This is a genomic window from Salinibacter altiplanensis, from assembly GCF_002894645.1.
In the GTDB taxonomy this organism is placed as follows: Bacteria; Bacteroidota; Rhodothermia; order Rhodothermales; family Salinibacteraceae; genus Salinibacter; species Salinibacter altiplanensis.
In genome coordinates, this window is sequence record NZ_NCQY01000009.1 from 242,383 (window position 1) to 300,053 (window position 57,671).

A 57,671-nucleotide genomic window follows, 5' to 3' on the forward strand; every position below is an offset into this window, starting at 1 on the left:
GTAATGGGTGTAGCAGACGGCGTCGATGCGACCGATGTCCTCGCGCAGCGCCTGCGTTCGGAAGTCCGGCCCCGTGTCGATCAGAAGGCCCATGTCGCCCACCTCAATGTAGCAGGCACACCGGGTGCGCGTGTCGCGCGGATCGGGAGAGGTGCACACCTCACAGTCGCACCCGAGGACGGGCACGCCGGTGGAGGTGCCCGTCCCCAGCAAGGTGACGGTGACAGGGGGCGTACGGGCGTGACGGTCGGCCGGCGGAACGTCTGTGGACACGCTGGGGCTAGTTGCCATGAGAGGCTCGGGCCGCCGACGCGTCTTCGGGCCAGGCTTCTTCGAGGGCCCGGCGCACCGCCGGCTTTAAATAGATGGTATCGAGTGGGGCGTCCCGCAGGGCCTCGGCCAACACCACCAGCTGCGTCTCCGGAAGGTCGTTCGTGTTGATCATGATCACCTCCTTCCCCTCCACGACACAGCGCCCCCCGCGGAAGTTGCCAGGCTCGGCCCGCACCTCAATCCCCAGCCGACCCGCAACGCCTTCCAGCTCGTCAATAATCGCAGTGGTATCCATGCTGCACTGTCACACCCCAGTCGAGAAATACGTCTCCATTTCATCTCGGGCGATCCCCCAGTTGTTTCCCTCGCGCCCGTTCCTGACTACGGCGACTCCGAGAGGGGCTCGCCGGACGCATCCATCATCCGGAAGCTGTGCGGCGGCACCGCTGCGTCTTCCTCCACGTGCACACGCACGAGGTGCTCCATAAACCAGCGAGTGGCGTGCGTGGGCACAGGCCGTCGCAGAAACGCCGCCACGAAGGGATGCACCCGGAGCGTGACGGCACGGTGGGTGTCGCTGTGCGCCACGAGCCACTGCTCGATGTCCTCGACGAGTTCGTCGGGGACGGCGTCGGTCTCTGTAGGCTCGTCCGACGAGGCCGAGCGGGGCTCCGTGTCCCCCGTCGCCTGCTGGGCCCGTGCCGCCTCTAGCTTGTCTTCGAGCGTCTGGATTTTTTGCCGCAGGGCCCTCATTTCCTCATCCGGGGTGTCCTCTTCGTCCCGCAGGCGCTCGACCTCCTGTTCCCGCTTCTCCACTTCCTTCTCCAAGCTCTGAATTTTGCGCTCGGCCTGGCGCAGCTCTTTGGGGTCGGCCCCATTGTCGCCGTCGTCGGACGGCGTCCCGTTGGCCGACGCGAAGGTCGTCGTGATGCTGGGCCGGAGCCGCTGGCGGGTGATCTCGACCAGTCCAAAGTCGCTCATCGGCAGCACCTTCGTCACCGCCCGGTCCTCTTCGAAGCCCTTTTTGATCTCATTGTAGACCTTCTTCTTGTCACCCTCGTCCCGCAGGTCGATGAAGTCGACGACGATAATGCCACCCAGGTCACGGAGCCGAATCTGTCGGGCAATCACGCGGGCGGCCTCCAGGTTGACGTTGAGCGAGTTTTCCGCCTGCGACTTGCCCTTTCCGGAACGACCCGAGTTTACATCGACCACATGCATCGCCTCGGTCTTTTCGATGAAGAGGTAGCCGCCGGATGGCAGCTCCACACGGTCCTTGAACGCACGGTCGGCCCCGTGCCGGATGCCCACCGACTCGAAGACCGGCTGGGTGCCTTCGTGCAGCTCTACCCGGTCTACCAGCTGCGGCCCCACGGCCCGCACATAACTCTGGATGCTGTTGTGTAGCCTCTCATGATCGACCAAAATCCGGTCGTACTCCTCCGAAAACTCATCGCGCACGATGGAAGAGGCCATGTCTACATCTTTGTGCACGAGCTCCGGGGGGCTCGGCTTGTCCTTCAGGCGCGTCTCCACACGACGCCACCGTTCCATCAACAGCTTCATGTCCTTGTCCAGTGACTTGGCGTCTCGATCCTGGGCCACGGTGCGGACGATGACCCCCACGCCGTCGGGAACGAGGCTGCTGGCCAGGGACTCAAGACGGCGGCGCTCTTCGTCGCTGGTAATCTTGCGGGAGACGGCCACGTAGTTTTGGAGGGGCACCAGCACGAGGAAGCGCCCTGCGAGCGAGATGTCCGTGGAGATGCGGCTGCCCTTGTTCGAGATGGGCTCTTTGGTAACCTGGACGAGGATCGTCTGCCCGCGGTTAAGGATGTCGGACGGGCGCTTGTCCCAGTCCTTCTTGCCCCTGGGCACATCGATCGCCTCTGCCTTTGGCGTCTCAAGCCCGAGGAAGTCGAGCAGGTACGGCAGGTTGTCGGACAGGTCCGAGAAGTGGAGGAAGGCATCCTGCTCCTGGCCAATGTCCACGAAGGCGGCCTGGATGCTGGGCATTACCTTTCGGATCTGCCCGAGATACAAGTTGCCGATCGTGCGTTTGTGCTCGGCATTTTCAATGTAGAGCTCCGCGAGCTTGCCATCTTCGACGATGGCGATGCGCGTCTGCTCTTTGCCGACGTTGAAAACAATTTCTTTGGACATATGTGGGGTCGGGGTGTGCCTGCCCCTGTGCCGGCTGGCGGGTGTGGGTCCAACGGAATCTTCGCGACATCAGTACAAGCGAAACAACGGCGAAGGAACCGAACGGAACTGCCATCAGGGTGGGCCGGGGATACACGACCGGCTGCGGGGCGCCGCTGTGCGACACGCCCGCAGGCCCTGAACCGGCACCGAGTGCTCGGGCACGGATTGGTGACTCGTGAGCAATGGGTTCGAACGGGGGCTGTCTCTCTGCGCCAGGACACAGCCGCATAGAATGGGATGCTGGTCAGCGGACGGAGCCCGAACGGGGACCGCGACGGGGCACAGACCGCGCATCTGCTGTGCAGAGCGATCGGCCTACGCGTCTTCGTCCCCGGGCTCGACCCGTGAGCCGCACTTCTACGTCCGGCCGCCCACGGGCACGCTTGCATCCTTGGCACTCACAGAGGTGTTTTCCGCGAATGCTGAATATCACTAAGGGATATTGTCTTTCCGTCCCGAATGATCCCAAAGGGGAGCCAAGTCCCTCATATGAGGCCTAATCACCCCCTTAAATCAAAATTCGTGGGGTCCTCGCGCCGTCATTTGTATAATGACTTTTCCCATATGTAACCCTTCGGCGTCACGTACAACCCCATGATGGAGAGTTCTCCGTACTGGGGGGGCTCCCTTTGGGCCTTTTGCAAATGCGTTCCCGAGAGGACGTTCGTTTCCCGGGCGCGGCTCTCCTGCGTCATTCTCTTGAGCGCTCCTCGCCGCCACCGGTGCCATTGTGACCACGACGGTCACGCTTTCCCACTTCACTTCGGCTTTCACATACACGTTCTTCGACATGGCTGATCAAGAATCTGTAACGGAGCTGACACCCGACAAGGCCCCCATCAAGGCTCGGGGGCTTGAAGGGGTCATTGCTCTTGAATCGGAGCTGTCCTCGATTGATGGAGATGAAGGCCAGCTCATCTACCGCGGCTACGACATCCACGACCTCGCCGACCACGCCTCGTTTGAGGAGGTCGTGTACCTCCTCCGCCACGGCGAGCTCCCGACCCAGGCCGAGCTCGACGACTTTTCCGAGCACCTGCGCAGCGAGCGGGCGCTCCCAGCCCCCATCCTGGACCTCCTGCGGGACACGCCCACGAGCGCCCATCCCATGGCGGTTCTCCGCACGGCGGTGTCCGCCCTCGCCCTCTACGACGAGGAGGAGGACGCGGGGAACGAGGCCGCCAACCACCGCACGGCCGACCGCATTCTTGCCCAAATCCCGACCATCATCGCGGCGTTTGACCGCCTGCGGAAGGGCGAGGAGCCCGTCGCCCCACTCGACCACGGGTCGATGGCCCACAACTTCCTCTACATGCTGAACGGAGAGGAGCCCGGCACGGCCGCCGAGGAGACCTTCGACGTGTGCCTCGTGCTACACGCCGACCACGGCCTGAACGCCTCCACGTTCACCAGCCGCGTCATCGGGTCTACCCTTTCGGACATGTATTCGGCGGTCGCCGGATCGATCGGCGCCCTCAAGGGCCCGCTGCACGGCGGGGCCAACCAGGAGGTCATGCGCATGCTGATCGACATTGACGAGAAGGGGGCAGACCCGGGCCCGTACGTGCAGGATCGCCTCGACGCCAACGAGCGCGTGATGGGCTTCGGCCACCGCGTCTACAACACCATGGACCCCCGCGCCGCCATCCTCCGCACCATGGTGAAGGAGCTCAGTGAGGAGGCCGGCGACATGAAGTGGTACGAGTACACCACGAAAATCCACGAGACGATGAAGGAGGAAACGGGCATCGATCCGAATGTGGACTTCTTCAGCGGCCCGACCTACTACCAGCTTGGGCTCGCCCCCGACCTCTTCACGACCATCTTTTCGCTGAGCCGCACGGCGGGCTGGACGGCCCACCTTCTGGAGCAGTGGGCCGACAACCGCCTCATCCGGCCGCGTGCCCAGTACGTGGGGGCGCACGACCGAACCGTGACCCCCATCGAGGAACGGTAGGGACTGCTCGGGGGCCGAAGTGAATCGTCGGTCCCCGAAACCTCTGCCTCTTTCCCCCCATTTTGATTCTTGACACGGGTGCCTCCGTGCGGAACGGAGCGCAACGCGGCACGTGTGCTCTTGGTCTCCCGACTGTTTTGCCACGTCACAATCCCTTCCAGGCCCATGGCCGTTGACACCAAGGAACGCCCTTCGGCGCCCCAACAGACGGATGCCTCCGCCGAACAGGAGGGGCGATTTCAGTCCTACCGCATCCGGACCGGCATGTTTGCGTGGATGATGCACCGCCTCACCGGCGTGGGGCTGGTCGTGTACCTCATTGTCCACATCTGGGGCCTCACCGCACTGACGGACCCGGAGACCTTCAACGCACTCATTGCGAAGTACCACAGTCCCATCTTCAAGGTCGGCGAGTTTGCCCTCCTGGTGGCCGTGGCCTACCACGCAATGAATGGCCTTCGACTCGTCCTCATCGACTTCCTGGGGTGGAGCCCGAAGCAGAAGAAGCTGTTCTGGACACTGGGAGGCGTTACGGCCGTGATCATCGCGGTGGGCGGTTGGCCCTCCATCTACGCCCTCGGCGAGTGGCTTCTCGGGCCCGGCTCAATGCCGACCCTCTTCCTCTAGCGTCTCCCGGCGTGCCTCTTCCCCCACCGGCTCACCCCTAGGCTCCTTCCTGCCATGGCTCAGACCAACGCGCTGAACTGGTTTCTGCATCGCATCACCGGCACGTTTCTCATCTTTATGCTGATCACCCACTTCTGGGTGCAGCACTACGACCACCAGGCTGCCTCGGTCACCCACGAGGTCGTCACGGAGAAAAATGAGATGCCGGACTACCCCGACGAAGCGAAGGAGGGCGTGCGGGCCCGCTTGGGACCGGACGCTGCGGCCACCCCGTACCAAGTGGTGATGCAGCGCCTGGCCGATCCGGTCTACGCGGTACTGTGGAAGGGATTCAACATTCTGTTCCTCGTGGTGGCGCTCCATCACGGCTTCTACGGCCTGAACAACGTGATGACGGACTACATCCGTGCCCCCATGGGGCGCCTTATTGCCCGTACGCTGTCTTGGACCGTGGCCCTCGGCCTGCTCATCATCGGGATGTACTCGGTGATCACGGCCGGGTGGTAAAGGACGTGCGTATTTCGTATTGCGTCTTTGGGGAGGTAGCTCTCCTCGCACGCAGTACGCTTACGCATCTACGCAATACGCAGCACGCAATACGCATCTACGCACCATGACTTTTGAGCACGATGTTGTCGTTGTTGGAGCGGGCGGATCTGGCCTGATGGCCGCCCTCTATGCCCGCGAGGGCGGGGCCGACGTGGGAGTGGTCTCGAAGCTGCATCCCCTCCGATCCCACACGGGGGCGGCCCAGGGCGGCATCGCCGCGTCCCTCGGCAACGAGGAGGAGGACCACTGGCTCTGGCACGCCTTCGACACGGTCAAGGGCAGCGATTACGTCGGCGACCAGGACGCGATCGAGGCGCTCTGCAAGGACGCCCCCCGCACGATCGTGGAGCTCGAGCACTACGGGGTGCCCTTCAGCCGCAACGAGGAAGGCACGATCTCGCAGCGGCGGTTCGGGGGGCACACGCGCAACTTCGGGGAGGCACCGGTCAAGCGCTCCTGCCACGCCGCCGACCGCACCGGCCACACAATCCTGCACACCCTCTATGACCAGTGCACGAAGCAGGGGGTCCGGTTCTACGATGAGTTTCAGGTGCTGGACCTCATCATGACGGAGGACGGAGAGTGTGCCGGCGTGGTGGCCTACGAGATCCTCACCGGCGAAATCCACACCTTCCACGCCAAGCAGGTGTGCTTCGCGACCGGCGGCTACGGCCGCGCCTTCGAGACCACCTCCAACGCCCACGCCGGCACGGGCGACGGCATGGGCATCATGCTGCGCAACGGCATCCCCCTGGAGGACATGGAGTTCGTGCAGTTCCACCCGACCGGCCTCTATCGCCTCGGGATTCTCATCACGGAGGGCGCACGCGGGGAGGGCGGCATCCTGCGCAACAGCGACGGAGAGCGCTTCATGGAGCGCTACGCGCCGACGGTGAAGGACCTCGCCCCGCGCGATCTCGTGAGTCAGTGCATCTACCAGGAGATCCGTGAGGGACGGGGCGTGCAGGGCGAAAACTACGTGCACCTTGACCTCACTCACCTCGACAACGCAATCCTCGATAAAAAACTGCCAGAGGTCACCGAGTTCTCGCGGACCTACATGGGCGTGGACCCGAAGGAGGAGCCCATTCCGGTCGTGCCCACCTGTCACTACGCGATGGGCGGAATCCCGGCCAACGAGGACGGCCACGTGGAGATGGGGGAACGGGGCGAGTATGTGCCAGGGCTTTATGCCGTGGGCGAGTGTGCCTGCGTGAGCATCCACGGCGCCAACCGCCTCGGCACCAACGCCCTGCTGGAGCTCGTGGTAATGGGCCGCCGCACCGGCATTGAAATGGCCAAGCAGGTGCGCCAGGGCAAGGACTACGCCCCGCTGCCCGAGACGCCTGAAGACGACACGCGCACCATGCTCGACGACTTGCTCTCCAACACCCGCGACGAGGGCGAACCCATCGTGAACGTGCGGAGCGAACTGCAAGAGACCATGATGGAGAACGTCTCGGTCTTCCGCAATGACGACACGCTCTCCACGGCCCTCAACGACCTCCAGGGCCTTCGGAAGCGCGCGAAAAACGTGGTCGTGGACGACAAGAGCAAGCGGTTCAACACGGACCTGATGGACGCGGTGGAAGTGGGCTTCATGGTCGACTACGCCGAGGCCATCGCCGGCGGTGCCCGCAACCGGACAGAGAGCCGGGGGGCCCACTCCCGCGAAGACTACGAGGAGCGCAACGATGAGGACTGGCTCAAACACACCCTCTTTCACAGCGACGGCAACGGCAACTACGAGTTTGACGACAAGGAGGTCGTCATCACCCGGTTCGAGCCGAAGGAGCGAAGCTACTAGGGGACCCGCCCCCATACGGGCCCTGGAGATCCAGGGCCACGCTCCGTTTTCACAGCTGTCTCCACACGCACAGCGCTTCTGGACTTATGGCTGAGATGCAGCTCAACATTGAAATCAAACGCTACAATCCCGAAGACGACGACGGGCCGCACTGGGAGTCGTATGAGGTGCCGGCCGACCCGCTCGACAGCGCCCTGTCACTTCTGCTCCACGTGAAGTGGCACATCGACGGCACCCTCTCGCTGCGCAAGAGCTGCGCGCACGGCATCTGCGGGTCCGACGCCATGCAGATCAACGGCGAGAACAAGCTCGCCTGCTCGGTACTGGTACAAGACCTGGTAGACGGAGACGGCGACACGATCACGTACGCCCCACTCCCCTCTGCCCCGGTGGTCAAGGACCTCATCATCGACCAGAGCCGCTTCTTCGAAAAGTACCGGGAGGTGAAGCCCTGGCTCATCACCGACGGACCGGCCCCGGAGCGGGAGCGGGAGCAGAGCCCCGAGGAGCACGCCATGATTGAGGACGCCACGAAGTGCATCATGTGCGGGGCCTGCACCCACGCCTGTCCCTCCACGTGGGCCGATCCGGACTACCTCGGCCCCGCGGCCATGCTGAAGGCATACCGCTACACCTTCGACAGTCGCGACGACGGCGCGGAGGAGCGCCTCGATGTGGTCGACTCGCCCGACGGCCTCTGGAAGTGCTACACCATCTTCAACTGCAACGAGGCCTGCCCGAAGGACATCGACATCACGCGTTGGCTCTCGGCCCTGAAGCGCCGCGCCGCGACGTCCCAGGCGTCTACCAAAGCGTAGTCGACCGGCTCCCCCTCTTTCCCCATTCCTGTCGGGTATCGCCCCCATCGAAGCCCCCTGTTCGTTCTTGGAGCAGGGGGATGTCTTTGTGCCTGTGCTTCCTCGTACCGTTTGGTGTCCCCTGGAGCCCCCCACATCTTGGGCACCGGATGTACGTCGGGAACCGATTCGTCCAGGGCATCCTTTCTCCAAGCAACAGGGCATGCACATCGGCACCAGTCGTCCGAAAAGCCCGCACGGAAAAGAATCTCATGTGGAAAATCTCCACGTGGAGGGTACGATTGTGCATCACGTCGTAGAGCACCGTCCGCTCAGTGAAGGCTGCGGAGCAGTTCACAGCGAAACGCATGCCCTCCACAGCTAAGAAAGGACCGACGGAGGTGCTATCGATCTCCATTTTCTTCTTGGATATCGTTCTTTTACAAATATTGATCAATATTTTTGTCCCAAATACAGATCTGGTTTTATGTTTGTGTGGTGATGTACATTGGAATCAAAGTACACCTTCGGGAGGACTTCTTTGTACTCAAGGGTCTTGTACAGGCCCTCCTTCACCGTACACCGAGGCAATCACTTCCTACGGATGCAACATATTGCCTTGAGAAGCCTCCGAGCTCTCCTAGCATGTGCGGCCGTCGGGGGCGCTCTTTTCATGGCCGGTCCTGTGATGGCCCAGGACCAGCGCGTTACTACGTACGACACAGAAGACGGCCTGCCGGAGATGCAGGTGTTTGATGGACTACAGGGACCGAGAGGGTACCTGTGGTTGGGCCTGTACAGTGGAGGAGTCGCCCGATTTGACGGTCAGGAGTTCAAGCAACTCACGATTGAGGACGGGCTTCCCGACAACCTGACGACGACGCTCCACGCCGACTCCGCCGGAAGGATCTGGATCGGGACACTCAATGGCCTGGCGCGCTACGACGGGCAAAGGATAGAAACGTTTACGACCGAGAACAGCCCACTCGCCCAGAACGACATCCAGTCGATCGTCGGCGGAAAGAATGGGAGACCGGTCTGGGTCGGAACGTCCGATGACGTGTACGCCCACGACGGGGAGGCCTTACGTGCCGTGGCCCCGGATCGCCTTCAAAGCCTTCACCCCGGCAGCCTCGCCAGCCGAGGCGACACGCTCTGGGTGGGGACGAGCGACGGCCTGTACCGGTACACCGACTCCACGCTCACCGCCCTGTCCGTGGCAGACCTCGACACCGCAGCGGTGACGACCCTCGCCACCTCCCCAAGCGGCCGCCTCTGGGTTGAGACGGAGCAGGGGCTGTTTCGGCGCGATGGGTCCCGCTTCGAGCAGCTCCCCGGGACGTCCGACCGGGACGTGCTGTCGATCCTGGACTCGGCGGGCCGGTCTCTCTGGCTTGGAACCCGAACCGGCCTCTACCGCTGGCAGAGCGGCCGGCTCCGGCCCACCGCCGTCGAGGGCGTCTCCGTTCAGGGCCTCTTTGAGGACCGGGAGCAGAATGTCTGGGTCACAACCGATTCGGACGGCCTCTACAAGTACCCCCACACGCCCTTCGACCACTTCTCCACCGCCGAGGGTCTGCCAGAAGGAGTTTCCTGGGAGATCGACGAGGGGCCAAACGGGAACCTGTGGGTTGCGACCCACGACGGGCTGAGCCGCTACGACGGCACCACGTTTACCGACGTCCCGGGCCCCAACGACCAGCTGCAACAGGAGCTGATCTCGGTCCACTGGACACAGGACGACGTTCTGTGGGTGGCAGCCCGGTCGACGCTCTTTCGGTACGACGGAGAGACCTACACCTCGTACGACCGGGTCGAGGGCGATCCCGTCGGCACAGTGACCGGCATCGCGGAGGCCCCTGACGGCACCCTCTGGTTCACGACCACCGAGCGTGGACTCCTCCGCCACGACGGCTCCGGCTTTACGCGCTTCACGACCGCCGATGGGCTGACGAGCAATCAGGCCCGGAGCATGGCGATCGATAGCACGGGCCAGGTGTGGGCCGGCAAGGGCGCAGCCCGCTTCGATGGCGAGTCGTTCCACCCCACCCCAGCGGTGGAGGACGCGGACCTCGGGGGGGTGTTGAGCCTGGAGGTTGACAGGAAGGGATACCTCTGGATCGGCACGCAGCGAGGCGTTTTCGTCCATCCCCCTCCGCAGCAGGGACGGGCGGACTCGCTCCACCACATCACCGACGACGACGGACTCAACGGCACGACCTCGGTCAATCTCCATCTTGACCGACGAGACAACCTCTGGGTCGGAAATGGGGGCGGATTCAATCGGATCGATGTACGCACGTACCACCAGACCGGAGAGGTGTCGGTTCGATCGTACGACAAAGACATCCACCTTCGGGGCGGGGTGGCGGCCGAGCACGCAACCTACGAGGACGACAACGGCAGGCTCTGGTTCGGGACGAGCGACGGCCTCGTGCGCTACAATCCCAGCGAGGATTTGGGGCAGCCTGCGCCGCCCAAGGCACACCTGACCAATGTCCAGCTGTACCCTGAGGATCTGGACTGGGGCCAGTACGCCGACGGCACCACCCCCTGGGAACAGCTTCCAACGAACCTGTCGCTTCCGTACGACAAGGATCATCTCATTTTTCGCTTCGTCGGCATCAATCACACCGTTCCTGATCAGGTCACGTACAAGTACCGCCTGGAAGGACTCGACGAGAGATGGTCGCGGCCCACGGAGCGACGGCGGGCCACCTACTCCAACCTACCGCCCGGCTCGTATACCTTTCAGGTCAAGGCAGCCAACAGCAACAACGTGTGGGGGCCTGTGGAGGCCTACTCTTTTGCCATCACGCCTCCCTTCTGGCGAACCACATGGTTTTACCTCCTGTCGGCCCTCGGCTTTATCGGGCTCGTCGCAGGAGCCATTCGCTGGCGCACCCGGATCTTGGAGAAGCGAAAGCGCCGACTGGAGCGAAAGGTCGCACAGCGCACCCGTCAGCTCAAGGACGCTCAGGAAGAGGCGCTTGCGGCCTCGAAGGCCAAAAGCAAGTTTCTGGCGAACATGAGCCACGAGATCCGCACACCGATGAACGGCGTCATCGGCTTTGCCGATCTCCTTTCCGACACCGAACTGACGACCGAGCAGCAGCAGTTCGTCGACGCGATCCAGGGCAGCGGCACTACACTCCTGTCGATTATTGACGACATCCTCAATTTTTCGAAGCTGGAGGCGGGCGAGACGGAGCTAGAGGAGACGCCCGTTCGCCTACAGACCTGCGTGGAGGACGCTCTGGATCCGCTTGCCGCAAGGGTCGCCGAGAAGGGACTCGAGCTGACCTACCTGATTGACTCGGCGGTCCCTTCGGTCATCCACAGCGACCGAACCCGGCTCCACCAAATTCTTCTCAACCTGCTGTCCAACGCGGCCAAGTTCACCGAGGACGGGGAAATCACACTTCGGGTACAGGTAGCGTCCTCCCCCTCTGCGCCGGACGGAAAATATGAGATTCACTTTTGTGTGCAGGACACCGGCATTGGCATCCCGGAGGAGGAGTGCGACCGGCTCTTCGAGTCGTTCAGCCAGGCCGACGCGTCGAAGAGCCGAGAGCACGGAGGCACTGGGCTCGGCCTCTCCATTTCCCAGCGGTTGGCAGAGGCGATGGGGGGAGAAATGTGGGTCGAGAGTGAGGTTGGCGAAGGGTCCACGTTCCACTTTACGATTGAGGCAGAAAAGGGCACGCAGACCGACGAAGATGGGGCCCCCACTGGCCCTTCCCCAGCCGTGGAGGGCGTGCCGGTCCTCATTGTCGCCCCCAACGAGACCGATCGTGCACTTCTCCAGCAGCAGACGGAGAGGTGGGGAATGAACGCCACCGTCTTCGCGTCGGGGACTGAGGCGCTCCAGGAGTTGGACGCAGAGGCCCCCTACGAGGTGGCCCTGGTGGACGAGCAACTGCCGACGACGAGCGGATCTGCCCTGGCGGCCCAGATTCGAGAGCAATCGGCCGATACGTCTCTTCCGGTCGTCCTCCTCAGCCCTGCACAGGCCGCGTCGTCCGGCCTCGCAGAGCCCACCTCTCGGCTCCACAAACCCATCAAGCAGTCGAGCCTCTACGACACGCTGACTGGGCTGCTGTCCGTCCACGAGGACACCGCCCCGAGCACCGAGGACACTCCATCCTCCCCCACCGCCTCGTCCCACCGTGTGCTCCTTGCGGAAGACAATGCCGTAAACCGGGAAATGACGACACAGCTATTGACGAAAATGGGCCATGAGATTCACACCGCCCCCGACGGAATGGAGGCCCTGGAGGCCGTCCGCGAACAGACCTACGACGTCATTTTGATGGACGTGCAGATGCCGGAGATGGACGGGCTAGAAGTGACGCGGCGCCTGCGGAACGAAGACCTACCGGGGAAGCAGCCGTACGTCGTGGCCCTCACGGCCTCTGCCACGAAGGAGGACCGCAGGCGCTGCCTGGACGCAGGGATGGACGCCTTTCTCAGCAAACCAATCCGGAGAGACGACTTGGCCGGAGTCCTCCCCCCTGACGAGCCGCCGAGGACGACGCCCCGGGTCGAGGACCAGGCCACGCCCGACGCGTAGGCACTAGCGCTGGGGGGCCGGGCCGGTGTCAAATGGCACAAACACCCCTCGATGCCCCGCGGCATCCAGAATGGCTGCACCACTGAAGCACGGAAGGGAACGGGAGACAAAGAGCAGCCGGAGGCGGCGCAGGCCCCTCCACACTCGGGTTGGCTTCGTCGCTCCTTCCCCACGCGGGGCACCCTCTAGGCCGGGAGCGATGATGGGCACGCTCCCCGAGCTATCTTGAGCACGTCGGCAAGCACACCCGCCGCCGTCACGGACGGGCCCGCCCCCGGCCCGCGCACGACGAGGGGCACGTCGGCGTACCGATCTGTCGTAATCTCGAACAGATTTTCCTGCGCCCCCAACTGTCCAACGGCCGTGCTGTCCGGCACGAGTTCGAGCCCCCCCTCAATGCCCTCCGACGAAAAGTGGCCCACGTACTGAAGCACCGCGTCCTCGGCCGCCGCGGTCGCCTGCCGCTCCTGCCAGCGCGCATCGACCCCGGAAAGGCGGCGAAGGAAGTCATCGCGGGGGGACTCAGCGAGTGCATCCGGCACCAGCGATTCGACCTGCACGTCCGAGGGCTCGATGGCGTAGCCGGCGGTACGCGCGAGGATCAGGAACTTGCGCGCCACATCGTTCCCCGAGAGGTCGTCGCGTACATCGGGTTCGGCGTAGCCGCGATCAACGGCCGCCTGCACTGCTTCACTGAAGGAACATCCGTCTCGCAGTGTACTGAACAGGAAGGTCAACGTGCCAGACACGACCCCACGGATTGAGCGCACACGGTCCCCGGTGGCAACGAGGGTCCGGACGGTCTGCACCACGGGCAGGCCCGCCCCAACGGTCGTCTCGTAGCGATACTGCACGCCCGCGTCCGCCGCGACGGCCCGCAACCGATCGAAGGCGGCCTGCGATCTCGTGTTGGCGAGCTTGCTCGGCGTGACGACGTGAATCCCTGCCTGGAGGAGCGTCTCGTAGCGGGCCGCCACGTCGGGCGCACCAGTGGCGTCGACGAAGACAAGGGGGCGTGGCGCCTCCTGTGTGAGACGATCTATGATGGCGGACCAGTCGGGCGGTGCGGCCTCTTCCATCTCGCCGAGCAGGGCCTCCGGGCCGCAATCGGGGGCGACCCAGGCGGCGCGGCGCGTCGTACAGGCGCCAATGAGACAAAGGGCGTGCCCGTCTTCCCCTCGGGCATGGATCTGTTGCACCAACGCGGTCCCAATGTCCCCCATGCCCGCCACGTACACGTGGGTCGGAGAAGGAGATGAGGACTTTGATTCAGCGACTGGAGAAGCGAGTGAAGACGAATGAGGGGTCATCGGTTGGGCGTGTACATGAAGAGGCATCTCTAAGCGAGCATCGGGGCAGGCACGATCCGGGTTCCGGGGACCTCGGGACGGTGCGTGCATCGGACACGGAGTGGAATTCCAGCGTCGATCAGCGGGTCGAGTGTGCACGGGTGCATCCCGAGCCGTCCGGTTTTCGTCCAGGTGCGGGCCTGATCGAAGTCGATGCGTTCGAGGGGTCGCGCGTCGTCGTGCTCGTCTGGGTCGCGGGTATACAGGCCGTCCACGTCGGTCCAGCGCTCCATCCGTTCCGCGCCCAGCGCCCGGGCAAGAACGGCCGCCGACAGGTCGCTCCCCCCTCGCCCGAGCGTCGTGGTCACGCCGTCGGCCGTCCCCCCGACGAAGCCCGGAACGATCGGGACACCGTCGGCCCGGGACCGATGCCAGTCGCGCACCCGTCGACGGGTGGGGGCCCACTGCACCGTCGCGTCGCCGTGCGCGGCGTCGGTGCAGAGGAGAGCCGTTGCATCGACACTCTGAGAGACCTGTCCGTGGGCGTCGAGCGCAGCGGCCAGCAGCGGCACCATCAGCCGTTCGCCGGCGGCCAGCACGGCGTCACGAGCCGCGGCGGCATTCGGCCCCGCCCTCTCTCGGAGTGCGCGGTGCAGCTCCGAAAGTTCTGCCTGCAGGGCGGTGGCGTAGCGGGCCCGCAGTTCCTCGTCGGTGAGGGTGTTGGCGGCAAGGGTGTGGTAACACTGCCCCACGCGCCGTGTCCAGGCCTCAGCGGTCGCAGGGTCGGCCTGGGCTTCCTCAGCGGCCCGTACAAGGTCGTTTGTAACACCGGCCGCGGCGGACACCACCACGACCGGCCGACACGCCTCGGTGGCGGCGCAAACAATGCGGACCGCGTTGCGCACACCCTCGGCGGTGCCGACCGACGTGCCACCGAACTTGAGGACGCGGACGGGGCGAGCTGTGTGTTCGGACGTGGGCGCGGAGGGATCAGGCATGCGAGTTTGTTTCTCTCAGGATGAATGGTGCGTAGATGCACAGCGCGTGATACGCCGCAGCGGACGCTGCCGCACGGTCGGTGGCCCTGCCGGAGAAGGGACGCTCCCCACCCGTCGTCCACGTCCGGGCCTCGCCTCAGGCCGCGACGGACGGGCGGACGGTTGCCCGCCACGCCGAGACGAGGTCGTTGAGGGCATCAAGTTCGATGAGAAACGTGTCGTGTCCGTGCGGCGCCGACAGCACCTCCAAGGTGGCCTCGGGCAGGTGCTCCGCAAGTTCCTCCTGCTCGGACAGCGGGTACAGGACGTCCGAGTCGATGCCCACGATCAGGCTCGGCTGTTCGATGCCCCGAAGCACCGCTTCGTAGTCGCCGCGGCCACGGGCCACGTCGTGGGTGTCCATCTGCCGGGTGAGGGCCACGTAGCAGTGTGCGTCGAAGCGGTCGACGAGCGTGTCGCCGTGATGGTGGAGGTAGCTCTCCACGGCGTAGGGCGTGCCGTCCTTCTCCGGCATCGCGTCGCGGCCGAAGCGCCCCTCAAAGGACGAATGGGAGCGATACGACACCATCGCCATCATGCGGGCCGTGGCGAGGCCCTTCTTCGGGGGATCGTCCGGCGGGTAGCGGCCGCCCCGCCACTTCGAATCGGCAAAGATGGCCTGCCGCTGCGCCTCGCCCCACCCAATCTGCCAGGCCGTGTGGCGCCCGCCCACGGCGACCGGCACGACCGACCGCACGAACGGGGCCCCACTGTCGGTGGTCTCGAAGGCCCACTCCAGCACGTGCATGCCCCCCATCGATCCGCCCACGGCACACGCCACCCGCTGCACGCCGAGGGCCTCCAGCGCGCGCCGATGGAGGCGGACCGTGTCACGGGTCGTAAATGCCGGGAAGCCGGCCCCGTAGCGCTCGCCGGTGTCCGGGTTCGTCGTCACCGGCGACACCGAGCCGTAGGGGGAGCCCGGCACGTTCAGGCACACCACGAAGTCGTCCGTAGGGTCGAGGGCACGGCCGGGCCCCAGGAGCCCGCCCCACCAGTCAGCCACGTCCGTGTCGCCGGTCAGGGCATGACACACCAGGACGGCGTTGGTGCCCGCCGCGTTGAGCGTTCCCCACGTCTGGTACGCCACAGGCACGTCTCGCAGCACTGTGCCGTCTTCGAGGGGGAATGTTGAAATGGTCAGCGTCTGCGACATCGGAGGGGATTGGAGATGGCGGCACGAGCAGAAGGAGGGGCGCGGGCCGCGTGAAGAGTGATGGGGGATGCGTGCAGAACTGCCCCTCACACGTCACGCCTCACGGATCACGCCTCGCGTTTCACGTAGCAGTCGGCGTCGGAAGTGCCGTGAATGCTTGATCGAAATCCGCCTTGATGTCGTCGATGTGCTCGATGCCGACGGAGACCCGCACCATGTCGGGCTCGACGCCGGAGGCCTTCTGCTCCTCCTCGGTCAGCTGCTGATGGGTGGTAGACGCGGGGTGGATGACGAGCGTCTTCGCGTCCCCCACGTTGGCGAGGTGACTGGCCAGCTCCACGTTTTCAACGAAGCGCTTGCCGCCTGCGACGCCGCCCTCCACCCCAAACGTGAGCACCGCGCCGTACCCGTTCTCCAGATACCGATTGGCACGCTCGTGGTAGGGATGATCCTCCAATCCCGGGTAGCTGACCCACGACACCGCGTCCTGCTCCCGGAGCCACGTCGCCAGCTCGAGTGCATTGTCGCAGCTCCGCTGCACGCGCAGGGAGAGCGTTTCGAGGCCCTGCAGCAGGAGGAACGAGCCGAACGGGTTCTGGGCCGGGCCGAAGTCGCGCAGCCCTTCCACACGAGCCCGCATCGCGAAGGCGACGTTCGTGTCGAGCACGCCGTCCGGGCCGAACGTTTCCCAGAACTGGAGGCCGTGGTAGTTGGGGTTCGGCTCGGTGAACTCAGGGAAGCGGCCGTTGTCCCAGGGAAACGTCCCCGCGTCCACAATGACGCCGCCGATGGTGGTGCCGTGGCCGCCGATCCACTTCGTGGCGCTGGCGGTCACGATGTCGGCGCCGTGCTCGATGGGGGCGCACAGGAAGCCTGCCGCGCCGAACGTGTTGTCCACCACCAGGGGCACGCCGTGGTCGTGCGCGATGTCGGCGATCCGCTCGAAGTCCGGAATGTTGAAGCGCGGATTGCCGATCGTCTCCAGGTAGACCGCCTTGGTGTTCTCGTCGATCAGGCGTTCGATCGAGTCCGGGTCGTCGCCGTCGGCGATGTGGACGTCGAGGCCGCGGCGGGGGAAGGAGTTCTTAAATTGATTGTAGGTCCCGCCGTAGAGGTAGCTCGTGGAGACGATGTTGTCGCCGTGCTCGCAGAGCGTGTTGAGGGCCAGGAACTGGGCGGACTGCCCGCTGGCGGTGGCCACGGCCGCGACGCCGCCTTCGAGCGCGGCCACCCGCTTCTCGAAGACATCGTTCGTCGGGTTCATGATGCGGGAGTAGATGTTGCCGAACTCTTCGAGGGCAAAGAGGTCGGCCCCGTGCTCCGCATCGTCGAAGGTGTAAGAGGTGGTGGCGTAGATGGGCACGGCCCGGGCGTTGGTGGCCGGGTCCGGCTCCTGTCCCGCGTGGAGTTGGCGGGTTTCGTAGCGGGGCACCTCGGGGGCGTCGGGCTGCCCGGATTCCTGGGGGTCGTGCTGTCCGTTCTCGGTACTCATAAAAATATCGGCTCTCTGGATGAAGAGGACTGAAGCACTCATCCAGAAGAGCCGAAGGAGTCCGGAGGACACTCCGTTCTACGCCTTCGTGCACCGGCACGGCCGGGGACAAAAGAAAAATCCCCAGCCGCCAGGAAAGCAGATGGGGATCAACAACCAAACGGTCGTGGGTCCCACTCATCTTTCCTCGACAGCGGTCGAGGCAGGATGGGGCACCTTTCCGTCGGGGGTGCCGACGGCGGTTGCCAGGGCTTCATCGGGCCTGCTCCCTTCACCCTTCTGGATGAATGTGGTGCTACTAGTGTGTTGCAGTAGCAGCGTATATCTTGAACGCTGCCCTCAGCAATGTCAATGGTCAGTTATGAAGAAAGAACCAATAGGCCGACTCGACCCATCGGCCAACTACTGCTTCTCGACGGTGACGCTCCGTAGCGTGTCGTTCTCCTCGATCGCATCAACCACGTCTTGTCCCTCAATCACATCGCCAAACACGGTGTGCTTGCCGTCGAGGTGCGACTGCGGCGCCCGCGTGATGAAGAACTGGCTGCCGTTCGTGTTGGGGCCTGCGTTGGCCATCGAGAGAACGCCCGTCTCGTGCGTGAGCGGGTTCTCCTCAATCTCGTCGTCAAACTCGTAGCCCGGCCCTCCACGGCCCGTACCGGTGGGATCCCCGCCCTGTACCATGAAGCCCTCGATGACGCGGTGAAACGGAATGCCGTCGTAGAACTCCTCCTGGGCCAGGAAGGCGAAGTTGTTGACCGTGTGGGGGGCGTGCTCTGGATAGAGCTCAGCGCTGATCGTCCCCTTACTGGTCTCAAAAGTTGCTTCGTAAACGGCGTCCGTGTCAATTTGAAGGTTGGGAGGACTGTCCCACTGCGGATGGTCGGCCATGGAGGAAGGAGAACGTCAGCAAAAAGACGAACAGGATTGCTTCTGTCCGACGGCGGGCATGAGGTGGTGTTTCGGGGCCGCCGTCGTCTTTCCGGAAAGCCCATTGCCGCCCCTGAAGCGGGCCCGAAGCACAGCGTAGACCGTTTCCGCACACGCCCCTTGCACACGTCCTCACACCGCTCAGGGATGCTGTGTTGCTGAATATCAAGTTCTCGGACGACACGACGCACCGAACGGAGTTTCATTTTCAACACGCCGTAGCGAACGTCAAGTGGTCTCCGGATGGCAGCCCCCATGATGACCGTCTTTGCCTTCCCTGCTCAGCAAGGCACTGGCCGAAGGCTTCGGGGGCGGCGTTGCATCGAAGGGCAGCGATCGATGGAAGGCAAAGTGCCTTTCAGAGCCGAGAGCTCCCACTTTCGGAAGACGAGGCGTCCGATAAACCGAACTGCCCGACTCGTGGGGATGCGGAGTTGGGCCCACGCACGCGACGGCCTGGCGGGCATTCTCGAAGCGCCCGGACTTTTCAAGCAGGGCGCGGAGGGGCTGCCCCCAGGGGCCGAGGGATAAATTAGGCGGGACAAATAGGGACAGACTCTCCGTCCATGTCATCGGCCCTCGGCCGTTGGGGCTCTTTACATGACGGTTAACCATTTGGTTGAACCAGGCGGTTGACCTCCAGTTGCACCGGATGTTCCTGTCCGACACACCTTGTTCATGACCAGCTCCCCCACCCCTCTTTCCGAATACTCCGAGACGGAGCAGCAGATTTTCGACGCGGCGCTCCATGTGTTTGCCCGCGAAGGCCGACATGGAGCCCGGATGCAGGCCATCGCCGACGCCGCCGACATCAACAAGGCGATGCTGCACTACTACTTTGAGGACAAAGAGACGTTGTACGAAGAGGTGTTTACCTATACGGTAGAGCGATTCATGGCGTCGTTCGGCGCCTCGTTGCGTGAAGCCTCGACCTTCGAGAACACCCTGCGCGCATTTATCGACGGGTACATCGAGTTCGTGCGCTCCGACGAGGCGGCCATGCGCCTGATGATTCAGGAAAACCTCGCCGGGGGAGACCTGCTCGGTGCGCACCTGCGCGAGGCAACCAACGCCGGTGACGCACCGCCTCAGATCCTGGTAGAAACCATTGCATCGGCGGTGGACGCCGGAGAGATCCGGGCGGTGGACCCGCAGCACACGGTGCTCTCCGTGGTCTCGACCTGCCTCTTCTTCTTCGTGGCACGGCCGACTGTACAGATCATGCACCCCGCCGCGGAGGACGACTGGGGCGCCTTCGTGGAGGCTCGAAAGGATCACCTGTTCGACCTGATTTACCACGGCCTGGCGCCCTGACCGGGAGGAGGCCGGGGGTCTTAGAGTCTGTTTTGATTTTGGGTCGGATCGCGAGAGCGAGAATTGGCGGAGCGAAAATCGCCCCTGAACAAGGCCTGTGGTGGTGCGCCCTGAGCGCCAGCGAAGCGACGCGAAGCTGGTGCTGCCGTGCAGTGAAGTGCTTTCAGAGTGCTACCGGCCGAATAAAGGGGCGATTTGCAGCCCGTCAAGGCCGCTCGGAGCGCCCCGAGCAGGGCGAGGAAGTACTCCCCGGGGGGCCCGAGAGATAAATTGAAACAGACGCTTAGCCCCCCAACTGGAATGAGACATGGGACTCGGGCTGCACCCCGAGAATGACCGTTCGATGTTGCAATGTTCACGTCACTCGTTTTCAGATGAAGACTGATCGCCTTGCCGTGCTCGCGTTTCTGGCGGTCGTGCTCGCCGTCACGGGATGTTCACTGACCCCGGAGATGTCGACCCCGAAGGCGGAAGAAGAGCTTCCCGATCGGTTTGAGGCGGCCCCCGGTGACACGACGCTGCCTGCCGCGGCGGCCGACACGGCTGCTTACAACGCGACGCGGTGGTGGACCGGATACGACGACCCGGCCTTGACCGCCCTCGTGGACACGGCCCTGATCGCCAACCTCGAGTTGGAGTCCGCGCGGGCTCGGGTGGAGGAGCTGGCGGCGCAGTTCCGGATCGCGCGGGCGCCACTCTTTCCGAGCGTCGATGCCAACGGACAGATCAGCTACCAGAACCAGCCAGCGAACACCGGCATCGGCGGGGCCATCGGAGGGGACGGCGGAAGCGGAGAGGCCGAACGTGGGGACGGCCCGCCGCCGGGCGACGAGCAATCCCAGCAGTTTTCCGACCGCTTCGAGTTTACCGACTACCAGGCCACGCTCGGGCTCTCCTACGAGCTCGACTTCTGGGGCCGCGTGCGGAGCCAGCGCGAGGCAGCCCTCAGCCAGTACTTTGCCACGGCCGCGGACCTGCAGACCGCCCGCCTCTCGGTCATCAGCCAGGCGATCTCAACGTATGCCCAGATCGCGTCCCTTCGGCGTCGGGTCCGCCTCGGAGAGCGGGCCGTTGGTCTCCTGGAGGAGCGGGTGGCGGTGACCGAAGACCGGTACGCCCGCGGCCTGGTGCCGTCGTTTCAGCTGTACACGGTCCGCCAGAACCTACAGGCCGCGCAGGCCGACCAGCCGGACCTGGAGCGCCGATTGTACGAGGCCCAGAGCCGCCTCGCGACGCTCCTTGGGCGGTTTGCGGGGGAGCAGCGCACAGTCCTTCCCGACTCGATGGCCGTCCCCATCAACCCGGAGCCGATTCCGGCCGGTCTCCCGTCGGACCTGCTCATGCAGCGGCCCGACGTGCGTGGGGCCGCTCTTCGGCTGGAGGCGGCCCGCCAGGAGATCGGGGGGGCCCGGGCCGAGATGCTGCCGCGCCTGTCCCTCACGGGACAGAGTGGCACGCAGAGCAGCGAGCTGGCCGACCTGGTCGATCCCGGCCAAGTGTTCGCCAGCTTCGCCGGCCAGCTGACGGCTCCCCTGTTCCAGGGCGGCCGGCTCCGCGCCAACCTCAGCGCCGCGGAGGCGCGCTACCGCCAGCAGGCCGCAACCTACGAGCAGACCGTGCTCACCGCCTTCCAGGAGGTAAAGGCATCCCTGGTCGCCTACGAGAAGCAGCGGCAGCGACACCGTAAGGTGCAGCGGCAGGTCGAGACGGCCCGGGACGCCTTCGAGACCCAGCGTGACCGCTACGAACGCGGTGTGGGGGATGTCCTCTCTTTGATCGACGCCGAGCGGACCCTGGTGCAGGCCCGGACGCGGTTGGCCAGTGTCCAGCTGGCCATCGTCAACGCCCGACTCACCCTCCACCGGGCGCTCGGCGGGCCCTGGACGAAAGCAGAATCCGTCGACGATCCACGTCTCTTCCGGTAGCGCAGTTCTCGCATGCCTTCCGTCCCCAGCCTCCTTTTTCGACCGACCCTTTTGATCCATGGACGTTAGCAGTCTCAAGTGGCCTCTCATCGGGGGCGGTCTCCTCCTCGGAACCGCTGCCGTCGTGGCCCTGCTTGTCGTGTTCGCCCCGGAGCCAGAGACGAGCGAGCCGCCACCCCAATCGCCCCTCGTCTCGACGACGCCCGTAGACGTGCGTGCCGGCAGCCTCCTCGTGCGGGGGACCGGCACCGTACGGCCCGTCCGGGAGATTGACCTTACGGCCGAGGTGGGCGGGCGCATCGTGGAGGTGTCCGACGCCCTCGTGAGCGGCGGCCGGTTCGGAGCCGGGGCCTCCCTCGCCCGCATCGACCCGTCGGACTACCGGAGCGCTGTCGAGCAGGCCGAGGCCCAGGTCACCCAGGCGAAGGTGCAGCTTCTGCAGGCCCAGGAGGAGGCGGGCGCCGCCCGTGAGGACTACGAGCGCCTCCAAGGCCGGACGGGCGAGGCACCCGACCCCGACAGCACGGAGCTCGGGCGGCTCGTCTTCAACGAGCCGCAAGTGGCGCAGGCCCAGTCGGAGCTCGAACGCGCCCAGGCCGTCCTCAGCGACGCGCGAACGAATCTTGAGCGGACCCGTCTCCAGGTGCCCTTCGCCGGCCGGGTGCGCCAGAAGCAGGCCGATCTGGGCGCGTATGTGGCGCCCGGCACGCCCATCGCCACGGTATACGGCACGCAGGAAGCGGAGATCGTCGTGTCGCTCCCGTCCCGCAAGGCCGCCCTGATCAAGAACCTATGGTCGACGGGCGAGCAGGCGGCGGGCGCCAGGCCTCCGGCCACCGTGACGCACTCGTACGGCGACCAAACATTCGCGTGGACGGGCCGCGTGCATCGGGTCGAGGGCGCGATTGACGAACAGACCCGCACGGTCGACGTGGTGGTGCGCATATCGGACCCGTACGGTCAGGCCCCGACCGTGCAGTCTCGGCGGCCCGAGCGGCCACGGGAGACGACGCGCCCTCCCTTGGCCGTGGGCACCTATGCGACCGTCGACATTGAGGGCCGCCGGGACGGCACCTACCACGTGGTGCCCCGCCGGGCCGTCCACACCCGAGCGCCCGACCAGCCGCCAGTCGTCTGGACAGTGGCCGGCGACTCGATGCTGGTCGAGCGCACCGTCGAGCCGATCCAGACAGTGGAGGAGCAGACCTACCTCGCCCCGACACTCGGCGCCGGCACTCGGGTCATCACGACGGACCTGCGGGTTCACACGGACAGCATGAGGATTCGCGTGAGCCAATAAAACATTTGCAGATTGAAAATTGGCGTCTCCTTTCCTCAATCTGCCCACCTGTAATTTTCCAATCTTCGATCGATGAACAGAGCAATCGACTGGTTCGCCCGGAACGGCGTGGCGGCCAACTTGCTGATGCTTCTGCTGCTCCTGGGCGGCGGCGCGGCGGCCGTTACGACCGTCCAGGAGGTCTTCCCCGAGTTTAGTCTCGACCAGGTCCAAATCCAGGTCACCTATCCCGGCGGCTCGCCCGAAGAGGTGGAGCAGTCCATCGTGCGCCGCATTGAGGACCGGATCGAGGGCGTGGAGGGCATCGACCGCATCCTGGGCACGGCCACGGAGAACGCGGGGGTCGTGACGGCGGAGTTGAAGCGGGGCACCGACCTGGGCCGGGCCCGCACCGACATCAAGTCCGAGGTCGACCGCATCACCGCGTTTCCCGAAGAGGCCGAGCAGCCGATCGTCACGGAGGTCACCAACCGCCAGCAGGCGCTCCAGGTCGCCCTTTATGGCGATGCGGGCGAGCGCACGATGAAGGAGCTTGCCCAGCGCGTGAAGGACGACCTCACCCGCGACCCGCAGATCTCGTTTGTGCGCATCGGGGGGGTGCGAGACTATGAGGTCTCCGTGGAGGTCTCCCGGGAGGCGCTCCGCAGGCACGGCATGAGCCTCGCCGAGGTGTCGCGGATCGTGCGGACGGGGAGCCTCGACCTACCGGGCGGAAGCGTGGAGACGGACGCGGAAGAGATCGTTATTCGGACGGAGGGACAGAACTACACGAGACAGGACTTTGCAGACATCGTGGCCCTGACCCGCGACGACGGAACGAAGGTGCGCCTCGGGGACATGGCCGAGATTCAGGACGGGTTCGCCGAAAATTCCGACCTCATCACGCGCTTCAACGGCAAGCCGGCCGCCATCCTCAACGTCTTCCGCACGGGGCAGGAGCAGGTGCTCAACATCGAGGAAACGGTCAAGGCCTACCTCGACGAGGACCTCCGGCCCTCTCTCCCGGCGGGCCTGCAGGCCGCCGTCTGGCAAAACCAGGCGGAGAGTCTCCGCAGCCGGCTCAACCTGTTGATTGAGAATGGCATTCTGGGGCTGTTCCTCGTCGTCCTCACGCTCACGCTCTTCCTGGCCCCTCGGTTGGCGTTCTGGACCTCAGTCGGCATCTTCCTGTCGTTTAGCGGCACGTTCATCCTCATGCAGTACCTGGACGTGTCGATCAATCTGCTGTCCCTTTTCGGCTTCATCCTCTCCATCGGCATTGTGGTGGACGACGCCATCGTGGTGGGCGAGAACGTATACGCCGAACAGGAAAACAAGGGCCAGCCCCTAGAGGCCTCGATCCGCGGGACGCAGCGCGTCGGCATCCCAGTGATCTTCGCCGTCCTGACGACGGTTGCGGCCTTCTCGCCCCTGCTCTTCATCGGTGGGACAATCGGCAAATTTCTGGGCGACATCCCGACGATCGTCATCATCGTCCTGCTGCTTTCGCTCGTGGAGGTGCTCCTGATCCTCCCCTACCACCTGTCCGAGCGCCCCGCCCGAGAGAAGGCCGAGGGAGGACGTACTCCTGGGGTGCACCCGGACCAGGAGTCCGGCACGCCCGGCCTCGCGATTCGCACGCTCAATCGGGTGCGGCGGTGGGTGGCCGCCCAGCTCTGGACCTTCGTGCGCGGCCCGCTCACGGCGGCCCTCCGGTTCGCCACCCGTCGCTACGGGATCACCATTGTGGGCGGTCTGTCGCTGCTGGTCATCGCCTTCAGCTTCGCCGGCAACGGGTACATTGGGTTCTCCTTCTTTCCCAGCGTGCAGGGCAAGCTGGTGACGGCCCAGCTGGAGATGCCGGTGGGCACCACGCCGGAGGCCACGGAGCGCGTGACGGCCCGGCTGCAGGAAACCGGATACGAGGCCATCGAGGCCCTCGAAGAAGAAGCCGGGCAGACGCTCGTCGAAAACGTATACGTGGCCGTGGGCCGACAGCCGCAGGCCAACAGTGACCCCGGCGCGGGCGGCTTCAACGCCACGCAGGCCAATGTGGCCGAGGTGAGCTTCGAAATGATCGACCCCGAGGAGCGCAACATCACGTCCGCACAGTTTGAGGAGCGGTGGCGGGAAAAAACCGGACGTGTGCCCAACGCACGCTCGCTGTCGTTCACCGCGAACGTTGTGTCGGTGGGCAAGCCCGTCTCGGTGGAGGTGTCGGCCCCGACCCCCGAGAAACTCGACCGGACGGTGGCCTCAGTGCAAGATTCCCTGCGCCGCTTCGGGGGCGTGTTCGACATCAAATCAGACCAGGAGCAGGGCAAGCGGGAACTGGAACTGAAACTGAAGCCCGGCGCCCGCACGCTCGGCCTCTCGCTCAACGACCTCGCCGGCCAGGTTCGCGCCGCCTTCTTCGGGCTCGAAGCCTACCGCCTGCAGCGGGGCCAAAACGAGGTGCGCGTCTACGCCCGCCTGCCCGACGACCAGCGCAACTCCATCGAGGACCTGAACGACTACCGCATCCGGACGGCCGCTGGGGCGCAGGTGCCCCTGGAGGAGGCCGCGGAGGTTTCGTTTGGATACAGCCCGTCACAGATCAACCGACAGGACGGCCGCCGGGTTGTCACCGTGACGGCGGATGTGGACCCGAGCGTGACGACCGGCAACGCGGTAAAGTCGAGCCTGGAAGCCCGCGTGCTCCCCAATATTCAACGCGCAATTCCGGGGGCGACCTTTACCTTCGGGGGGCAACAGCGGCAGCAGCGAAAGGCGCAAAGCGCTCTGGTGATCGGCTTCCTGCTCGCGCTGTTTGCCATCTACGCCCTGCTGGCAATCCCCTTCCGGTCCTACCTCCAGCCCCTGGTCATCATGAGTACCATTCCGTTTGGCTGGATCGGCGCCCTGCTGGGCCACCTGATGCTCGACATCCAGCTCGGCCTGCTCAGCATCTACGGCATCGTCGGGCTCAGCGGCGTCATCGTGAACGACGCGCTCGTGATGCTCGACTTTGCCAACGAGGAGCGGGCCAAGGGCCGCGACTGGCCCGACGCGCTGGTGCGGGCCGGACAGATGCGCTTCCGTCCCATCCTTCTAACGTCCCTCACGACGTTTCTGGGGCTCTTCCCCATCATCATCGAGCAGAGCGTGCAGGCCCAGTTCCTGATTCCCATGGCCGTGAGCCTGGGGGTTGGCATCGTCTTCGGCACCGCCGTGCTCATGATGATCGTTCCCTCCATCGCCATGGTGCAGGACCGTGCCGTCGGGTGGGTGCAGACCGCCCTGCTCGGATACGACGCACCCGCAAAGCACTTTGGCCCGTACGAGGAGCAGTCCCCCGGCCAGTAGTGTCCCGTCACACGCGGCAAATGCTTCCGCGCCAGGGCATCAGGCAGGGTCCCCGCCCTGGTCAGGCCGTCCCCCGGGATGACCGTCCGGTCCGGTCGTCTACAAGCGTCCAGCCGACATTTGGTGGGGCGTTCGGGGGGGCAGTTGAAGGGCCGTTTTAGGAATGGTATGATCATTGTGGAGTCTGCGAGTGGACGTTGAGCACGCTTTCCCCACCCATCCCGTCCCTCCGACACCAATGATTTCCTCCACCGTACAAGACCTCGGCGACGACGAGGCACTGCGACGAAGCACCGTCCTTGAACGCGTGAGCGAAGGGGTCGTGGCCCTCGACAGAGATCTCCGATACACATATCTCAACGAGCAGGCCGAGCAGATCCTGGACGCCTCCCCGAGCCAGCTCATGGGGCAACACATATGGGACGCGTTTCCGGAGTCGAAAGGAACGGTCGCGCAGAACACGATCGAGAGGGCCCTGGCGACCCAGGAGCAGCAGTCCTTCGAGCAATACGATTCCTCTCTGGATCGGTGGTTTGAGGTTCGCGTGTACCCCGATGAGAGCGGACTCTCGCTTTACTTCGCCGACATCACAGACCGGAAGCACTCGGAGCGAGAGCTGACCCAAAAAAACCGCCAGCTCAGTGCGCTGATCGAGAACACCGCGCAGGCCGTGTATCTCAAGGATCGCGCGGGGCGCTATCAGTTCGTGAACGAGGCCGCCGCCAATCTTTTCGGGCTCACCCCCAAAGAGGCCACCGGAAAGCGGGCCGCAGATTTCTTCGATTCGGAGAGCGTAGCCCAGATCCGCCGGATTGACGAGCAGATCCTCACGGACGAAACCGCGGACTCCTACGAGGCCACCCGGCTGATCGACGGTGAAGAACGCGTGTTCCTCGAAAACCGGTACCCGTACCGCGACGAAGACGGCACGGTCGTGGGCATCATGGGCATCAGCCGCGAGATTACCGAACGGAAGCGACGCGAGAAAACCCTCGAGGGAAGTCGCCAGCGCCTGAAGTCGCTGTTCGAGGACCTTCCCGACTCGGTCGTGATCCACGACGCGGAGGGGAACATCCTGGACGTGAACGACCAGACCGTCGACGAACTCGGCTACACGCGCCGAAAGCTTCTCTCCATGAACGTGGCGGATTTTGAGGTCGGCCTGTCCTCGGAGGAGCTGCGGGCGATCTGGAGGACGATGGAGGTGGGCGACCGGGCCAAGAAAAGTGGCCGTCACCGCCACAGGGATGGCTCGACCTTTCCGATTGAGGTGTGGGTCGACAAGACCGAGATTGGAGGGGAAGAGCGCTTCATCGCCCTCAGCCGGGACGTGACGGAGCAGCTTCGGAAGGAGCGGAAGCTTGAGACCCTCACCGAGGAGTACCACGCGCTCCTGGAAAACGCGGACGACGCCATCTTCTTCGTGGACGTGGAGCAGAGCGACTCCGGGCCTGAGTTTCGCTTCGAACGACTCAATCCGTACCACGAGGCCGCCACGGGGCTCGACTCGGAGTCCGTTCAGGGCAAGACCCCCCGTGAGGTTCTCGGCCCGGACCTCGGCGCCGAGCTCGAGGCAAACTATTGCCGCTGCGTGGAGGCCGGGGAGCCCATCTCCTACCAGGAGGAGCTTGAGATGCCCGCGGGGGCGCGCATCTGGCAGACAAACCTCGCCCCTGTCACCGTTGACGGCACGGTGAGCCGCATCGTTGGGATTGCCCGTGACGTAACCGCTCAGGTGCACCGCGAGGAGGACCTCCGCCGCAAAAACGAGCGCCTCGACGAGTTTGCGGGCATCGTGGCCCATGATCTCCGCAACCCGCTCAACGTCGCGCAGATGCGCACAACGCTTACGGTCGAAGATCCCTCCTACGAGGAGCTCCACCGCAAGAAAGTACATGAGGCCCTCGACCGCATGGAGGACATCATCTCCGATACGCTGATCCTTGCCCGGCGCGGCAACGAGGCCGAGTCCCTCGAGCCCGTTTCGGTGACGGACATCGCGGAGCAATGCTGGGACATGGTCGAGACGGACAGGGCCTCCCTGGTCATCGACGATGAGTGTACGATCGAGTCCGATCCGGACCGCCTCCGGCACGTCTTCGAGAACCTCTTCCGAAACGCCGTCGAACACAGCGAGGGCGACGTCACGGTCCGGGTCGGGTGTACCGGCGACGCCGTCCTCTACGTGGAGGACGACGGGCCTGGGGTTCCCCCCGAACACCGCGAGACGGCCTTCAAGCCCGGACAGACGTCGCGGGAGCAGGGCACTGGGTTCGGGCTGTCGATCGTGAAGCGCATCGCCGAGGCGCACGGATGGACCGTCCACCTCACAGCGTCTTCCGACGGGGGGGCTCGGTTCGAGTTTTCCGAGATCACCCTTCTCTCGTGACCCCGACATGCAGGGTCGGTGTGGGGCGGGAGTCAGGCAGAGAACTCTCCAAGCAGCTCTGGGCAGGGGGACTGTGTCCGGTCGCCGGCCGCCGCCCTACGACGTGTGCCGCCGCTGTCGCCGCCACGGGCTGAGGCCTTCGCGTCCGTCCGCCGCGATGGAGGGGGCGTCTTCGTCCTGCGTCCGGGCATGGTAGAGCGTCGCCGCCAGGGCCGCGAGCTCGTCGCGGTCGGGATCGGCGAGTCGCAACACCGACGGGTCAAACTCGTCGTCGACGAAGTGCGTCGTGAAGTCGCCGGCACGGAAGCCGTCGTGCTGCATCGCGAAGCGGCAGAACGGGATCGTCGTGGCCATGCCCCCCACCTCGTACTCGTCGAGCGCCCGGATCATGCGGTCGATGGCCGCGGTCCGGTTGCGGCCCCACGTGGTGACCTTCGAGATCATCGGGTCGTAGTGGATGAGCACCTCGCCCCCCTCCTCGACACCGGCATCCACCCGCACGCCAAGGCCCGACGGCGCCGCGTGCCGCTTCAGCGGGCCGGGATCGGGCAGAAAATTCGAGGCCGGGTCTTCCGCGTAGACCCGGCTCTCCACGGCGTGCCCGCGGATCGACAGGTCGTCGGTGGTGTAGCCCAGTTCCTCCCCCTGGGCCACCCGCAACTGCTCGGCCACGAGGTCGACGCCCGTCACCCATTCCGTCACCGGGTGCTCCACCTGCAGGCGCGTGTTCATCTCCATGAAGTAGTAGTTCAGGTCCCGATCCACCAGGAACTCCACCGTGCCGGCGTTCCGGTAGCCACACGATTCGGCCGCGGCGATTGCTGCCGCGCCCATCTCGCGCCGCACCTCGGGCGTAAGAATGGACGACGGCGCCTCTTCAATCACCTTCTGGTGGCGGCGCTGGATGGAGCATTCGCGCTCGAAGAGGTGGATCGTGTGGCCGTGGTGGTCGGCCAGGATCTGAAACTCGACGTGGCGCGGCTCCTGAATGTACTTCTCGATAAAGACGCGCCCGTCCCCGAACGACGACTCGGCCTCGCCCTGGGCCCGATCCATCGCCCCCGCGAAGTTGTCGGGCTCGTGGACGATCCGCATGCCCTTTCCGCCGCCGCCCGCCGCGGCCTTGATGAGCACCGGATAGCCAATCTCCGCGGCAATCTCTTCGCCCTCCTCAGTGCTTGCCACGGCGTCGGTCGTGCCCGGCGCCATGGGGACGCCGGCGTCCTTCATGAGCTGACGGGCAGCGGTCTTGTCGCCCATCGCCCGGATGGCTTCCGGCGGCGGCCCCACAAAGTGAACGTCGGCATCGGCACAGGCCTCGGCGAAGTCTGCATTTTCGGAGAGGAAGCCGTAGCCGGGATGAATGGCGTCGGCCCCGCTGCGACGCGCGGCTGTCAGGATCGCTTCCGAATCGAGGTACGACCGGGCGGCCTCTGCCGGGCCGATGTGATGCGCCTCGTCCGCCCGCCGCACGTGGGACGCGGAGCGGTCGGGGGTGCTGTAGACGGCAACCGTATCGAGGCCCTGCTCGTGACATGTGCGCAGGACCCGAACGGCAATCTCCCCGCGGTTGGCGACGAGGATCTTATTGAGGGGACGAGCTGTCACGGCCGAATCCGTCATTTCGTCTTGCTGAACGTGATGGCATGAATTCTGTTATGAGGGATCCGCCCACGGGGTCCTCGTCAATCAATGATTGGGCGCGGGGCCCGGCTCGCCGACTGGTTCAACAGTGCCCCAACCGCCGCTATGCCGCAGACCGAAGATCTCTACGACGTGCTCGGCGTCGACGAAGACGCAAGCCAGGAGGAGATTAAGAAAACGTACCGCACACTCGCGCGCAAGCATCACCCGGACCGCAACCCGGACGACCCCAATGCCGAGGAGAAATTCAAGGAAATCCAGAAGGCGTACTCCGTCCTTTCGGACGAGGAGAAGCGCGAGCAGTACGATGCCCAGCGTCGATTTGGGGGTGGGGGCGGCCTCGGCGGGAGTGGCCGCGGGGCGTGGGGCCGTTCGGCCGGCGGTGGCCCGGAGGTTCGATTCGAACAGGGCGGCTTCGACGACGCCTTCGGCGGTCGTGGCGGCGGCCTCGGCGACATCTTCGAAAACTTCTTCGGCGGGGAGGCCCGAACCCAGCGGCAGTCTCCCTTCGAGGGCGGCCGGCAGCAGCAACAGGCCCACAAGGGAGGCCAGGACCTTGAGACGACCCTCCGACTGTCGTTCCAGGAGGCCCTCGAGGGCGGCCGCAAGCGTGTGGAGCTTCCCTCTGGCGAGTCGATCCGCCTCAAAATTCCGAAGGGCGTGCGGGACGGCTTCAAGATTCGCCTGCGGGGCCGCGGACAGCGGTCTCGACGGCCCTCGGGCTCACGCGGGGATCTGTACGTGACATTTGAGGTGAGTGACCATCCTCACTTCGACCGCACGGGCGACGACATTCATCGGACCGAGACCATCGACATGTTCGAGGCGGTCTTCGGTACAGAGATTCGCGTGCCAACCCCCTACGGACAAAACCTCAAGCTCTCCGTGCCCGCCGGCACACAGCCGGGCGAGAAGCTGCGCCTGAAGGGCCAGGGGGTAAGGACCAACGACGGGAGCGGCGATCTGTACGTCGAGGTCGATGTGCGCATTCCCGAAAATCTTTCCCCGAAGCAGCGCGCCGTGCTCCGTGAGGCCGCCCAGGACGCACATCTGTCGTAGTCCCTTGGTCGTTTTCTTCTGTCTCCCTCTCTGAGTCTCTCTGAGGCAGTCCAGGCTCTCCCACATCGGCCGGTGCGACGGCGCCGGTTGCACTTCTCCGGTGCTGTTTTGCATATTTGAGCGTCGCATCATTTTGGACGGAACTGCCCTCGACGCCCCCCGGCTCACTACTTCCGGGCGGGCCCCCCACGAACGAACCTCCGCGCCCCCTCCACTCGGGCGTTGAGCCTCCACCTCGGTCTGGCGAATTCGCACTTCCATGGCCCCTTGCTGTCTGGACGCCCGTCGGCCCTGCTTCTGGATTCTCCCCCGACGGGACAATTTTTCTCTGCCCGACAGCCCTCGCACGTCGACGGTCGCGTCTTCGTCCGCACTGCGGCAATTTCGGGCCCGGTCTAGGCCCATCCCACCACCATACGATGACCGCCCTGATTTCCATCTCCCATGACCGATAAGCCGAAGAACGTTTTTCGCATCGACATCGAGCCCACCGACGACAACCCCGACCGCCACCCCACCCACGGCTGGCAGGTGCGCATCAAGCGCCAGAAGGAGCAATACACAAAATACTTCTCCGACAAGCGACACGGCGGCCGGGAGAAGGCCCTCGAGAAGGCCGTTGAGTACCGGGACGAGTTGCTCGGCGAGCTGCCCGAGCCGATGGATCCGGTCCGTCGCTCAGCGGAGGCCCGCTCCACGACCGGGGTGATTGGCCTCAACTTCTGCTGGAAAGACGACGGGAGCGGCACGCCCAAGCCGTACGTGCAGCTCAGCTGGCTCGAAGACGACGACACACGCCGCAGTGCGGCCTTTTCCGTTCGCAAGTGGAACCTGCGCCGTGCCGTGTGGAAGGCCTGTGCCCGCCTGCACGAGGCCCGTGCGGAGCACGACGGGGAGGCCGAAGAGGTGAACGACATGTTCCAGACCGCCTTTCCCAACATCCGGGAGCAGTACGAGGACGGCCCGGACGGAGAGGGGCTCCCGGAAGAGGACGAGAACGTGATGGAGGCCACCGCCTAGCGTGACGCGTCGGGCGGGGAGCCCGCCGCTGTCTCCACGGGCCCGTTTCGCGGCCTACCCCGCAGCGCGCTCTTCCTGCGCACGGCGGCGGGCCTTCGGCTTGCGGTGACGCTTGCGCAGCCGGTAGGCCTCGGGCGTGACCTCCACAAGCTCGTCCTCGCGGATAAACTCAATCGCGTCCTCCAGCGACATCTCGCGGGGGGGCGGGACGTGCTCCAGCTCATTTCCGGCCGCGGCACGCATGTTGGTGAGCTGCTTCTCCTTCGTCACGTTGAGGTCGAGGTCCCGGGGCTTGTTGTTCTCGCCCACGATCATGCCTTTGTAGACGGCGTCGCCGGGCGCTACGAAGAAGTCGCCCCGGTCTTGAAGCTCCATGAGGGCGTAGGGCGTGGTTTCGCCCTCCCGGTCGGCCACGAGGGCGCCGGAGGTGCGGTGCGGAATGTCGCCCGCCCACGCCCCGAACTCTTCGAAGCGGTGCGTGAGGAGTCCCGTCCCCTTCGTGTCCGTGAGAAACTTGGACCGGTAGCCGATGAGGCCCCGGCTCGGCACCCGAAACGTGAGCCGCACGCGTCCGCTGTCCTGGTGCACCATGTGCTCCATCTGCCCCTTTCGCTCCCCGAGGCGCTCCATCACGACGCCCATGTGCTCCTCCGGGATGTCGATCTCGGCAGTCTCGTAGGGCTCGCAGGTCTCGCCGTCGATCTCCTTCGTAATCACCTGCGGCATCCCCACGCAGAACTCGTAGCCCTCGCGTCGCATCTGTTCGATGAGAATAGCCATCTGCAGCTCGCCGCGCCCATAGACGCGCATGACGTTGGCCGAATCGGTCTCTTCCACCCGGATCGCCAGGTTGTTGCGGGCCTCGTCGAAGAGGCGGTCGCGGAGCTGACGCGAGGTCACGAACTCCCCCTCTTGCCCACTGAAGGGGCCGTCGTTGATTCGAAACTCCATCGACATGGTCGGCGGGTCCACGTCGAGGGGCGTCAGGGGCTCGGGGTGCTCCGGGTGTGAAATGCTTTCGCCCAGCCCAATGCCCTGAATGCCGGCGATCGCCACGATCTCGCCGGGCCCGGCCACGTCGGCCTCTTCGCGTTGGAGCCCCTCGTACGTGAAGAGGGCCGTCACCTCTGCCTGCTCCGTACTGCCGTCGCGGTGGCAGAGGGTTACCTTCTGCCGGTCGTGCAGGGTGCCCTGCTCCACGCGCCCAATGGCCACCGGGCCCAGGTAGTCGTCGCGCTGCACACTGGTGATCAGCCCCTGCAGGGTCCCGTCGGGGTTGCCCGTGGGCGGCGGAATCTCGTCGATCATGGTCTCGAAGAGCGGGCGGAGCGTCGTCCACTCCTCGTCGTCGAGGTCCGTCGTGCAGCGGCCCTCCGTGGCCACGGTGTAGAGCACCGGAAACTCCAGCTGCTCCATGTCCGCCCCGAGGTCAATGAAGAGGTCATAGATCTCATCGAGCGACTCCTCGGGCCGCGCGTCCTTGCGGTCGATCTTGTTGAGGACGACGATGGGCGGAAGGTCGAGCTCCAGCGCCTTCTGCACCACGAAGCGGGTCTGCGGAAGCGGCCCCTCCGCCGCGTCGACCAGGAGCATGATGCCGTCGACCATGCGGAGCGTGCGCTCCACCTCCCCCCCAAAGTCGGCGTGGCCCGGCGTGTCGACGATGTTGATCTTTGTGCCCTCGTAGCGGACGGCCGTGTTGTTGGCCATGATGGTGATGCCCTTTTCCCGCTCCAGGTCCATCGTGTCCATCACGCGCTCCTGCACCTCCTCGTTGTCGCGGAAGATGCCGCTCTGCCACAGCATCGAATCCACGAGCGTGGTTTTGCCGTGGTCGACATGGGCAACGATGGCGATGTCACGAAGGTCGGTCTGCTTCATAGCGGGGCAACGGTTGGAATGGACCTGCGGGGCACTGCACCGACTCGTAGGGGCATTCCCGCGCAAATTGGTGTTAGATAGATGAGTAGTACCCACACACTGGGCAGACGTTCATTGCACAGGGGCCCCAGCGGGGCTGCAGGGCCGAATTGGAGTGGACTTCGTGGGAAACGGGCCCGAGCCCAAAGGTCAGCGCGCTCGTGGAGGCGGGCCTCATCGAGGCGACGAGCACGCCCCAGCTCCCGATGTTCGAGAGCTGGGGCAAGTTCGTGGGGTGCGACGGCATTCTGCCTGCGCCCGAGGCCGGACACGCTGTGTGGGGCACCCGCTAGGAGACCCTGGAGGCGAAAGAGGCGGGCGAGGAAGAGACGTTTGTCTTCAATCTCTGTGGTCACGGCCATTTCGACTCCCGCGCGCACGGGGACTTCCGCAACGGCGAGCTGGCCGACACTGAGTTGCCGGGCAAGAAAATTGACGAGAGCCTCGCGGCGGTGCCGAGCGTGGGGGAGCGTATCGGCGTGTGAGCGTGTTGGCGTATGGGAGTGTCGGGGTAAGACGGTGTGGACTCAGGAGTGGGGCACTCCTTCCTGACCGACCTTCTGGACCCGACACAGCGCATGAAGACGGGAGACGGTGCGGTCGAACTTTTCGGCCACGGCCTGGGCGAGACCGGCGTGCTGATCGGGCGCAAACCAGTCATCCGGCGGCTGCTCGGCAGTGAAGTAGAGCGTGGGCGCGTCGGCGTGGAGGTACAGCGCGTCGACGATGCGAAGGAGCCGAAACGCATCATCGGTATCGGCGATGGTGACGCCTTCAATAAAGAGGTGATCGAGTGCCGTCAGGTCGTCGACGAGGTTGGAATGCGCCGTCTCCGTGGTGGCCCGGCGCAGGTCGGCGAACGACCACCACCGCGAGGGGCCCGACGCGTCCGCCTCCGCCTGCCGCATCGCCCGCCGCGCCCCCTCGGGTGGCCCGATCCACCCCTGGCCCGACTGCTGGACCTCCCGGGTGCGCCGGTAGTCCTCCCCCCGCACCGGGACGACCCGGTAGGCTTCTCGTACCTCCGTCCGCAGGAACCGCTGGATGCGGCCGTCGCCGAGCTGGGTCGCCAGGTACTCCTCCGGCGCCACGTTGCTCGTCGCCAGGAGCGGGACCCCTCGGGCCGCCAGCGTCTTCATGACCCCTGCAAGGCGCATCTCGTTGGCCGGGTCGTCAATCTCCACCTCGTCGAGGCAGCAGACGGCGTACTGATCCGCCAACCGGTGGGCAAAGGCGTCCGGCGGTTCGGTTTGGCGAAACAGCGTGCTGGAGTGCAGGAAGGCGCAGTCCTCCGGGGGCCCCAGGGCGTTGTACACCGCGGCCAACAGGTGCGTCTTCCCCGTGCCCGCCGGCCCCACGAAATACAGTCCCTGCGGCAGCCGGTCGTCCATCGCGCCCAGGAATTTGCGGATCCGCTCGGTCCACGATGGGGTCCGGCGGACCCCCGCCACGAACTCACGCGCAATGCGGAGGGCCTCGGCCTGGCTCGGTGTCTGCGGCTCGTAGTTCTCAAACGTGGCGTCGCGGAAGCGGTCGGGAAGCGTCATGCGAAGGGCGCTGAATGCAGTGACGATGCCTCGCTTCCACACGCACGAGACGAATCTGTGTTGGACGACGAGGGGGGGACAAGAAAGCGAGGGACCCTCTTCATTTCGACTTGTTCCTCCACGGGGCAGTCCGCTCGTCGCCCCAGACTGGCGATGTGAACGGTGGGGCTGAAGGGTGCCCTCTGGTCCTGGAAAGAAGAATGACCGGGATCGGTTCTGATTCACGCCGGGGGCGCGTCGCCCTCCAGTGCATCTCGGTCCCACTCCGCAAGATCAGCGGCGGCCTCGTAGGTGCTCTGCAGGAACATCAGAAGCAGAGCGTCCGAGTCATCTGCGGTCCGAACGGCCTCGTGCGGCAGGACGAATTCGCCCATGTCATCCAGGTAGTAGGCCGCTTCCGGCTGGATGTTGCGATCCGTGTAGCCGTGCGGGTCCTCGAACGGAAGCGTCCGCTCGCCGAACCACAGTTCCTCGTCCTGAATCGTCACGCCGTTTTCCTGGAGGCACTTCTGCCAGTGGGCGAGACTGCCCGGAGGATCGAGTCGCCTTACACTTTTCTCCGGGCTGAGGTCGGCCACGAATGCACCAATCAGAGGAATCACATCGACGTGGACAGCCTATTTTCCAGCCGCTGCGCGTCGTGGGGGGCGTGGCCCTCGCCCGCCGTATTGTTGAAGTAGACGTACACGTCGCGGTCGTCGGCGCGCCAGTCGGCGATCTGCGCGGCCCAGTCGTCGAGCGCAGTATCGGAGTAGCGGCCGTGGTACGCCTCGCTGGTTCCATGGAGGCGCACATACACGAGGTCGGCCGTCACGGTGCGGTGCGTCGACCGGCCGCCGAAGTCGTAGATGCAGAACGTGGCGTCATGCGCCGATAACGCTTCGTACGTCTCGTCGGTAAGCCACGTGGGGTCCCGAAACTCAAACACGTGGCGGTGATCCTCGCCGAGCACCTCCAGAAAGGCATGCAAGCGCTCCAGGTTCTGGTGCCAGTTGGGCGGGCACTGGAAGAGAATCGGGCCGAGGGCGTCGCCCAGTGGCTCTACATTCCGGTAGAGGTTGTGAACGGGCTCTTCCGGATCCGTCAGCTTTTTGAAGTGGGTGATGTACTGGTTGGCCTTCACCGTGAACGTGAAGTCGTCCGGCGTTTGTCGCCGCCAGGCCCGAAGCGTGTCTGCCTCGGGGCGCTGGTAGAAGGTGTTGTTGACCTCGACGGTGTCGAACGTCTCGGCGTAAAACGACAACTGACTGCCCGGAGACAGGTCGTCGGGGTAAAAGCGACCGGTGAACGTGTCGTGCTGCCAGCCAGACGTTCCGATGTGGAGATCAGACATGGACGCGCAGACGTGTGGATGCGCGAAGGAAAACGAGGGGCCTCGCTTACTCCGGCGGGGGCTGACGCGCGGGGGAGTAGTACGCGGTGCGGCCGGAAACGGTCTCGGTTTCGAGGGGCGCACCGGTCTTCGGGCAGCGCTCGTCCCCGTACCGGTGGGGCAGCATGAAGCGATCCGGGTCCAGGGCCTCGGGGTCCGCGTCAACCGCAACGGCGGCGTCGAGCACCGTCTGGATCGCCTCATAGAGGCCCCACAGGTCGGCCTCGGACAGTGCCGACACTGTTGTGCGCGGATGGATCCCCTCCTGGTAGAGCGCCTCGTCGGCGTAGATGTTGCCGAGGCCCGCGACGACGCTCTGGTCCAGCAGCCGGCCTTTGATGGTGCCGCGCCGATTCTCAAAGGGGGCGAGGAACGTTTCGACATCGGCGCGGCAGGCGTCGGGCCCAAGGTCCTTCGCCTCGACAAACGACTCCGGCGTGTCGATGAGGCGCACGCGGGCAAACTTGCGGGGGCACTCGAACGCCAGCGCCCCGCCCTCCTCGAAGTGGATCTGGACGTACGCGTACTCGGGCATCGTGCCGTCCTCCACAATCTCCACACGGCCCGTCATGCCGAAGTGGAGCGCGAGCCAACCGGTCTCCTCGCCGTACCGGGCGAAGACGTGCTTGCCGTGGCGGTGCGTGTCCGTCAGGGTACGGTCCCGGAGCACCTTGTCGAACCGGTGCGGCTCCAATCCATCGCCGAGAATGAGCGGGTCGACGACCGTGGTATCGGCAATCGGGCGGCTGAGGGCGGCGTCGGCGAGACGCCGCCGGTAGACGACGGCGTCGGGTAGCTCGGGCATTCGTACCGGGGGGGACTTGCGAAAAATCAGAAAACGGGTGGGGGCAGTGGCCCCTGATCTTCCGACGCGGTCACTCACGGATCGTAAGACGGGAGACCCGGCAATTTTCCTTGAGGCGGCAGCCCATCCGGCTCACGACGAGAAGCGTCCTGATCGGATCTCGGGCCTCCTCCAGCACAAACGCGCCATGGTGGGCCCCTGCCCGCAGCGTACGCTCCAGCGGCCTCACGACCGCCCGCTGCCCGTCGTTTAGGCGCAGGGATTCGTTGTAGTGAATGACGTACGCGCCCAGTTCCAACGCCCACCACCCGTAGTCGTCGCCCGGATCGTCGAGCATGGGCTCAATCCGCTCGCGAGGCGCGGCCTGAAACTCTCCGCCCCCAAAGTCGAGCTGGCCGTGCCCAGTGGTCCGGAAGACCGCGTCGACCGTCAAGTCAAGACCGGTGGCGGCCCGCTGGGTGTCGAGGTGCACGAGCCCATCAATCTGAGACGCGGTTGCATTTGCAGTGCGCATGGGAGAACGATGCTGGTAGAGAGGAACGAAACGGGCGGACCGACCCGGGCAGACGTAAAACTGGCCTCTGTATCTTCAGGTTCAGCCGTTCGGTCCCGCCTAACCTCCGCAGACTCAAAGCAGCTCATCCGTCTCTTTCACACAATGCGCTCTTTTTATTTTCCAATGAGGGGTTGATGAGCTTAGGTCGGTTCATTATATTATAACATCCGAAGACAGAGGATTTTTTCTTGTCGAAGCGATCCCGTGTACCGCCGGTCGCTCCATCGCGGGAGGGGCGCCTCTCCCCTCCCTCGGTCTTTGTCGGACCGCCGTTGTACTGCGCCATTGCATTGTGGGGTGGAGCGCCGGCGTCACACGTGCGCTCGCCTCTTCCTTCACCGCCGCCAACGCTTCCGAGGCCTGCCATGCCTTCTCCGCCTGCTTCTCCCGTAGCTCGCCCTAAACATGGAAGCGCTTCCGAAAAAGAGCAAAGGCCGTACGCACCAATGCTCTACCTGGACCGTGGGGGAACCATCCAGCACGCAAACGAGCCGGCCCGGCGCGCCCTCGAATACGGGATCAACGACACGCTCGAACCCTGCTTCTTTTCTCACGTCCACGGCCGGAATCTACACCGCGTCATGCGGGACCTGGCGCACATGGTGAGCCACCGAACCCAGCGGGCCCGATGGCTCTTGCGTCTCCGCACGGGAAACGGGCGCTGGCGCTGGTACCGTGCAATTGCGCAGAACCAGCTTGACCGCGTGGAGGCCCGAGTTCGGGTGCAGCTCCGCCCCCTGTAGGCACCGTCTCCTCCGTCCCCCACTGCAAGTGACCCGGATCATTCAGGGCACAGCCCAGCGACTACTTCCTCACTCGCTACACTTCGTTCAGGGCGCACTCCACAAGCACTTCTTCATTCGGTTACACCTCATTCAGGGCACTCACGGAGGTTTCCGTGTGAATTGCCTGGACGGCGGCGGCAAACCGAGGAGCAGCGTTGCAGGTTTGCAGGCAATCGGCCGCTGCGCCCGTGAGCCGAGGGGCAACCGTGTTCGTCACGAAAAGGGCGTCGACAGGGGCCGACGCCAGTCGCTCGTTCGCCTCGCCAACGAAGAGGCCGTGAGTCGCCACGGCGTAGACGGACTCCGCTCCCTCCTCCGCGCACGACTGGAGGGCCTGGGTCATCGTCCCCGCCGTACTGACCATGTCGTCCACGACAATGGCGGTGCGGCCCTGCACCGACCCGACCAGCGTTCCCCCCGTCACCCCTTCGTCTCTCCGCATCTTCTCCACGAACGCCGTCGGCACCTCGCGGTTGAGCACGGCCCCCAGCCCCTCGGCAAATTTTCCGGCCCGCTTCACGCCTCCCTCGTCCGGCGACACCACGACCACCTCTTGTCCGCCGACCACGTCGGTCAGCCGGTGCACGAACAGCGGATGCCCCAGCAAGTGCTCGGTGCGCGCCCGAAAGGCATTCTGCAGAACTGCAAGGTTGTGCACGTCCATCGTGAGGATACGGTCAACCCCCACGGCATCGAACAAGCCCGCCACGTACCGGGTGGTCACCGGCCCGCGGGGGCGGGTCTTGCGGTCCTTGCGCTGGTAGCAGAGGTAGGGGATCACCGCGGTCACGCGCTTGGCCGAGGCATCCCGCAAGGCCCCGAGCATAAAGAGCAGTCGGCACAACTTGTCGTTGACGCTCCACGTGTCGTCCGCGTAGAGGGACTGGACGACAAAGACGTCGCGCCCTCGCACGTTCACCTCCGGACGCACCTCATGCTCCCCGTCCGTGAAGGTCTGCTCGTGATGAGCATCGAGTGTTGTGTCGAGCGCCGTGGCGATGGCCTCGCCGAAGCCTTGGCTCTCGGAGAGCGCAAATAGACGGAGGGCGTCGGGCATGGGAAACCGGGGGGGCCTGGGAAACGGTGGGACGCGCTATTCTTGGTCTGCCTTCAAGGCCCGCCGGACCAACTCGTCGGCCGACTGAATGCCGGCATTGTCGCGTAGCACCTGACGGATGGACCGTTCGGCGTCGGCCTTGCTAAGCCCCAGCTCAGTGAGGGCTTCCAGGGCGTCGGCCCGCGCGTCGGCCCGCGCATCCGTCCCCCCACTGAGCGGCGACGTATCGTCGAGCACGTCCAGGTCCGCAAGGCGATCGCGGAGCTCGACGATGAGCCGGTCGGCCGTCTTCGTCCCGACCCCCGAGATTTGCGTCAGGCGGCTCTTGTCCCCCTCCATCACGTGGTCGCGCAGCTCGGACGGACGCATCGACGAGAGGGCCGAGAGGGCCAGCTTCGGCCCCACGCGCGACACGCCGGTCATGGTTTCAAAGACCGTCCGCTCCGCCTTGGTGGCGAAGCCGTACAGCGACTCGTCGTCTTCCCGAAGGTAGTGGTACGTGTGAAGGGTGACTTCCTCGTCGGTGTCCGGAAGACGCTTGTAGGTGGAGGTGGGGACATACACCCGGTAGCCGAGCCCGTTCACGTCCACGAGGGCCGACTCCGGCGTCTTGTCGACGAGCGTGCCCGAGACGTAGTCGATCATGTCTGTGGTGGAGCGTTGGAGAGAACGGACGGCCGGAGCCCTGCACGTCCGACCGCCGTCGCGTCCGGCGGTTGATACGACACGGAAAAGCTGTCGGAGACATCGACGCTCAGTCGGCAGCCCCCGAGGGTCCTCGGGGCCGCCCCCACACGTCCGTCCGCTTCGAGCGTCCGCCGACGGCCCGCCGGCCCATCTGGGGATGGCTTGCTCTTCGGAAGTGGCGTGGCACGCCTTACGCCGCGTCTCCGTCGGCCTTCTCCTTGCGCTTCGCCTCGATGGAAATCTCAGTGTGGGGCACAGCCTCCAGCCGCTCCCGCGCGATGGGCTCGCCCGTCACGCGGCAGACGCCGTAGGTCTTGTTGTCAATCCGTTCGAGGGCCCGGTCAAGGTAGCCCACGTACTTCTGCTGGCGGGCAATCATCAGGTGGAGCTTCTCCCGCTCCATGGCATCGGTCCCTGCGTCGGCCATATGGATGCCGTAGGCGGAGTTGTCGTCGGACTGCTCCTTGGCCTGCTCAACCTGCTTGCGCATCTGTTTGATCTCGGCCTTCGCCTCCTGGCGGCGCTGAAGGATTAGCTCGCGGAAGTGCTCTAGCTCGTCGTCGGAGAAGGGCGTTTTGCGCTCGTCCCGCTCCTCGCTCGCGTCCGCCTGTGCGTGGAGGGGCGCTTCGTCCTCGGGCTGTGTGTCATCGTTCGCCATGGCGTTCAGAATGGGCCTCTCAGTGGAAGTGGCGCGTGGCGTGCACTCCCGGGCCGCTTCCGGCCGGGGGCACTCAAGCGTTCATCGCTTCGTCGGCCTCGACGCGACGAACCCCGATCGCAAGCCGCTCGTCGCCCACCTCAAAGGTCTCGACCGCCTCCCCCGTCGGCTCATCGGACGGCTGCAACTCCAGGGCCAGGGTCTCGTTCCGGATCCAGTCCGCGTGCGCGGCCAGGGCATCGGCCATCTGGGACGAGCCGTCGTAGGCCACCACGATGCGATCCGTGACCTCGAAGTTTGCCTCTTTGCGGAGGTCCTGAATCCGCTTCACCCCTTCACGGGCGAGCCCCTCGGCCCGAAGCTCGGGCGTAATGTCGGTGTCGAGCGCCACGGTCACCTCCCCCTCCTGCTCCACGAGCCACCCCTCGATGCCTTCACTCTGAATGATGAGGTCGTCGGGACCAAGCTCGACCGTCTCCCCGTCGACCGTCAGCGTAAGCTCACCGGTCTCTACGTACGCGTCGATCGTCTCGTCGTCGAGCTGACGCACCGTTTGGTTGACGTCCTTGACCAAGTCGCCGAGGCGCGGGCCGAGCCGGCTGAAGTCGGGCTTCGCGGAGCGGCTCACGACCTCACTGCTGTGCTCCACGTACTCGATGGCCTTCACGTTGACCTCGTCGAGGATCACGTCCTTCACCTGCTCGACCTCCGCCTCCGGCACGCCGGTGCCGGTGACCACCAGGAGGCGCGGCAGCGGCTGGCGCACGTTGATCTCGGCCTGGTTGCGGAGCGAGAGCGTCGTGGACGCGATGGAGCGGGCCAGGCCCATGCGGCGTTCCAGGGCCTCGTCGCGTTCGTCCTCCTTCGCCTCGGGGAAGGCGGCCAGGTGCACCGAGTCGGCCTCGCCGGCGGTGACCTCGCTGAGCGTGCGGTAGAGCCACTCCCCGAAGAAGGGCGCGATGGGGCTCATCAGTTTCGCCGTGGCCTCCAGGCACTCGTAGGTCGTCTGGTAGGCCGCCTCCTTCTGCGCCGCGGCGACCGTGCCACCCTGTCCGGCCGGCCCGTTCTGCTCGCTTTTCTTCGACGCCCAGAACCGGGACCGCGAGCGCCGCAGGTGCCAGTTTGAGAGCTCCTCCACGAAGTCCTCAACCGCCCGGGCCGCCGTGGTCGGGTCGTAGTCCTCCAGCGCCGCCTCCACCGCCTGCGTCGTGGTGTGCAGGCGGCTGATGATCCACCGGTCCAGCTCCGGGCGCTCTTCGACCGGCATCCGGTCGTTCTGAAAACGGAAGCCGTCGATGTTGGCGTAGGTGGCGAAGAAGCGGTACACGTTCTCCAGGGTGCCGAAGAAGGTGCGGCGCAGGTCCCGCAGGCCGCGCTCGCTGAAGCGGATGCTCTCCCACGGCGGCGCGTTGCTCATCATGAACCAGCGCGCCACGTCGGCCCCGTAGTCGTCGATGACCTGGAAGGGCTCGACGGTGTTTCCCTTTGATTTCGACATCTTGTTGCCGTCCTCGTCGAGCACAAGGCCGTTGACGACGACATTTTCGTAGGCGACCTCGTCGAAGACAACCGTCGCGATGGCGTGCAGCGAGTAGAACCAGCCGCGCGTCTGATCAACGCCCTCGGCGATGAAGTTGGCCGGGAAGTTGGCCTCGAAGGCGTCTTTGTTCTCGAAGGGGTAGTGCCACTGCGCGTACGGCATGGCGCCGGAGTCGAACCACACGTCGATCAGGTCCGGCACGCGGCGCATGGTGCCTCCGTCGGGGCCCTCCCACGTCAGCTCGTCGACGAACGGGCGGTGGAGGTCGATCTCCTCGTCATCGTCCGGGAGCTGATCGCCGGCCTTCTCGCGCAGCTCGTCGACGGAGCCGACGACCTCGTAGTGATCGGAGCCCTCCTTGTCGCTCTCCCACACCGGCAGCGGCGTGCCCCAGTAGCGGCGTCGGCTGAGTGCCCAGTCCACGTTGTTCTCCAGCCACTCGCCGAAGCGCCCCTCGCCGATGGCCTCGGGCTGCCAGTTGATCGTGTCGTTGAGCTCCACCATCCGGTCCTTGAGCTTCGTCGTCTCGACGAACCAGCTCTCGACCGGATAGCTCATCAGGGGCGTGCCCTTGCGCCAGTCGTGCGGGTAATTGTGGAGGTAGGTCTCGTGCTTGTAGAGGCGCCCACGCTCCTTGAGGTCGTCGGTGATGATCTTGTCGGCGTCCTTGAACCACGTGCCCGCCACCAGCGAGGCCTCGTCGGTAAACTCGCCGTCCTTGTCGATCGGGTTGAAGAGCGGCAGGTCTCTTTCCTGCCCCACTGCGTAGTCCTCTTCCCCGAAGGCGGGCGCCATGTGGACGACGCCGGTGCCCTCGTCGGTTGAGACGATGTCGGCCCCGAGCACGTACCACGCGTCTTCGCCCGGCTCGGCCCGGTCGGTAAAGTAGTCGTAGAGCGGTTCGTACTCGGCCCCGATGAGCTCGCTGCCCTCAAACGTCTCTTCGACGGCGTATTCCTCGTCGACGACGTCATCGAGCAACTCCTCCGCCAGAATCAGCGTCTCTGGGCCCCGGTGCGGGTCCTCGTGGTGGATCTTGACGTAGGTGAGATCCGGCCCCACCGCCAGCGCCGTATTGGAGATGAGCGTCCAGGGGGTCGTCGTCCAGGCGAGGAAATACGTGTTCGCCTCGCCCGCAACCGGGAACCGGATATAGACGCTTGGGTCCTGCGTCTCCTCGTAGCCGAGGCTCACTTCGTGCGAGGAGAGGACGGTGTGCGAGCCGGGGCTGTACCACTGAATCTTGTGCCCCTTGTAGAGCAGGTCCTCTTCCTCAATCTGCTTCAGGAGCCACCAGACCGATTCGATGTAGTCGGTCTCGAAGGTCACGTACGGGTCGTCAAGATCGACCCAGTAGCCCATCCGCTGCGTGAGCGTATCCCAGAGGTCCTTGTATTCCAGGACGCTCTCCCGGCACGCGTCGTTGTACTTCTCGATGCCAAAGTCCTCCACCTGCGCCCGGCTCTCGAGCTCCAACTCTTCTTCGACCTCAATCTCCACAGGAAGGCCGTGGGTGTCCCACCCGGCCTTGCGGGCGACCTGGTAGCCCTGCATCGTCTTGTAGCGGCAGAAGAGGTCCTTGATGGCCCGGGCCAGCACGTGGTGAATGCCGGGCTTTCCGTTGGCCGTGGGCGGGCCCTCGTAGAAGGTGTACGTCGGCTGCCCGTCGCGCTCCTCAATGCTGCGCTCGAAGATGTTGTGGTCCTGCCACCAGTCGAGAACGTCTTCTTCGAGGTTGGGGAGCGAGAGCTGATCGGGCGTGTCGAACTGCGCCATGGGGATTGTTGGGAATGCGGAAGTGAAGCGTCAACAACAGGCCTCAACGCTGCGACGCAGGCGGATGTTCGTTCGGGGTCGGGGGACATGGGCCTGGGTTCTCGTCCTTCGTGCCGCCGGGGCACTGGACCCAACGGGGGCCGTGGGTCCCCGGGACCCGGGCCGCGCCGTCGCTCCCACCGCGCCTCTCGCTACACCGTGTCTACTCGACCGGCTCCAGCCGGAAGAGCCCACCGTCCTCAGCATCGGTGAGCAGGTAGAGGTAGCCGTCGGGGCCCGTTGCCACGTCGCGAATGCGCCCCAGTTCGGCCCGCAGCAGCTCCTCTTGGTCGGACACCGTCTGGCCGTCGAGCTCCACGCGCAGTGCCTTCTGGTGGGCGAGTGCCCCCATGAAGAGGTGGCCCTGCCAGTTCGGAAACTTGTCGCCCGTATAGAACGCCATGCCCGAGAGGGCCGGCGAGGGATCCCAGTATTCGACCGGATCGGTGATGCCCGGCGCGGTGGTGCCGCCGATGGGGGACTGGTCGGAATACGTATCGCCGTAGCTCACCGCGGGCCAACCATAGTTGTTGCCGGCCTCCACGAGGTTCAGTTCATCCCCGCCGTGCGGCCCGTGTTCGTGCTGCCAGATGGCCCCCGTCTCGGGATGGATCGCCATGCCCTGCTGATTGCGGTGCCCATAAGCATAGACCGCGTCGAGGCCCTCATCGCTCCCCACGAAGGGGTTGTCCTCCGGCACCGAGCCGTCCATGGTGAGGCGGACCGTCGTGCCGACCGACGTGGTGGGCGTGGGGATGTCGACGGTGCGCTCACGCCGCTGTCCGCGCTCACCCATCGAGACGACCAGGGTGCCATCGTCGAGGAACGCGATGCGGGACCCGAAGTGATAATCCGGCCCGAGGAACGGCGTCTGTCGGTAGAGTTCCTCTATGTCCGTAAGGGACGCGCCGTCGAGCCGCGCCCGCGAGAGCACCGTGCCGCCCGTGTTGCCCTCCTGTTTCGAGTGGGTGAAGTAGATCCAGCCCGACTCCTCGTAGTCCGGCGCGACGCGCACGTCGAGCAGGCCGCCCTGGTTTTGGGCCCACACCGCCGGCACGTTGGACAGCTCGGTCGTTTCCCCATCGTCGACGAGAAGCATGCGGCCGGGCCGCTCCGTGAGAAGCATCCGCCCGTCCGGCAGCCAGTCCATGGCCCAGGCGTGCTCGAGGCCGCCGAGGGCCTTCACGGCGCGAAACGCTTCCTCCTCCGACTCGACGCGCTCCAGGACGACCTCCTCGTCCGACATTGATGAACGGGGCTCAGGGGTCTCCGAGCTGTTGCCAGGGGTGCAGGCACAAAGGACAAGCGCAAGGAGGCCGATGAGGAAACGCATCGGAGTCGTGGGCTTCGTGGACATGAGCGACCGGGAAGAAGACATTTGTTGTCGGTGTCTCTTCACGCTTCCCTCTTTTCACCGTTCCCACCTGTACTGCGAGGGGCACACGGGGTCCGCGGATCTCATCTCGGCACGGACGAGCAGGCATCAATCCTCCCCGCTCGGCATATACTTTACTGATGTGTGAGAAAATACCTGAACGAACCCGGCTCCTCGGGAAACCTCCGATGTCCTCGACTTTGCAGGGAGGGCGCGGAGATGGGGAGACCCGGGGAACGTGCCGTGCAGACCGCATCCCCGAGCCTCCCGATTCCCGCGTCCCAGACGCCCACACGCAAACACGCCCATACGCCTTATAAATGCCCACCACCGAACGCCTTCCCACGCAGGACCCCGTCATCGCCAACGCGTCGGTCACCGCCCGCGAGTCAGCCCAGGACCACATCGTGATCCGCGGGGCCCGGCAGCACAACCTGAAGGACATCGACCTGGACCTTCCGCGCAACGAGCTGATCGTGTTCACCGGCCCGTCCGGCTCCGGCAAGTCGAGCCTCTGCTTCGACACGATCTACGCCGAGGGCCAGCGCCGCTACGTGGAGAGCCTGAGCGCCTACGCCCGCCAGTTTCTGGAGCGGATGGACAAGCCGGAGGCAGACCTCATCACGGGCCTCGCCCCCGCCATCGCCATCGAGCAGAAGACCTCGGGCAAGAACCCACGCTCGACCGTCGCCACGCAGACGGAAATCTACGACCACCTCCGCCTCCTCTTCGCCCGCATCGGCACCACGTACTCGCCGGTCAGCGGTGAGCCGGTGAGCACGGACACACCGCACGACGTGGCGGACCGCGTCGACGACGCGCTGGACGACGGGGAGCGGTTCTACCTCTGCGCGCCCATCCCGGAGCACGCGGACATGGCCCTGCGCGACCAGCTCAAGAGCCTCCGCGAGCGGGGCTTTTACCGCATCCTGCGACTGCCCACCGAGCGGCAGGCGGAGAAGGGCGAGGCGCCCGAACTTCTCGACCTCAACCAGGAGGATCCCAGCAGCGTCAACCACTACGGCCGCGCCCGGCTGCGCGTCCTCATCGACCGCCTCAAGGTGAAGACGGGCGACGCGGACGCCCGCTCCCGCATCGCCGAGTCCGTGGAGCAGGCCTTCGACGAGGGCGACGGCTACTGCACCGTCATTCCCGCCCCACGCGGCGGCTACGACGAGGCCTCGTGCCCGGGGGCAAGCCGGCATCAGGGCCCCATCCCCCTGTTCGAGTTCAGCGCGCACTTCGAACGCGACGGGATGCGGTTCGCGGAGCCGACGCCGCAGCTCTTCAGCTTCAACAGCCCGGTCGGCGCCTGCCCCACGTGCCAGGGCTTCGGGCGCGTGCCGGGGCTCGACGAGGACTTGATTGTGCCGAACAAACAGCTCTCCATCCGCGACGGCGCCCTCGCCCCGTTTCGCGGCGACAAGTGGGGCGCCCACTTCAAGGACCTGATCGCCGTGGCGGCGGACGTCGGGCTCGACATCGACGGCCCCTACCACGAGCTGGAGGACTGGGAGCGCGACATCATCTGGGAGGGCAAAGACGACTACATCGGCCTCCACGGCTTCTTCCAGTTCCTGGACGAAAACTCGTACAAGCGCCACTACCGCATCTTCCGCGCCCGCTTCCGCGGCTACTCCGAGTGCCCGGACTGCGACGGCCACCGCCTGTGCGACGACGCCCTCTACGTGAAGGTGGGCGGCGACGCCGTGGAGCAGAAGCACATCGGCGAAATCTGCGCAATGACGACACGGGCGGCGCGCGACTACTTCGAGGCCCTGGAGCTGTCGGGCTACGAAGAGGACGTGGCCGGGCGCGTGATGGAAGAACTGCGCGAGCGGAGCCGCTACCTCGTGGACGTGGGGCTCGACTACCTCACGCTCGACCGCCTTGCCCAGACCCTCTCCGGCGGCGAGACGCAACGCATCAATCTGTCCACCTCGCTCGGCTCCTCGCTCGTCGGCTCTCTCTACGTGCTCGACGAGCCGACCGTAGGCCTCCACCCCCGCGACAACGAGCGCCTCATCGACATCCTGCAGCGCCTGCGCGACCTCGGCAACACGGTGCTCGTGGTGGAGCACGACCCGGTCACCATGGAGGCCGCGGACCAGCTCGTGGACCTCGGGCCGGCCTCCGGGGCGTTCGGGGGCGAGGTCGTCTTTCAGGGCTCCTACAACGAGATCCTAGAGGCTGAGGACTCGCTCACGGGCCAGTACCTGAGCGGCCGCAAGGAAGTGCCCATTCCGGACGAGCGCCGCCCGGTGGACCCGGACGACACGCTCGTGATCGAGAATGCCCGCCAGCACAACCTGAAGCACATCGATGTCGAGATCCCACTGGGCCAGATCGTGTGCGTCACGGGCGTGAGCGGCTCCGGCAAGTCGACCCTCACGAACCAGACGCTCTTCGAGGGCCTGCACCGGCTCAAGGGCGGCAGCGGGGACGGCAAGGTGGGCGCCCACGACACGATCCGCGGCCACGACAACGTCGACGCGGTGGAGATGGTCGACCAGTCCTCCATCGGGCGCTCGCCCCGCTCCAACCCCGCCACCTACACGAACGCCTTCGACGGCATCCGCAAGCTCTTCGCGAAGGCGCGACAGTCGCAGGTGCACGGCTACGACCGGGGCACCTTCAGCTTCAACACGACAGGCGGGCGCTGTGAGGAGTGCGAGGGGCAGGGCGTGGTGAAGGTGGAGATGCAGTTCCTGGCCGACCTCTACCTGGAGTGCGAGGCCTGCAACGGCCGGCGCTACAAGAAGGAGGTGCTCAACGTCACATACAACGGCAAGAACATTGCCGACGTGCTGAACATGACCGTCGACGAGGCCGCCAAGTTCTTCGAGGGGGAGCGGGCGGTGACCAACAAGCTAGAGGTGCTGCAGGACATCGGGCTCGGCTACCTCACGCTCGGCCAGCCGTCGACGACGCTGAGTGGCGGGGAGGCCCAGCGCATCAAGCTCGCCAGTCACCTCAACGGACGCGCCTCGGACCGCACGCTCTACATCTTCGACGAGCCGACGACGGGGCTCCACTTCGACGACATCAAGAAGCTGCTGAACGCCTTCGAGCAGTTGGTCGAGAGCGGCCACTCGGTCCTCATCATCGAGCACAACCTCGACGTGGTCAAGTACGCCGACCATGTGGTCGACCTCGGGCCGGAGGGCGGCGACGCGGGGGGCGAGGTGGTGGCGGCGGGCACGCCCGAGGAGGTCGCGGCCTGCGAGGACAGCCATACCGGACGATTTCTGAAGGACGTGCTCTAGGGCTTCTGCTCGTGCCGCGAGGCCGTGTGTCCATTCAAGGAACTGGTCCCTTAGGCCTATCCCTTTCCGTAACACTTCGGCGCGTGTGAGTCGTTACGCTAGTCAGTGGGGATGAGATTCCCTGCTCACACCGTCCGCAGCAAGAGGAATGGGGCCGGAGCGTCTTTTACTTCGCGGTCCGGCCCGGCCCTCACGATCACACGCCGGCGTCGGGGCCTCCCCACTTGGAGGGAACCAAAAATGGACCCTCCGATTGTTCGTTATGGTCTTCACGGGCGGGCAGAACGCACTGTGCCCCGTCTGCCTCGGACTGGTGTCCACAATCATCCGCGGCGCACCGGTCCTAGGACACTTCACGTCCTGGGGCGCGTCCGTCCCTCGCTGTTCCTATTCGCACCCAGCCTCTTCGACATGCACTCGCGCACGTTCCTCTGGAGCCTCACATTCGCCGCCCTTTTCGTGATCGGCTGTAGCAGCTCGGCCGAGATGGTCGACTCGTCCGCCTCGGCGCAGAAGGCGACACAGCAGACCAGCGACGAGAAAAGCGACTTCGAAAAGGCCATCGCCGAAAGTGACTCCCTCGGCGGCCTCTTCACCGTGTACCGCGACACGACCGACGGCTCGCTGCAGATGGCGCTCGACGCCGACCAGCTTGGGAAGGAGTACATCTACTTCACGCACACGGTGGACGGCGTGCTGGAAGCCGGAACCTTCCGCGGCGCCTACCGCGACAACACCATTTTTAAGGTCCGGCGCCACTACGACCAGGTTGAATTCGTGGAGGTGAACACCAACTTCCACTTCAACGACGAGAGCACACTCAGCCGCGCCTCGGACGCCAACGTCAGCCCGTCGGTCCTGCACGTCGAGAAGATTGTGGCCGAGGAGGACTCGACCGACCGCCTCCTGATCGAGGCCGATGGCCTCTTCCTCACCGAGTCGCTCACGCAGGTCAAGCCCTCCCCGACGCCTGGACAGTCCCCCACCCGCTTCAAGCTGGGGCGGCAGAGCAAGGAAAAATCCAAGGTTGACGGGATCCACAACTATCCGAAGAACACGGACGTGGTCGTCGACTACGTCTTCGAAAACCCCCGTCCCGTCAACCCGGGCTCCGACGCGGTCACCGACGCGCGCAACGTGACGATCACGCTGCGCCACAGCCTGATCGAGGTGCCGGAGAACGACTTCGAGCCGCGCTTCGCAGACCCGCGCGTCGGGTACTTCACCCAGCAGAAAGACAATCTGACCTCCACCAGTGCCACGCCCTACCACGACCCCATCAACCGCTGGCACCTGAAGAAGAAAACCCCCGACGCCGAGCTTTCGGAGCCGGTGGAGCCGATCACGTGGTGGATCGAGAACACGACCCCGGAGCGCATCCGGCCCATCATCCGCGACGCGGTGCTGGGGTGGAACACGGCCTTCCGCAAGGCCGGCTTCAAGAACGCAATCGAGGTCAAGGTGCAACCGGACACGGCGTCGTGGGACGCGGGCGACATTCGCTACAACGTGCTGCGCTGGACCTCCTCCCCCAACCCGCCCTTCAGCGGCTACGGGCCGAGCTTCGTGAACCCGCGGACGGGCCAGATCATGGGCGCGGACGTGATGCTGGAGTACGCGTTCTTGACCAATCAGGTCAACCAGAACAAGCTCTTTGACGAGGCCGGCCTCCCCCTCCAGGCGGCGAGCGAGCGGCCGGAGACCCTGCCCAAGCACACCTGCACGCTGTCCGGGTTTCTGCACATGAACACGCTCTTCGGCAAGGCCGCACTGACCCCCACTGCTGCGGACCCGAGCCCCGCGCAGAGCGGCCCCTCGGACCTCAACGGAGAAATGACCCAGCTCATGGAGGAGGCCCTCCACTACCTGGTGCTGCACGAGGTGGGCCACACCCTGGGGCTGCAGCACAACATGAAGGCCTCTCAGCTTCACCCGACCGACGAGGTGCACGACGCGTCGGCGACCCGGGAGGACGGGCTCGTCGGCTCGGTCATGGATTACCCCGCAGTCAACGTGGCCCCGCCCGACGCCGACCAGGGCCAGTACTACACGACCCGCCCCGGCCCCTACGACATGTGGGCCGTGGAGTACGGCTACACGCCGAGCGCCTCCGAGACGGAGCTCGACGCCATCCTGTCGCGCTCCACGGAGCCGGAGCTTGCCTTCGGCAATGACGCGGACGACATGCGAGCGCCGGGCAAGGCCATCGATCCCGAGGTGATGATCGGCGACATGTCGAGCGAGGCGCTCGACTACGCCGAGGGACGCATGCAACTCGTGGAGGACCTGATGGGAGATCTTCTGGACAAGTACGAGGACCCCGGGCAGTCGTACCAGGAGCTCCGCAACGCCTTCCTGAGCGTCACCGGCCAGCACGCGCAGATGGCCGCCGTCGCCTCCCGCTACGTGGGCGGCGTCCATGTCGACCGCGCGCTGGTGGGGCAGGAGGGCGCCACGGAGCCGTACCGCCCGGTGCCCTTGGAGAAACAGCAGCGGGCCCTGGACCTCTTAAACGAGTACGTGTTCGCCCCCGGTGCCTTCGAGGTCATCCCCGATGAGCTCTACCGCCACCTGCAGCCGCAGCGGCGCGGGTTCAACTTCTTCGGGGCATCGGAGGACCCGAAGGTCCACGCCCGCGTGCTGGGCATCCAGGAACGCGTGCTGGCCCACCTCCTGCACCCGAACGTGCTGGAGCGGATGACCGACACGCGCCTCTACGGCAACGAATACACGCTGGCCGAGTACATGCGCGACCTCACCGACGCCGTCTTCGCGGCCGACGCGCAGGGCAACGTGAACACGTTCCGGCAGAACCTGCAGGTCTCGTACGTGGAGTCCCTGGCGACCGTCGTGGGCGAGGAGGGCGACGCCCAGTACGACAACGTGGCCCAGTCGGCGGCCCTGCAGAGCCTACAGGAAATCGAGCGCATGGTCGAGCGCAAGCGTGGGGTCAACGCCGAAACTCGGGCCCACACCGACCACGTGCTTCACCTGATCGACGAGGCCACCTCCACGGAGTAGTGGGGAAGCCCGTACATACGGCCACCAGAGGCCCCAGGGGCTTGCGGCTCCCTGGGGCCTTTTCGGTGCGGGAAGCCTTTGCCCGCGGGTGCACCGTCCGGAAGGCACGCCCGCGTTACTCTCGTCCGGCTAGGGGCGGCCTCGTAACTCTAGGCCAGTTTTTCTCCCTCAATCAGAGGGCGGCCTTCTGCCCTGGCCCCCGCTCCGACTTGACCCCTCTGTCCTCCCCCTCGACCTGCATGGATCCCACCACCGACTCGCGTTCATCACACGCCGACCGTCCCGCCCGACGTGCCTCCAGGCGAATCGCACTCTTCGCCGGGGCCTACACCCACATCGCAGACGGGGTGTCGCTCACGCTCAATCGCCTCGTCGACCACCTGGACCAGCAGGAGGCTGAGGTACGCGTCTTCGCCCCAACGGTCGACGATCCGGCCATCACGGATCCCGCCGGCACACTCACGTCTGTGCCCTCCCTCCCCGTGCCCGGCCGCTCGGAGTACCGGCTGTCCCTGGGCCTTACGTCCTCCGTTCAGGAGGCGCTGGACGACTTCGATCCGACGCTTTACCACATCGCCACCCCCGACCTTCTGGGGCACAACGCCCTCCGGCACGCGCAGGCCACCGGCACGCCCGTCGTGGCCTCCTACCACACCCACTTCAGCTCCTACCTGAAATACTACCACCTGGGCCTGCTGGAAACGCCCGTCTGGAGCTACCTACGCTCGTTTTACAACCAGTGTCGACAGGTGTACGTCCCCACCCACGCCATGGCGGAGGTGCTTCGGGGGCACGGCATCGACAGCGACCTTCGGCTCTGGCCCCGCGGGGTGAACACCACTCGCTTCACCCCGGACCGCCGCTCCGCCGAGTGGCGCCGGGCCCACGGCATTGGCGACGACGAGACGGTGGTCGCGTTCGTGAGCCGGCTCGTGTGGGAGAAGGGGCTCGACGTGTACGCCGACGTCATCGATCAACTGGAGCGCCAGGACGTTCCCCACCACAGCCTTGTCGTGGGCGACGGCCCGGCCCGCGAGGACCTGGAGGGCCGCCTTCCGACCACCACCTTCACCGGCTTCCTCGACGGCACCGACCTGGCAGAGGCCTACGCCTCGTCCGATGTGTTCCTCTTCCCCAGCGACACCGAAACGTTCGGGAACGTCACCCTGGAGGCAATGGCCTCGGGCCTCCCGACGGTCTGTGCCGACGCGGCCGGCAGTCGCGACCTCGTGGACGACGGCACCACGGGCCGGCTCTGCCCGCCGGGCCGCGTCGGGGCGTTTGCAGAAGCGGTGCGGACCCTCATTGTGGACGATGCGGGCCGCGACCGAATGGGCACCGCCGCCTGCATGCGCGCTCAGGACTTCACTTGGCCCGCCGTCCTCAATCGCATGAGCCGGTACTACGACGAGGTGCTCGCCGACCGGTCCTCCTCCGCCCAGGCCTCGGCCTCGGTCGGCACAGTTGCGTAATGTTTTCTCAACCACTGGCTCGCCCCGTGCGTCTTCTCTTCGTCTCGCACTCGCTCCCCCCCGACGGCCGCCCACTCGCCAACGTCGGCGGCATGCAGCGCGTCGCCCTCAAGCTCCACGAGACCCTGGAGGCCCGTGCCGAGGCGAACGCGCTCGACTACGATGCCCTGCTGCTGCGCAGTGCCTGGCGCACGGTTCACCTGAAGACGCCCCTTTTTCTCGCCCGGGCCGGCTGGCGGATCGCCCAGGCCGCCCGGCGGGGCGCCGTCGACGTGGTTCTCTTTTCCTCAATGGTGACGGCCAGCCTCGCAGTACCCCTGCAGGGCCTGCTCCGCCGACACGGCGTACGAACGGCGGCCATCGTGCACGGCCTGGACGTGACGACCCCGTTCCCGCCCTACCAGTGGTTCGTCCCGACCGTGTTTGACGCCCTCGATGCGGTACTCCCCGTCAGCCGGGCCACCCGCCAGGCGTGCCTCGATCGCGGCGCCACCCCCACCCAGGTCCGGGTCGTGCCCAATGGCATCGACCCGGGCCGCTTCGAGGCCCCCGAGGATCGCGCCGCGGCCCGCCGGGCACTTGGGAAAAGTGCGGAGGCATCTCCCCCACCCCCCCCGCCCGACGGCCTCCTGCTCTGCAGCGTGGGCCGGCAGGTGGAGCGCAAGGGCACGGCCTGGTTCGTCGACGCCGTAATGCCTCGCCTTCCCGACGATGTGCACTACTGGATCGCGGGCGACGGCCCCGAGCTTGACGCGATCGAGGCCGCCATTGCGCGCCACGACTTGGCCCCTCGCGTCCGCCTCCTGGGCCGGATTCCGAACGACACCCTCGCCCGCCTCTACCGCGGGGGCGACCTGTTCATCATGCCCAATGTGTCCGTCGAGAACGACATGGAGGGCTTCGGCATTGTGCTGCTCGAGGCCGGGCAGTGCGGCACCCCCGCCATCGCCGCCCGCCTCGAGGGCATCCAGGACGTGATCGACGACGGCGTCAACGGCCACCTCGTGCCCCCGGAGTCCCCCGAAGCCTTCGTGGACGCCATCGCGGCGTACCGCAACGATCCCGACATGCTGGACGCCGCCGCGCAACGGGCCCTCCGCTACACCAAGGACACCTTCGAATGGCCCGCCGTTGCCGACACGTACCTGTCGGTCCTGCACGCTGTGTGGACCCAGGGCACGCCCCCCGACGCGGGAGACGACACGGACACCGCGGATCGGGCCGACGCCCGTTTCCATGCGGCGTAGTTGCCCACCGGGCGCCCCGTCCGCGGTTTGGAGCGGGACGGAGGACGATGCCCCGCGAGCGTTCATCGCCTACCGGCACATTCCCCCGTCTTGATCGTACGGGCGTGTCCGTATACAATCCGACGACCCGACCGGGACTTCCCATGCCGACCCGTCTCGCACACGAGATTGCCGAGCTCCGCAGCCGCCTTCTCGACATGGCCACCATCGTGGCCGAACAGTTCACCGACGCCGTGGATGCCCTGCTCGCCCACGACGTGGACCAGGCCGAGCGCGTCATGGACCGCGACCGTGAGGTCGACGCCCTTGAGCTCGAGGTCGACGAGTACTGCCAGCGCATCCTGGCCCGCCACCAGCCGGTCGCCACCGACCTCCGCACCCTCCTCACGGTCGAGAAGATCAACACCGACCTGGAACGGATCGGGGATCACTGCCGCAACCTGGCGCGCAACGCGGAGCACGTGACCGAGGCCCCCGGCGTCCTCGACGTAGTCAAGGTCCGCGCGATGAGCCAGGCAGCCCGTCGCATGCTCGACGAGGCGAAGCAGGCCTTTCTCGACCAGAACGCCGAACTGGCCCGCAGCATTCCTGACCTCGACGACGAGGTGGACCGGCTTCACCACGAGAACTTCCAGGAACTGGTGGACTACATCCGGAAGAACCCGGAGCACGCCGAGGTGGCCGCTCATCTCATCACCGCCAGCAAGGCGATCGAGCGCATCTCCGACCACTCGACCAACATCGCAAAGGGCGTCGTTTTTCTCATCGAGGGCGTCGACATCCGCCACGCCGGCGTGCAGGAGGACATGGCCCCCGGCAGTACGTCGCCCCTCCGCTCCTCCTACTCCTCATAGCCGTCTCGCCACCGGACCCGGGCGACGAGGGGGCGGTGGTCCGACACGACGGCTCCGGCCTCGTTCCCCGGAACGGGGGCCGAATCGATGCGCCACGCCGGCCCGGCCAGAACGTGGTCGATCTGAACGAGGGGCCACCACGCCGGAAAGGTGCCTCCCCCACCCGCCGCCTGCAGGCCCTGCGCAAGGTGACGGTAGGCCCACTGGTGCGGGGTGCTGTTAAAGTCGCCCGCCACGAGCACCGGGCGCGTCTCCCGCTCAATGTGGCGACGAATCCGACGGGCCTGATCGGCGCGGTGCAGCGCCTCGTCCCGGTACGTCCACAGGACGGCCTGCCAGCGACGGAGGGACGGCTCCGTGTCCAGCAGCTCCCAGGGACGGGGGCCCACCGTGTGCAGGTGTACGTTGTAGAGCACAGCCGGATGCCCCTCCCAGGTAAAGTAGGTGCGCGTATACCGGGCACGGGGATTCGTGTCCCCGGACGGGGGCAACGGATGCACGCTCATCGAGTCCAGTCGAACCGTCCCCACCACCGGCCGATAAATTCGGGCCTCGGAAGGACGCAAACGGGGAAGGGTGTACCCGATGGAGTCCCGTGTGAGCACGCGGAGCGGCCAGGAGGCAAATTCGGGGGAGCCTCTCGGGGACGCACCGGGTTGAATCCACGCTTCCTGTAATGCCAGCATGGTGGGGACCTCCCGCTGCACGAGCTCGGCCAGCGTCCACTCCCGAGCCGATCCGTGAGCAAAGGCCGGAGGCAGGTTGAACGTCATCACCCGCAGTGTCTCCGCGTCGCTTCCCGGTGCGTCTCCGACGAAGCCCGGGCCAAAGCGCACCGCAACGAGCAGGAGCAGCGCCGCGCCGACCGTCCCCGGTCCCCACGCCTGACGGTAGACGCCCTGCCCCACCAAGACGCCCCCAAGCAATCCCACCGCCCCGCCCAGTACGGGAAGCAAAACCGCAAACAGATCCGTCCACCAGAAGTGCACCGGCGGGAGATGCGGGGCCGCGTACCCGACCAGAAACG

Annotated in this window: 41 protein-coding genes and 1 riboswitch (2 of these 42 only partly in view); of the genes, 20 read left to right on the forward strand and 21 right to left on the reverse strand. The window is 65.6% G+C overall.

Features of this window, described 5'->3' with window-relative positions; translation table 11 throughout:
* The 3 genes from B7R93_RS04345 to B7R93_RS04355 all read right to left on the reverse strand — a co-directional run.
* Positions 1 to 273 carry the 5' end (the start) of an MBL fold metallo-hydrolase gene (locus tag B7R93_RS04345; protein WP_103019599.1) on the reverse strand. 573 nt of this gene lie to the left of the window's left edge, so 273 of the gene's 846 nt are visible here — the first part of the coding sequence; it begins with the start codon at positions 271 to 273; the stop codon falls past the left edge of the window.
* Positions 274 to 280: 7 nt separating this feature from the next.
* Positions 281 to 568 carry a hypothetical protein gene (locus B7R93_RS04350; RefSeq protein WP_103019600.1) on the reverse strand — a complete coding sequence of 96 codons (288 nt, stop codon included), beginning with the start codon at positions 566 to 568 and terminating at the stop codon, positions 281 to 283.
* 86 nt (positions 569 to 654) lie between these two features.
* A complete protein-coding gene (locus B7R93_RS04355) occupies positions 655 to 2,436 on the reverse strand; it encodes an Rne/Rng family ribonuclease (RefSeq protein WP_103019601.1) in 1,782 nt (593 codons plus the stop codon).
* Positions 2,437 to 3,268: 832 nt separating this feature from the next.
* On the opposite strand from B7R93_RS04355, the gene B7R93_RS04360 reads away from it, so the two are divergent.
* The 6 genes from B7R93_RS04360 to B7R93_RS04390 all read left to right on the forward strand — a co-directional run bounded on the left by B7R93_RS04360 (position 3,269) and on the right by B7R93_RS04390 (position 12,788).
* Complete coding sequence (locus tag B7R93_RS04360) at positions 3,269 to 4,435, forward strand: citrate synthase (protein WP_103019859.1); 1,167 nt, start codon at positions 3,269 to 3,271, stop codon at positions 4,433 to 4,435.
* A 165-nt stretch (positions 4,436 to 4,600) separates the two neighbouring features.
* Positions 4,601 to 5,062 carry a succinate dehydrogenase, cytochrome b556 subunit gene (sdhC, locus tag B7R93_RS04365; RefSeq protein ID WP_103019602.1) on the forward strand — a complete coding sequence of 154 codons (462 nt, stop codon included), beginning with the start codon at positions 4,601 to 4,603 and terminating at the stop codon, positions 5,060 to 5,062.
* 54 nt (positions 5,063 to 5,116) lie between these two features.
* The gene (locus tag B7R93_RS04370; protein WP_103019603.1) at positions 5,117 to 5,569 is read left to right on the forward strand and encodes a succinate dehydrogenase hydrophobic membrane anchor subunit; all 453 of its coding nucleotides are present in this window, start codon (positions 5,117 to 5,119) and stop codon (positions 5,567 to 5,569) included.
* A 106-nt stretch (positions 5,570 to 5,675) separates the two neighbouring features.
* Positions 5,676 to 7,418: a succinate dehydrogenase flavoprotein subunit gene (gene sdhA / locus B7R93_RS04375; protein ID WP_103019604.1), complete on the forward strand. Its 1,743-nt coding sequence runs from the start codon at positions 5,676 to 5,678 to the stop codon at positions 7,416 to 7,418.
* 86 nt (positions 7,419 to 7,504) lie between these two features.
* The gene (locus B7R93_RS04380; RefSeq protein WP_103019605.1) at positions 7,505 to 8,236 is read left to right on the forward strand and encodes a succinate dehydrogenase iron-sulfur subunit; all 732 of its coding nucleotides are present in this window, start codon (positions 7,505 to 7,507) and stop codon (positions 8,234 to 8,236) included.
* A 652-nt stretch (positions 8,237 to 8,888) separates the two neighbouring features.
* The gene (locus tag B7R93_RS04390) at positions 8,889 to 12,788 is read left to right on the forward strand and encodes a hybrid sensor histidine kinase/response regulator (RefSeq protein WP_232798005.1); all 3,900 of its coding nucleotides are present in this window, start codon (positions 8,889 to 8,891) and stop codon (positions 12,786 to 12,788) included.
* 185 nt (positions 12,789 to 12,973) lie between these two features.
* Here the strand turns inward: B7R93_RS04390 and B7R93_RS04395 are convergent, their stop codons facing one another.
* The 5 genes from B7R93_RS04395 to B7R93_RS04415 all read right to left on the reverse strand — a co-directional run bounded on the left by B7R93_RS04395 (position 12,974) and on the right by B7R93_RS04415 (position 18,653).
* On the reverse strand, positions 12,974 to 14,098 hold the full coding sequence (locus B7R93_RS04395) for a homoserine dehydrogenase family protein (RefSeq protein WP_103019608.1): 1,125 nt from the start codon (positions 14,096 to 14,098) through the stop codon (positions 12,974 to 12,976).
* A gap of 29 nt (positions 14,099 to 14,127) precedes the next feature.
* On the reverse strand, positions 14,128 to 15,075 hold the full coding sequence (locus tag B7R93_RS04400) for an aspartate kinase (protein ID WP_103019609.1): 948 nt from the start codon (positions 15,073 to 15,075) through the stop codon (positions 14,128 to 14,130).
* A gap of 136 nt (positions 15,076 to 15,211) precedes the next feature.
* A complete protein-coding gene (gene metX / locus B7R93_RS04405; RefSeq protein WP_103019610.1) occupies positions 15,212 to 16,270 on the reverse strand; it encodes a homoserine O-acetyltransferase MetX in 1,059 nt (352 codons plus the stop codon).
* 121 nt (positions 16,271 to 16,391) lie between these two features.
* Positions 16,392 to 17,804, reverse strand: coding sequence for an O-acetylhomoserine aminocarboxypropyltransferase/cysteine synthase family protein (locus B7R93_RS04410; RefSeq protein ID WP_103019611.1), 1,413 nt, complete (start codon positions 17,802 to 17,804; stop codon positions 16,392 to 16,394).
* A 132-nt stretch (positions 17,805 to 17,936) separates the two neighbouring features.
* A riboswitch (SAM riboswitch) is annotated at positions 17,937 to 18,052 on the reverse strand.
* 112 nt (positions 18,053 to 18,164) lie between these two features.
* Positions 18,165 to 18,653, reverse strand: a complete 489-nt coding sequence (locus tag B7R93_RS04415; RefSeq protein WP_103019612.1) for a peptidylprolyl isomerase — start codon at positions 18,651 to 18,653, stop codon at positions 18,165 to 18,167.
* A gap of 717 nt (positions 18,654 to 19,370) precedes the next feature.
* On the opposite strand from B7R93_RS04415, the gene B7R93_RS04425 reads away from it, so the two are divergent.
* From B7R93_RS04425 to B7R93_RS04445, 5 genes are all read left to right on the forward strand, one after another.
* Entirely contained in the window at positions 19,371 to 20,006 is a 636-nt protein-coding gene (locus B7R93_RS04425; RefSeq protein WP_232798006.1) for a TetR/AcrR family transcriptional regulator, read from the forward strand.
* Between the two features lie 374 nt (positions 20,007 to 20,380).
* Positions 20,381 to 21,931 (forward strand): efflux transporter outer membrane subunit, encoded by a 1,551-nt coding sequence (locus B7R93_RS04430; RefSeq protein ID WP_103019614.1) that lies wholly within the window; start codon positions 20,381 to 20,383, stop codon positions 21,929 to 21,931.
* Positions 21,932 to 21,989: 58 nt separating this feature from the next.
* A complete protein-coding gene (locus B7R93_RS04435; protein ID WP_103019615.1) occupies positions 21,990 to 23,231 on the forward strand; it encodes an efflux RND transporter periplasmic adaptor subunit in 1,242 nt (413 codons plus the stop codon).
* A gap of 72 nt (positions 23,232 to 23,303) precedes the next feature.
* Complete coding sequence (locus tag B7R93_RS04440) at positions 23,304 to 26,555, forward strand: efflux RND transporter permease subunit (protein ID WP_103019616.1); 3,252 nt, start codon at positions 23,304 to 23,306, stop codon at positions 26,553 to 26,555.
* Positions 26,556 to 26,793: 238 nt separating this feature from the next.
* Positions 26,794 to 28,944 (forward strand): PAS domain-containing protein, encoded by a 2,151-nt coding sequence (locus B7R93_RS04445; protein ID WP_103019617.1) that lies wholly within the window; start codon positions 26,794 to 26,796, stop codon positions 28,942 to 28,944.
* A gap of 96 nt (positions 28,945 to 29,040) precedes the next feature.
* Here the strand turns inward: B7R93_RS04445 and accC are convergent, their stop codons facing one another.
* Positions 29,041 to 30,567: an acetyl-CoA carboxylase biotin carboxylase subunit gene (accC, locus tag B7R93_RS04450; protein WP_103019618.1), complete on the reverse strand. Its 1,527-nt coding sequence runs from the start codon at positions 30,565 to 30,567 to the stop codon at positions 29,041 to 29,043.
* A 126-nt stretch (positions 30,568 to 30,693) separates the two neighbouring features.
* Between accC and B7R93_RS04455 the strand changes: the two genes are divergently transcribed.
* Together B7R93_RS04455 and B7R93_RS04460 are read left to right on the forward strand one after the other, a co-directional pair.
* Positions 30,694 to 31,647, forward strand: a complete 954-nt coding sequence (locus tag B7R93_RS04455) for a DnaJ C-terminal domain-containing protein (RefSeq protein WP_232798008.1) — start codon at positions 30,694 to 30,696, stop codon at positions 31,645 to 31,647.
* Between the two features lie 444 nt (positions 31,648 to 32,091).
* Positions 32,092 to 32,667, forward strand: a complete 576-nt coding sequence (locus tag B7R93_RS04460; protein ID WP_103019620.1) for an AP2 domain-containing protein — start codon at positions 32,092 to 32,094, stop codon at positions 32,665 to 32,667.
* A 54-nt stretch (positions 32,668 to 32,721) separates the two neighbouring features.
* On the opposite strand, the gene typA is transcribed toward B7R93_RS04460, so the two are convergent.
* The gene (typA, locus tag B7R93_RS04465) at positions 32,722 to 34,548 is read right to left on the reverse strand and encodes a translational GTPase TypA (protein ID WP_198598581.1); all 1,827 of its coding nucleotides are present in this window, start codon (positions 34,546 to 34,548) and stop codon (positions 32,722 to 32,724) included.
* Between the two features lie 149 nt (positions 34,549 to 34,697).
* Between typA and B7R93_RS15185 the strand changes: the two genes are divergently transcribed.
* Entirely contained in the window at positions 34,698 to 34,880 is a 183-nt protein-coding gene (locus tag B7R93_RS15185; RefSeq protein WP_157942193.1) for a hypothetical protein, read from the forward strand.
* A 234-nt stretch (positions 34,881 to 35,114) separates the two neighbouring features.
* On the opposite strand, the gene zapE is transcribed toward B7R93_RS15185, so the two are convergent.
* The 5 genes from zapE to B7R93_RS04490 form a co-directional block, all read right to left on the reverse strand.
* The gene (gene zapE / locus B7R93_RS04470) at positions 35,115 to 36,134 is read right to left on the reverse strand and encodes an AFG1/ZapE family ATPase (RefSeq protein WP_103019622.1); all 1,020 of its coding nucleotides are present in this window, start codon (positions 36,132 to 36,134) and stop codon (positions 35,115 to 35,117) included.
* Between the two features lie 221 nt (positions 36,135 to 36,355).
* Positions 36,356 to 36,712, reverse strand: a complete 357-nt coding sequence (locus B7R93_RS04475; RefSeq protein ID WP_198598582.1) for a DUF5996 family protein — start codon at positions 36,710 to 36,712, stop codon at positions 36,356 to 36,358.
* A 20-nt stretch (positions 36,713 to 36,732) separates the two neighbouring features.
* Positions 36,733 to 37,467 (reverse strand): DUF72 domain-containing protein, encoded by a 735-nt coding sequence (locus tag B7R93_RS04480; protein WP_157942194.1) that lies wholly within the window; start codon positions 37,465 to 37,467, stop codon positions 36,733 to 36,735.
* Positions 37,468 to 37,513: 46 nt separating this feature from the next.
* A complete protein-coding gene (locus B7R93_RS04485) occupies positions 37,514 to 38,311 on the reverse strand; it encodes an Fpg/Nei family DNA glycosylase (RefSeq protein WP_103019625.1) in 798 nt (265 codons plus the stop codon).
* A gap of 70 nt (positions 38,312 to 38,381) precedes the next feature.
* Positions 38,382 to 38,825: a dCTP deaminase/dUTPase family protein gene (locus tag B7R93_RS04490; RefSeq protein WP_232798009.1), complete on the reverse strand. Its 444-nt coding sequence runs from the start codon at positions 38,823 to 38,825 to the stop codon at positions 38,382 to 38,384.
* A gap of 488 nt (positions 38,826 to 39,313) precedes the next feature.
* Between B7R93_RS04490 and B7R93_RS04495 the strand changes: the two genes are divergently transcribed.
* Positions 39,314 to 39,610 (forward strand): hypothetical protein, encoded by a 297-nt coding sequence (locus B7R93_RS04495; protein WP_103019626.1) that lies wholly within the window; start codon positions 39,314 to 39,316, stop codon positions 39,608 to 39,610.
* 121 nt (positions 39,611 to 39,731) lie between these two features.
* On the opposite strand, the gene B7R93_RS04500 is transcribed toward B7R93_RS04495, so the two are convergent.
* The 5 genes from B7R93_RS04500 to B7R93_RS04520 form a co-directional block, all read right to left on the reverse strand.
* Positions 39,732 to 40,709 carry a ribose-phosphate diphosphokinase gene (locus B7R93_RS04500; RefSeq protein WP_103019627.1) on the reverse strand — a complete coding sequence of 326 codons (978 nt, stop codon included), beginning with the start codon at positions 40,707 to 40,709 and terminating at the stop codon, positions 39,732 to 39,734.
* 36 nt (positions 40,710 to 40,745) lie between these two features.
* Positions 40,746 to 41,354 carry a Holliday junction branch migration protein RuvA gene (gene ruvA, locus B7R93_RS04505; RefSeq protein WP_103019628.1) on the reverse strand — a complete coding sequence of 203 codons (609 nt, stop codon included), beginning with the start codon at positions 41,352 to 41,354 and terminating at the stop codon, positions 40,746 to 40,748.
* Positions 41,355 to 41,586: 232 nt separating this feature from the next.
* Positions 41,587 to 42,054, reverse strand: coding sequence for a TraR/DksA family transcriptional regulator (locus B7R93_RS04510; RefSeq protein WP_103019629.1), 468 nt, complete (start codon positions 42,052 to 42,054; stop codon positions 41,587 to 41,589).
* Between the two features lie 73 nt (positions 42,055 to 42,127).
* Complete coding sequence (ileS, locus tag B7R93_RS04515) at positions 42,128 to 45,370, reverse strand: isoleucine--tRNA ligase (protein ID WP_103019630.1); 3,243 nt, start codon at positions 45,368 to 45,370, stop codon at positions 42,128 to 42,130.
* A gap of 202 nt (positions 45,371 to 45,572) precedes the next feature.
* Complete coding sequence (locus B7R93_RS04520; RefSeq protein WP_103019631.1) at positions 45,573 to 46,766, reverse strand: PQQ-dependent sugar dehydrogenase; 1,194 nt, start codon at positions 46,764 to 46,766, stop codon at positions 45,573 to 45,575.
* Between the two features lie 338 nt (positions 46,767 to 47,104).
* Here B7R93_RS04520 and uvrA point away from each other — a divergent pair, with 338 nt between their 5' ends.
* The 5 genes from uvrA (at position 47,105) to phoU (ending at position 56,644) form a co-directional block, all read left to right on the forward strand.
* Complete coding sequence (uvrA, locus tag B7R93_RS04525; RefSeq protein WP_103019632.1) at positions 47,105 to 50,050, forward strand: excinuclease ABC subunit UvrA; 2,946 nt, start codon at positions 47,105 to 47,107, stop codon at positions 50,048 to 50,050.
* 411 nt (positions 50,051 to 50,461) lie between these two features.
* Positions 50,462 to 53,071, forward strand: a complete 2,610-nt coding sequence (locus tag B7R93_RS04530; protein WP_103019633.1) for a zinc-dependent metalloprotease — start codon at positions 50,462 to 50,464, stop codon at positions 53,069 to 53,071.
* A 239-nt stretch (positions 53,072 to 53,310) separates the two neighbouring features.
* On the forward strand, positions 53,311 to 54,543 hold the full coding sequence (locus B7R93_RS04535) for a glycosyltransferase family 4 protein (RefSeq protein ID WP_232798011.1): 1,233 nt from the start codon (positions 53,311 to 53,313) through the stop codon (positions 54,541 to 54,543).
* A 26-nt stretch (positions 54,544 to 54,569) separates the two neighbouring features.
* Entirely contained in the window at positions 54,570 to 55,790 is a 1,221-nt protein-coding gene (locus tag B7R93_RS04540) for a glycosyltransferase family 4 protein (protein WP_157942195.1), read from the forward strand.
* Positions 55,791 to 55,933: 143 nt separating this feature from the next.
* Complete coding sequence (gene phoU, locus B7R93_RS04545) at positions 55,934 to 56,644, forward strand: phosphate signaling complex protein PhoU (RefSeq protein WP_103019636.1); 711 nt, start codon at positions 55,934 to 55,936, stop codon at positions 56,642 to 56,644.
* On the opposite strand, the gene B7R93_RS04550 is transcribed toward phoU, so the two are convergent.
* Positions 56,632 to 57,671 carry the 3' portion of an endonuclease/exonuclease/phosphatase family protein gene (locus tag B7R93_RS04550; protein ID WP_103019637.1) on the reverse strand. Its footprint extends 61 nt past the window's final position, so 1,040 of the gene's 1,101 nt are visible here — the last part of the coding sequence; its start codon lies beyond the right edge, outside the window — the gene reads right to left on this strand; its stop codon occupies positions 56,632 to 56,634. The genes phoU and B7R93_RS04550 overlap by 13 nt on opposite strands.

Bases quoted from the DNA above. Each gene is read 5' to 3' on its own strand.
- B7R93_RS04350 (WP_103019600.1), bottom strand. From the start codon at position 568: ATGGATACCACTGCGATTATTGACGAGCTGGAAGGCGTTGCGGGTCGG.
- B7R93_RS04355 (WP_103019601.1), bottom strand. From the start codon at position 2,436: ATGTCCAAAGAAATTGTTTTCAACGTCGGCAAAGAGCAGACGCGCATC.
- B7R93_RS04360 (WP_103019859.1), top strand. From the start codon at position 3,269: ATGGCTGATCAAGAATCTGTAACGGAGCTGACACCCGACAAGGCCCCC.
- sdhC (WP_103019602.1), top strand. From the start codon at position 4,601: ATGGCCGTTGACACCAAGGAACGCCCTTCGGCGCCCCAACAGACGGAT.
- B7R93_RS04370 (WP_103019603.1), top strand. From the start codon at position 5,117: ATGGCTCAGACCAACGCGCTGAACTGGTTTCTGCATCGCATCACCGGC.
- sdhA (WP_103019604.1), top strand. From the start codon at position 5,676: ATGACTTTTGAGCACGATGTTGTCGTTGTTGGAGCGGGCGGATCTGGC.
- B7R93_RS04380 (WP_103019605.1), top strand. From the start codon at position 7,505: ATGGCTGAGATGCAGCTCAACATTGAAATCAAACGCTACAATCCCGAA.
- B7R93_RS04390 (WP_232798005.1), top strand. From the start codon at position 8,889: ATGGCCGGTCCTGTGATGGCCCAGGACCAGCGCGTTACTACGTACGAC.
- B7R93_RS04395 (WP_103019608.1), bottom strand. From the start codon at position 14,098: ATGACCCCTCATTCGTCTTCACTCGCTTCTCCAGTCGCTGAATCAAAG.
- B7R93_RS04400 (WP_103019609.1), bottom strand. From the start codon at position 15,075: ATGCCTGATCCCTCCGCGCCCACGTCCGAACACACAGCTCGCCCCGTC.
- metX (WP_103019610.1), bottom strand. From the start codon at position 16,270: ATGTCGCAGACGCTGACCATTTCAACATTCCCCCTCGAAGACGGCACA.
- B7R93_RS04410 (WP_103019611.1), bottom strand. From the start codon at position 17,804: ATGAGTGCTTCAGTCCTCTTCATCCAGAGAGCCGATATTTTTATGAGT.
- B7R93_RS04415 (WP_103019612.1), bottom strand. From the start codon at position 18,653: ATGGCCGACCATCCGCAGTGGGACAGTCCTCCCAACCTTCAAATTGAC.
- B7R93_RS04425 (WP_232798006.1), top strand. From the start codon at position 19,371: ATGACCAGCTCCCCCACCCCTCTTTCCGAATACTCCGAGACGGAGCAG.
- B7R93_RS04430 (WP_103019614.1), top strand. From the start codon at position 20,381: ATGAAGACTGATCGCCTTGCCGTGCTCGCGTTTCTGGCGGTCGTGCTC.
- B7R93_RS04435 (WP_103019615.1), top strand. From the start codon at position 21,990: ATGGACGTTAGCAGTCTCAAGTGGCCTCTCATCGGGGGCGGTCTCCTC.
- B7R93_RS04440 (WP_103019616.1), top strand. From the start codon at position 23,304: ATGAACAGAGCAATCGACTGGTTCGCCCGGAACGGCGTGGCGGCCAAC.
- B7R93_RS04445 (WP_103019617.1), top strand. From the start codon at position 26,794: ATGATTTCCTCCACCGTACAAGACCTCGGCGACGACGAGGCACTGCGA.
- accC (WP_103019618.1), bottom strand. From the start codon at position 30,567: ATGACGGATTCGGCCGTGACAGCTCGTCCCCTCAATAAGATCCTCGTC.
- B7R93_RS04455 (WP_232798008.1), top strand. From the start codon at position 30,694: ATGCCGCAGACCGAAGATCTCTACGACGTGCTCGGCGTCGACGAAGAC.
- B7R93_RS04460 (WP_103019620.1), top strand. From the start codon at position 32,092: ATGACCGATAAGCCGAAGAACGTTTTTCGCATCGACATCGAGCCCACC.
- typA (WP_198598581.1), bottom strand. From the start codon at position 34,548: ATGAAGCAGACCGACCTTCGTGACATCGCCATCGTTGCCCATGTCGAC.
- zapE (WP_103019622.1), bottom strand. From the start codon at position 36,134: ATGACGCTTCCCGACCGCTTCCGCGACGCCACGTTTGAGAACTACGAG.
- B7R93_RS04480 (WP_157942194.1), bottom strand. From the start codon at position 37,467: ATGTCTGATCTCCACATCGGAACGTCTGGCTGGCAGCACGACACGTTC.
- B7R93_RS04485 (WP_103019625.1), bottom strand. From the start codon at position 38,311: ATGCCCGAGCTACCCGACGCCGTCGTCTACCGGCGGCGTCTCGCCGAC.
- B7R93_RS04490 (WP_232798009.1), bottom strand. From the start codon at position 38,825: ATGCGCACTGCAAATGCAACCGCGTCTCAGATTGATGGGCTCGTGCAC.
- B7R93_RS04495 (WP_103019626.1), top strand. From the start codon at position 39,314: ATGCTCTACCTGGACCGTGGGGGAACCATCCAGCACGCAAACGAGCCG.
- B7R93_RS04500 (WP_103019627.1), bottom strand. From the start codon at position 40,709: ATGCCCGACGCCCTCCGTCTATTTGCGCTCTCCGAGAGCCAAGGCTTC.
- ruvA (WP_103019628.1), bottom strand. From the start codon at position 41,354: ATGATCGACTACGTCTCGGGCACGCTCGTCGACAAGACGCCGGAGTCG.
- B7R93_RS04510 (WP_103019629.1), bottom strand. From the start codon at position 42,054: ATGGCGAACGATGACACACAGCCCGAGGACGAAGCGCCCCTCCACGCA.
- ileS (WP_103019630.1), bottom strand. From the start codon at position 45,370: ATGGCGCAGTTCGACACGCCCGATCAGCTCTCGCTCCCCAACCTCGAA.
- B7R93_RS04520 (WP_103019631.1), bottom strand. From the start codon at position 46,766: ATGTCCACGAAGCCCACGACTCCGATGCGTTTCCTCATCGGCCTCCTT.
- uvrA (WP_103019632.1), top strand. From the start codon at position 47,105: ATGCCCACCACCGAACGCCTTCCCACGCAGGACCCCGTCATCGCCAAC.
- B7R93_RS04530 (WP_103019633.1), top strand. From the start codon at position 50,462: ATGCACTCGCGCACGTTCCTCTGGAGCCTCACATTCGCCGCCCTTTTC.
- B7R93_RS04535 (WP_232798011.1), top strand. From the start codon at position 53,311: ATGGATCCCACCACCGACTCGCGTTCATCACACGCCGACCGTCCCGCC.
- phoU (WP_103019636.1), top strand. From the start codon at position 55,934: ATGCCGACCCGTCTCGCACACGAGATTGCCGAGCTCCGCAGCCGCCTT.